Below are 57,671 nucleotides of genomic sequence, written 5' to 3'. Positions count from 1 at the left end.
CACCAGTCAGGGTTCCTAGAGCATCAATACCCAACAGCGGCAACGCGTGGATTTTCACCGTGGCGTTGGCGTTGGCCGAGCTGGTGTTACCGTAGCGATCGGTGACGGTAACGCCAACCGACAATGGTCCATCTGCCAGATTGACCAGGTTCAGGGTAGGAACGCTGACGCTCCATTTCCCGTCGTTGCCTACGGCAGCGCTCAATACCAGTCCCCCCACATTAACGCTGACGCTACCACCGATGGCGTTGGTGGTGGTGCCGCCGATCAGTTGGTTCAGGTTGGCTTCGCTCAGGTTGAGGAAACCATCGCCAAACAGACTGCCCAGGCTGACGGTCGGCAGGTTATGGATGCCCACGCCCAGATCGGCGCTGATGCTGCCGGTTTTCCCTGCGGAGTTGGTGACCGAAACCCCCAGTGACAGATTGCCATCCAGCAGGCTGGACAGGTTGAGCGGTGTCAGGCTGAGTGACCAACTGCCATCGGCTTTCACCTGGGTGGTGAAGGTATTGCTACCAAGGTGAATCTGAATGGTCGAACCCGGTGCGTTGGTAGCGTGACCGCTGATGATCTGGTTGCTGGTCGCTTCCAGTGCATTCAGCAGGCCGTCACCGCCGAACAGCGGATCGAGCGTCAGGGTTGGTAGGGCGTTGATCAGCACGTTGAGCGGGCTGACCTTGCTCACGGTGTTACCTGCCGCATCGGTGAGGCTGGCGGTGACGTTGGTCAGGCCATCCAATAACCCTTGCAGATCCAGAGTTGGGATCGGCAACTGCCATTTGCCAGTGGCATCGACGCTGGTGGTGTAGGTGTGGCTGCCCAGCGTCAAGGTGATGGTGGTCCCGGCCGACACGTTACCTGCGTTGCCGCTCAGGATCTGCGGTGACAGCAGATCGCTCAGATCCAGCGTACCGTCGCCAAACAGCGGGTTCAGCGTCAGCGTTGGCAGGATGGTCGCCACGTTGAGGCCTACGCTGGCACCGCTGGTGTTACCTGCCGGATCGGTGACCGTGGCGCTGACGATCAGGTTACCCGCCGCCAGATCCGCCAACTGCAGCGGATTGATGGTGGTACTCCAGCTACCGTCGGCACCGACCGTGGCGTTCAGTTGCAGCGTACCGACCTTGATCACCACCTGGGAACCCGCCGCCGCATTGGTGGTGGTACCGCTGATGGTCTGGGTCAGCAGCGCTTCGGCCGCATTGAGGAAGCCGTCGCCGCCAAACAGCGGGTTCAGCGCCAGCGTTGGCAGCTTGTTGACGATCACATTAATCGCCGTATTCAGCACGCCGGTGTTGCCGGAGCCATCCAGCACCGAAACGCCAACGTTGATATTGCCGTCCAGCAGGGTGTGCAGATCGGCAGGTTGCAGCACCAGGCTGAACTTGCCGTCGGCACCGACGGTGGTCAGGAAGTTTTTACCGCCAAGAGAAACCTGCACCTGCGCACCTGCGCTGGCGAAGGCCACGGTACCGCTGACGGTTTGCGCCACCAACGCTTCCGCCGCGTTGAGGAAGCCATCACCGCCAAACAGCGGATCGAGCGTGATCACCGGCAGTTTCACATCCAGCTGTAGCCCGGCAGTGGCGCTGGTGGTGTTACCCACCGCATCGGTCGCCGAGGCGGTGACGGTAAAGTTACCGTTGCCCAGCCCTTGCAGGATGCCGAGGATATCCGGGGTAACGGTAGCACTCCATTTGCCACCATCGCCTACGGTGGCCGTCAGCGTTTGCGAACCGGCAATATCCAGATTGATAGTGGCACCCTTCGCCAGATTGGTGACGGTGCCGCTGATGGTCTGGTTGAGCAGCAGATCCGCTACGTTGAGGATGCCGTCGCCAAAGATCGGATCCAGCACGATGTGCGGCAGATTGTGGATGATGGCGGTGATATCGATATTTTTACTCACCACGTTACCGGCAGAATCGGTCACCGAGACGCCTAGCGCCAGATTGCCGTCGCTCAGGGCAGCCAGATCCAGCGGCGGGATCGACAGGCTCCAGGCACCGCCCGCTCCGACGCTAGCGGTATAGGTTTTGGTGCCCAGGCTGACGCTAACGCTGCCGCCACCGATACCAAGACCGTTAATCACCCCGCTGATGGTCTGAGACACCCCGGCTTCAACCGCATTCAGCAGACCATCGCCAAAGGCAACGACCGGGCCGATCACCGGCAGGTTGTGGGTCAGCACGTTGATATCGATCAGATCGTTAACCACGTTGCCGTGGGAATCGACGATCTGCACGTTGACCTGTGCCAGACCATCACCCAACAGGTTGAGCTGGCTAGGCAGCAGTGACACGCTCCATTGGCCGTTACCGCCAACGACCGCATCCAGCGTAATGCCTGCGATGGTGACGTGAACAACCGCCCCGTTGTAATCGCCGGTGGCGTTACCGCTGATCACCTGAGTCAGCAGCGATTCGGCCAGGTTCAGCACGCCATCGCCGCCAAACAGGGCGTTAACCCCCGCGCCGAGCGTTTTGTTCAACGCCACGTTTAGCGTTACGTCGGTATGGCTGCTGTTGCCAGCGGTGTCGGTCAGCGTGACGCCGATGATCTGCGGCCCATCGGTCAGGCTTTGCAGATTAAGCGACGGCAGCGGAATGCTCCATTTGCCATCCGGGCCAACCACCACGCTGGCGGTCAACGGCCCCAACGTAACGGTGACGGTTTCGCCAACGCCGCCGGTCCCGGTTAATGTCTGGCCGAGCAGGGCTTCTGCCAGCGTCAGGATATTGTCCCCGGTCAGCAGATCGACCGAGAGCAGCGGTGCTGTGGTATCGGTAGTAATGACGTGCGTTGCCGGCGTGGTGTTGCCTGCTGCATCGGACAGGGTGGCATTAATGGTGCTACTGCCCTGCGGCAGGTTAACCAGATCTGCCGGTGGCACGTTGACCGACCAGGTGCCGGCGCCGCTGACCTGCGCACTGTAGGTTTTGCCGTTCAGCGTGACGGTGACAATGCGGCCTGCTTCCGAGACCGAAGCGGTACCGGAGATCGCCTGGGCGACGGTGCTTTCACTGGCGTTCAACACGTCGTTACCCGCGAAGGTATTGATGGTGAGCGTCGGTGGAATGCGGTCGACCAACACGGTTTCGCTGGCGGTAAACACCGTCGGCAGTGGTGTCAGCAAGGTGGTGCTGGCCGAAACCACGATGTTGCCGTCAACCGGGAAGGTCACCACAGTGCTGAAGGTGCCATCCGCCAGGGTGGTAACCGGGATCCCCAGTGGCAAACCACCAACGATAATGGTCACTACCTGACCAAGCCCGATCCCACCAACCACTTTACCGGTCAGGTTGATGATCAACCCGACTTCGCTGGCGTTAACGATGTTATCGCCGGTGATCGGATCAACGGTAATAATCTGGCCCGGAGGCGTCAGATTAACGGTGAAGCTGTGGTTGTCGACGGCGACGTTCCTGGCCTGATCGCTGACCTGAGCCGTGATGCTTGGCGTACCGCTCAGGGCTTTCAAGTCGGCAGGCAGGACAGATACGCTCCAACTGCCATCGGCCAACACCACCCCGGTATAGGTTTTGCTATTGAGCGTAACGGTCACTTGTTGCCCAACCGCGACATTGGTGGTGGTGCCGGTTATCAGCTGTACCGATTGGCTCTCGGCATAGTTGATGGTGTTATCCGCCGTGAAGTTACTGATGGTGACGGACGGCAGCGTGTTGACCGAAATATGTACCGAAGAACCGGCCGTACCCTGGTTGCCTGCGGCATCCGTGGCGGTCACGGTGATGGTGTTATCGCCCTCTGCCAATGCTTTTAACTGCGGTGTCGTCAGCGCCAGGCTCCAGTTGCCGCCGCTGACCAGTGCGGTAAAGGTTTGGCTACCGATCTTCACGCTAACGGTTGTCGCATCACCGGCGCTGCCAGTGAGGATTTGCCCCAGGTTGGCCTCGGCCAGGTTGAGGAAACCGTCACCGAACGGTGTGTTAATGGTTGGCACCGGCGCGGTGAGATCGCTGGTGAAGTTCAGAGCACTGCTATTGGTGTTGCCTGCGGCGTCGGTCGCCGTGACGGTCAGCACGTGTGGCCCATCCAGCAAGGTGCTCAGGGTGGCAGCAGGCAGTGGTAACGCCCAGTTGCCGTTGATATCAACCTGCGCGTTGTAACTGACGCCATTGACATCGATCACCACTTTCACCGCCTGGCCTGCACCGTTTACCCCGGTGGTGCCGGTGATGGTCAACGCACCGGCGGCTTCGCTGATGCTCAGAATACCGTCAACGCCAAACGGCGGAACGATAGTGGGCTGTGGCAAGGTGAGAGAAGCGGTCACATCCAGCGGCGTGGTGGTGGCCGTATTGCCGCCACGATCCTCGACGGTGACTTCAACGGTGTGTTGCCCGTTGGTGAACACGCCAAGCTGGGTCGGGGTGAGTTGCAGAGACCAGCCACCCAGACCATCGGCCTGAGCGGTAAAGGTCTGCTGATCTGGCTGCCCGGCATCCACTGTTACCGTAACGATCTGGCCGTTGCCGACCAGGCCGGTTTTGCCGGTCAGGGTTTGCGCCAGCGCGGCTTCGGCAATATTCAGCAGGCCATCGCCAAACGGCAGATCCAGAGTTGGCAACGGCAGCTTGTTGATCAGGATTTCCAGCGAGCCATTGGTGCTGCTGATGTTACCCACTGCGTCGGTAACCGTGACCGTGATTGGCCAGTTGCCATCCGGCAGGCCGAGCAGGGTGGCGCTGTCGAGTGGCAGCGTCCAACTGCCGTCGGCATTTACCGTGGCGTTCAGGATCAGGCCATTAACGTTCACCTTCACGGTCTGGCCGAGATTGCTATTGATGCCGGTGGTACCGGTGAGGGCTCCGCCCAGCAAGGCTTCGGCGTGGTTGATGATGCCATCGACAAATGGCGTGTTCAGCTCGGCCACTGGCAGCCCGGTGAGGATGCTGTCAAAGTCCAGCGTTGCGCCGTGGCTGTTGCCGCCTTTATCGGTAGCGACCACGCTGATGGTATGCGGGCCATCCAGCAGCCCCAGCAGATCGTTAGTCGGTAAGGTGACGCTCCACTGGCCGTTGTTGGCGACCGTGGCGTTGTAGTCTTTACCGTTGAGGCTGACCACCACCGTTTGACCGTTGCCGATAATGCCGGTGGTGCCGGTCAGCAACTGATTGACCCCGGCCTCCACCAGGTTCAGTGCCCCGTCGCCAAATGGCGGGTTAATGGTTGGATTCGGCAGGATATGCGACAGGATCTCCAGCGAACCACCGGCGCTGGCAGGGTTACCTGCCGCATCCACGGCGGAGACCACCACCTGCACGGTGCCGTCTGCCAGCAAGGCCAGGGCATTGGCTGGGATTAGCGCGCTCCAGGTGCCATCGTTATTCACGATACCGTTCACTACGTAGGTGCCAATCTTGACCACTACCGGGGTGTTAACCAGCAAGTTGACCGCTGCACCGCCGATTGGCGTCGCGACGCCCAGTTCGGCAATATTAAGAATGTTGTCACCGAACAACGGGTTCAACGTCAATGATGGCAGCGTATGGGTATTGACCGCCACCGTGATGGAGTCTGATACGCCGTTACCTGCGGCGTCGGTGACGCTCACACCGATGGTCACGTTGCCATCCAACAGCCCTTGCAGGATATTGCTTGGGATATTCACGCTCCACGCACCGGTCGTTGGATCCGCCAGGGCGGTGTAAACGTTGGCGCCCAGCGTGACGGTAACGGTCAGGCCCGGATCGGTATGGCCGCTTAACACTTGCCCCAGCAGCGCTTCCGCCAGGTTCAGGATGTTATCGCCGGCAAACAGATCGATCTCCAGCAATGGCGGCACGGTGTCGACCGTGACGTTATGGGTAGCACTGGCCGGGTTATCGGCAATGTCGGTAACCGTTGCGGTGACTGTCTGTGAGCCTTGCGGCAATGCCTGCACGTCGGCTGATGGCACCGTCGCGCTCCAGCTACCGTCTGCTCCCACCACGGCGGTGTAGGTTTTGCCGTTGAGCAGCACGCTGACCACCTGGGCAGGCTGTACGTGGCTGGATCCCCCGCTGATGATGATGGCAGCTTTCGCCTCGTTGGCGTTGATGATGTCATCACCGGCAATCACGTTGACCGACAGCTGCGGCAGATTGCCCGCATCGGTGATCACGGTGAGGTTGTGGTTGGCGGTGGCCTGGTTGCCAGAGGTATCGCTAACCGTGGCGGTGATGGTGTCTTTACCGTCTGGCAAGGCCCCCACATCCACTGCCGGAACCTGCAGACTCCAACTGCCGTCCGCGCCGACGACGGCGGTATAGGTTTTGCCATTGAGCGTTACGGTGACCTGTTGCCCTTGTTCGACGCGCTGGCTCCCCCCGCTGATGGTCAACGGCAGGTTGGATTCCGCCAGGCTGAGGTAGTCATCGCCGGACAGGGTGTTGATGGTCAACAGCGGTGCCTGGGCCGGGTCGGTATCCAGGGTGATGCCGTGGCTGACGCTGCCGGTGTTGCCAGCGGCGTCGGTCAAGGTGGCGGTGATGGAAGAGGCACCGTTCGGCAGGTTAGCCAGATCGCCAGCCGGAATGGTGACGCTCCAACTGCCATCCGCCAGCACCAGCCCGTTATAGGTCAAGCCGTTGATGGTGACTTTCACTACCACTGGCTGGCCGCTGTCGTTGATCGGTGCGGTACCGGTGATTTGCAGCGCTTGCTGACTTTCGGCGATGTTGATGATGTCATCACCGCTGACGGTGTTGATGGTCAGCACCGGCACGGTCAGGTCGACCGTGGCGCTGGCGTTAACGCTGGAGGTGTTGCCAGCCACGTCGCTGACGGTGACCCCAATGTTGGTTGGGCCATCTGGCAGTGCGGACAGATCGGCGCTCGGTACCGTCACGCTCCAATGGCCGCTGTTATCCACGATGCCGGTATAGGTTTTCCCTCCCAGCACCACACTGACAGTTTGCCCACTGCCGCTCACGCCGGTGGTGCCGCTCAGCGTTTGATCGCTGGTGGACTCCGCCTTATTGAGGTAGCCATCGCCGAACGGTGTGTTCAGGGTGGCGATCGGCAGACTGTTGATCAGCACGCCCAACTGCTGCGAACCAGTGACCAGATTGCCCGCTTCGTCGGTAGCGCTGACGGTAACGGTCAGTTTGCCATCGCCCAGGATCGTCAGGTCGGTGGATGGGACCGTCGTCGTCCAACTGCCATCGGCCTGTACGATCGCCTCGTAGAACTTGCCGTTAAGCGCGATGGTGACGGTGGCTCCGGCGGCAACGTTGACTGAACTACCGCTAATGCTGATCCCGGCGGCAGCCTCTACGGCGTTCAGCTCATTGTCACCGGTGATTGGGGCAATCGCCAGGGCGCTTTGAGTGAGATCGACCGTAACGTCATGGGTGGCGCTGGCCGGGTTACCGGCTTTATCGGTTACGTCGGCGGTGATCGTTAAACTGCCGTTGGTCAGTAGAGCCAGATCGGCGGCGGGGACGCTGGTGCTCCATGAACCGTCTGCCTGCACGGTGGCGGTATAGGTTTTGCCATTGAGGGTGATGGAAACGATCTGCCCGGCTTCAACATGCAGACTGCTGCCGCTCAGGGTTTGCGTTGCCTGCACCTCGGCACCGTCAATGATATTGTTGCCCGCAAAGGTGCCGATGGTCAGTACCGGTGCGTTCAACGCGCTGGCATCAACCCCGATGGCGTGGGTGACGCTGGTGCTGTTACCGGCGCTATCGGTCAGGGTGGCAACCAGGTTATAGCTGCCATCGGACAGTGCGGTGAGATCGGCGGTTGGCAGTGAAGTGCTCCACGAACCGTCTGGCTGAACCACCGCGGTGTAGGTTTTACCGTTCAATGTCAGCGTCACGGTACGACCTGCATCCCCGATGGAGGCGGTGCCCGAAACGGTCTGGTTGAGCAGCACCTCTGCGCTATTAAGCACGTCATCACCGGCAATCACGCCAACGGTGAGGGTCGGAGCGACCTTATCGACCAAGACTGTGCCATTCAGGGTATTGCTGTTGCCCGCAGAATCGGTGACCACTACGTTGAGCACTGGTGTCCCATCCGGCAACGCCTGTAGATCGCCAACCGGAACGGTGACGCTCCAGTTGCCGCTACCGTCCACCGTACCGGTGTAGGTTTTATCCCCAAGGGTTACGGTCACTGTTTGCCCCGGCGTGGTGATGCCGGTGGAGCCGGTGATGGTCTGCGGTTGGCCCGCTTCCGTACCGTTCAAGATGCCATCGCCAAACGGCGTATTGAGAGTGGCGTCTGGCAGATTATGGATAAACACGCCCAGCGTATGGCTGCTGCTGACCGGGTTACCGGCCTGATCGACCGCAGAAACGCTCAGGTTGATATTGCCGTCTGCCAACAGCGCCAGATCGGCCGGTGGTACCAGCACGCTCCAGGAACCGTCCGCCAGCGTAATGCCGGTGTAGGTTTTACCGTTCAGCGTTACGGTCACGCTTGCGCCGGTGGCCAGGTTGAGGCTGCTACCGTTGATGGTTAATGGCAGCAGGCTTTCGGCCAGATTCAGCTTATCGTCACCAGCAATCACATCGATGGCGATGCCGCTCAGGGCCGTGTTGACCACCACGTTATGCGTTGCTGTTGCCGGGTTGCCAGAGGTATCGCTGACGGTGACGCTAATGGTGCTGCTGCCCTGAGCCAGTTGGCCCAGATCGGCGGCGGGCACGCTGGTGCTCCAGGTACCGTCTGCCAGCACGGTGGCGGTGTAGGTTTTGCCATTCAGCGTGATGGTTACCAACTGGCCCGCTTCCACGTGGGTGGTAGTGCCGCTCAGAGTCTGGCTGGTTTTCACCTCTGCGCCGTCGATAATATCGTTACCGGCAAACACGTTGATGCTCAGGGTTGGCAGATCCAGCGGATTGGCGTCGATCGTCACGTTATGGGTGACGGTGGTGGTGTTGCCCGCCGCATCGCTCAAGGTGGTGGTTAATGGATAACTGCCATCGCCTATCGCTTGCAGATCGGCGCTTGGGATGGTGGCACTCCAGGTGCCGTCGTTGGCGACTACCCCGGTATAGGACTTACCGTTGAAGGTCACTGTGACGGTACGGCCGGCGTCGGCGATGGAAGCCGTGCCGGAAACCACCTGGTCGCTGAGGCTTTCCAGTGCGTTAACCTTATCATCCCCGGCAAACGGCTTGACGGCCAGAGTTGGTGGCACCAGATCGACCTGTGCCGTAGTGCTGCCAGGCACGCTATTACCCGCGGAGTCCGTAGCGGATACGCGGATGGTATTGCTGCCCGCTGGCAGGTTTTGCAGATCGGCCGATGGGATGGAAACGCTCCAGTTACCGCTGCCATCCACGGTTGCGGTATAGGTTTTTCCACCCAGAGTGACGATCACGCTTTGTCCCGCACCAGGGATGCCGGTGCTGCCGCTCAGCAGTTGTGCTGTGGCGGCCTCAGCCTGATTGAGGAAACCATCACCAAACGGCAGATTGATGGTTGGCTCCGGCAGGGTATGGATATGCACATCCAGTGAATGGCTGTTGCTGACCGGATCGACCCCCGGGTTGGAGACGCTGGCGGTGACCGTTGTCAGGCCGTCTTGCAGCGCCAGCAGATCGGCGCTGTTCACCGATACGCTCCAACTGCCGTTAGCCAGAACAACGCCGGTGTAGGTCTTGCCGTTCAAGGTTACGGTAACGGTTTGGCCAGCGTTCACATTGACCGTGGTCCCGCTGATGGTCAGCGGCTGTGAGGCTTCGGTCAGGTTCAGCTTATCGTCACCGGCAATCAGGTTAATGGCGATGCTTTCCACCGCCGTATCGACGCTGATGGTATGGCTGCTGGTGGCCGGGTTACCTGCCAGATCGCTGACGCTGGCGGTGATGGTAGCCTGGCCGTTGGCCAGCAACGCCATATCGGCCGCCGGAACGTTAACGCTCCAGCTGCCGCCTAACTGCACGGTGGCGAAGTAGGTTTTGCCGTTCAGGGTAAGGGTAACGGTCTGGCCCACTTCTACATGAGTGGTGGTACCTGACAGGGCCTGGGTGACCAGCGCTTCGGCCCCGTTAACGATATCGTCCCCGGCGAATGCGCCGATGCTCAGCGTTGGCAGGTTGGCCGGATTGGCATCGACATTGAGGCTGTGGGTGACGCTGGTGCTGTTGCCAGCCGCATCGGTGAGGGTGGCGACCAGATTATGGCTACCGTCGGCGAGCGCTTGCAGATCGGCGGCAGGCAGGCTGGTGCTCCATGAACCATTTGGCTGTACCACGGCGGTGTAAGTCTTGCCGTTCAAGGTCAGAGTTACGCTGCGGCCAGCATCCGCGACTGAGGCGGTACCGGAGACAGTTTGTGCCACCTGTACTTCGGCGGCGTTCAGCACATCATCTCCTGCAACCAGACCCACGGTGAGGGTTGGTGCGGTCTCGTCAACGGTAACGGTGGTGTTCAGCGTATTGCTGTTTCCAGCGGCATCGGAGACCACCACGGACAAGGTTGGTGTACCGTCTGGCAACGCTTGCAGATCGGCGCTTGGTAGCGTGACGCTCCAGTTGCCGCTGCCGTCTACGGTGCCGGTGTAGGTTTTGCCACCCAGGGTGACCGTGACGGTCTGGCCTGGCGTAGTGATGCCGGTAGAACCCGTGATGGTCTGCGGTTGACCCGCTTCCGTGCCGTTCAGGATGCCATCGCCAAACGGTGTGTTCAGGGTGGCTTCTGGCAGGCTATGGGTAAACACGCCCAGGTTGTGGCTGTCGCTGACCGGGTTACCGGCCAGATCGGTGGCGGTGACGGTCACGGTGGTGGTGCCATCGGCCAGCAAGGCCAGATCGGCCGCTGGCACGGAGACGCTCCAGGAGCCATCTGCCAGCGTGGTACCGGTGTAGGTTTTACCGTTCAAGGTCACTGTAACCGTGGCACCTACAGCCAGATTGGTGCTGCTACCGCTGATTGCCAACGGCAGCAGGCTTTCCGCCAGGTTGAGTTTGTCATCGCCTGCGATCACGGCAATCGACAGCCCACTGAGGTTGGTGTCAACGGTCACCTCATGACTGCCGCTGGCTGGGTTACCTGCAGTGTCGTTGACGGTGGCGGTAATGGTGGTCTGGCCGTTAGCCAGCAGCGCCAGATCGGCAGCCGGTACGCTGGTGCTCCAGGAGCCGTCTGCCAGCACGGTGGCGGTGTAAGTTTTGCCGTTCAGGGTGAGGGTGACGGTCTGGCCCGCCTCCACATGGGTGGTGGCACCAGACAGGGTCTGGGCCGTTTTCACTTCGGCGCCGTCGATAATGTCGTTACCGGCGAACACGCCGATGCTGACGGTCGGCAGGTTGGCCGGGTTGGCATCGACGCTGAGGCTGTGGGTGACGCTGGTGCTGTTGCCTGCGGCATCGGTGAGGATTGCCACCAGGTTGTGGCTACCGTCGCTGAGCGCTTGCAGATCGGCAGCGGGCACGCTGGTGCTCCACGAGCCATCTGGCTGCACCACCGCGGTGTAGGTTTTGCCGTTGAGCGTCAGGGTGACGGTGCGACCCGCATCCGCGATCGAGGCGCTGCCGGAGACGGTCTGCGCCACCTGTACTTCGGCAGCGTTCAGCACGTCATCGCCAGCAATCAGACCCACGGTGAGGGTTGGTGCGGTTTCATCGACGGTGACGGTGGTGTTCAACGTGTTGCTGTTACCCGCGGTATCGGTGACCGTGACGGTCAAGGCCGGCGTGCCGTCCGGCAATGCTTGCAGGTCGACGGCAGGGACGGTGACGCTCCAGTGGCCAGAGCCGTCGACGGTGCCGGTGTAGGTTTTGCCACCCAGGGTGACCGTGACGGTCTGCCCCGGCGTGGTGATGCCGGTAGAACCCGTGAGGGTTTGCGGCTGACCCGCTTCTGCACCATTCAAAATGCCGTCGCCAAACGGTGTGTTCAGGGTGGCGTCCGGCAGACTGTGGATAAACACGCCAAGATCGTGGCTACCGCTGACCGGGTTACCGGCCAGATCGACGGCGGTCACACTGAGGGTGGTGGTACCATCAGCCAGCAAGGCCAGATCGGCCGCAGGCACGGTGACGCTCCAGGTCCCGTCTGCCAGCGTGGTACCGGTGTAGGTTTTACCGTTCAAGGTGACAGTAACCGTAGCCCCAACGGCCAGGTTGGCACTGCCGCCGTTGATGGTGAGTGGCAGCAGGCTTTCCGCCAGATTGAGCTTGTCGTCACCGGCGATCACGGCGATCGACAGGCCGCTCAGGCTGGTATCAACGGTCACCTCATGGCTGGCGTTGGCCGGGTTACCGGCGCTGTCGCTCACGGTGGCGGTAATGGTGGTCTGGCCGTTAGCCAGTAGCGCCAGATCGGCAGCCGGTACGCTGGTGCTCCAGGAACCATCGGCCAGCACGGTAGCGGTGTAGGTTTTACCGTTCAGGGTGACGGTGACGGTCTGGCCCGCCTCCACGTGGGTGGTGGTGCCAGAGATCGTCTGGGCCGTTTTGACTTCCGCGCCATCGATAATGTCGTTACCGGCGAAGATGCCGATGCTAACGGTTGGCAGGTTGGCCGGGTTGGCATCGACGCTGATGCCGTGGGTGACGCTGGTGCTGTTGCCTGCGGCATCGGTGAGGGTAGCGACCAGGTTATGGCTACCATCGCTGAGCGCTTGCAGATCGGCGGCAGGCAGGCTGGTGCTCCACGAACCGTCCGGTTGCACCACGGCGGTGTAGGTTTTGCCATTCAAAGTCAGGGTGACGGTGCGGCCTGCATCACCAATCGAGGCGGTACCGGACACGGTCTGCGCCACCAAGACTTCGGCGGCGTTCAGCACATCATCGCCAGCAATCAAGCCCACGGTGAGGGTTGGTGCGGTTTCATCGACGGTGACGGTGGTATTGAGCGTATTGCTGTTACCGGCGGCATCGGTGACCGTGACGGTCAAGGCCGGTGTGCCGTCTGGCAGCGCTTGCAGGTCGGCGGCAGGGACGGTGACGCTCCAGTGGCCAGAGCCATCCACGGTGCCGGTGTAGGTTTTACCGCCCAAAGTGACCGTAACAGTCTGGCCCGGGGTAGTAATGCCGGTGGTACCCGTGAGGGTCTGCGGCTGGCCCGCCTCTGCGCCATTCAGGATACCATCGCCAAACGGTGTGTTCAGGGTGGCGTCTGGCAGATTGTGGATAAACACGCCCAGATTATGGCTGTTGCTGACCAGGTTGCCGCCCTGATCGACGGCGCTGACGCTGACGGTGGTGGTGCCATCGGCCAGTAGTGCCAAATCGGCAGCCGGGACCTGAACGCTCCAGGAACCGTCTGGGAGGGTCAGGCCGATGTAAATCTTGCCATTCAGCGTCACGGTAACGATGGCACCGAGCGGCAGATTGGCGCTGTCGCCGGAGATCGTCAGTGGCAGTTGGCTTTCTGCCAGGTTCAATTTGTCATCCCCTGCGATCACGGAGATGGACAGTCCACTGAGGTTGGTGTCGACGGTCACGTCATGGCTGGCACTGGCCGGGTTACCGGCACTGTCGCTGACGGTGGCGGTGATGGTGGTCTGGCCGTTGGCCAACAGTGCCAGATCGGCGGCCGGAACGCTGGTGCTCCAGGTACCATTTGCCAAGACGGTGGCGGTGTAGGTTTTTCCGTTCAGGGTGAGGGTGACGGTCTGACCCGCTTCCACATGGGTGGTGGTACCGGTCAGGGTCTGGGCGGTTTTCACTTCCGCGCCGTCGACAATGTCGTTACCGGCGAACACGTTGATGCTGAGCGTTGGCAGGTTGGCCGGGTTGGCATCCACACCGAGGACATGGGTAGTGCTGGTGCTGTTGCCCGCGGCATCGGTCAGAGTGGCGACCAGGTTGTGGCTGCCATCGCTGAGCGCTTGCAGATCGGCGGCGGGTAGGCTGGTGCTCCACGAGCCATCTGGCTGCACCACCGCGGTATAGGTTTTGCCATTCAAAGTCAGGGTGACGGTGCGGCCTGCATCGGCGATTGAGGCGGTGCCGGACACGGTCTGCGCCACCTGTACCTCGGCGGCATTCAATACATCATCCCCGGCTACCACGTTAACGGTCAGGGTTGGTGCGGTCTCATCGACGGTGACGGTGGTGTTCAGGGTATTGCTGTTACCGGCGGCATCGGTGGCGGTGACGGTCAAGGCTGGCGTGCCGTCCGGCAACGTTTGCAGATCGGCCGCAGGGACGGTGACGCTCCAGTGGCCAGAGCCATCCACGGTGCCGGTGTAGGTTTTACCACCCAGAGTAACGGTGACGGTCTGGCCCGGCGTGGTGATGCCGGTAGAACCTGTGAGGGTCTGTGGCTGACCCGCTTCCGTGCTGTTCAGAATGCCGTCGCCAAACGGTGTGTTCAGGGTGGCGGTTGGCAGGCTATGGATAAATACGCCCAGATCGTGGCTGCCGCTGACCGGGTTACCGGCCAGATCGATGGCGGTGACGGTTACGGTGGTGGTGCCATCGGCGAGCAACGCCAAGTCGGCCGCAGGCACGGAGATGCTCCAGGAACCGTCTGCCAGCGTGGTGCCGGTGTAGGTTTTACCGTTCAAGGTGACAGTAACCGTAGCCCCAACGGCCAGGTTCTGGCTGTTGCCGTGGATCGCCAGCGGCAATTGGCTTTCGGCCAGGCTGAGTTTGTCATCGCCTGCGATCACGGCGATTGACAGGCCGCTCAGGCTGGTGTCGACGGTCACGTCATGGCTGGCGCTGGCCGGGTTACCGGCACTGTCGCTGACGGTGGCGGTGATGGTGGTCTGGCCGTTGGCCAGCAGTGCCAGATCGGCGGCCGGTACGCTGGTGCTCCAGGAGCCGTCTGCCAGCACGGTAGCGGTGTAGGTTTTGCCGTTCAGGGTGAGGGTGACGGTCTGGCCCGCCTCCACGTGGGTGGTGGTGCCAGACAGGGTCTGGGCGGTTTTCACTTCGGCTCCGTCGATAATGTCATTACCGGCGAAGATGCCAATGCTAACGGTTGGCAGATTGGCCGGGTTGGCATCGACGCTGATGCCGTGGGTGACGCTGGTGCTGTTGCCAGCCGCATCGGTCAGGGTGGCCACCAGGTTGTGGCTGCCATCGCTGAGCGCTTGCAGATCGGCGGCAGGCAGGCTGGTGCTCCACGAACCGTCCGGTTGCACCACCGCGGTGTAGGTTTTGCCGTTCAAGGTCAGGGTCACGGTGCGGCCCGCATCGGCAACGGACGCGGTGCCAGACACGGTCTGCGCCACCTGTACTTCGGCGGCGTTCAGCACATCATCCCCGGCAATCAGACCCACGGTGAGGGTCGGCGCGGTCTCATCGACGGTGACGGTGGTATTGAGCGTATTGCTGTTACCGGCGGCATCGGTGACCGTGACGGTCAAGGCCGGCGTGCCGTCCGGCAACGCTTGCAGGTCTGCACTTGGCAGCGTGACGCTCCAGTGGCCAGAGCCATCCACGGTGCCGGTGTAGGTTTTACCCCCCAGGGTTACCGTGACGGTCTGCCCCGGGGTAGTAATGCCGGTGGTACCCGTGAGGGTCTGCGGCTGGCCCGCCTCTGCACCGTTCAGGATGCCATCGCCAAACGGTGTGTTCAGCGTCGCATCCGGCAGGCTATGGATAAATACGCCCAGGTTGTGGCTGTCGCTGACCGGATTACCGGCCTGATCGACGGCGGTGACGGTCACGGTGGCGGAGCCATCGGCCAGCAACGCCAGATCGGCGGCAGGTACGGTGACGCTCCAGGAACCGTCCGCCAGCGTGGTGCCGGTGTAGGTTTTACCGTTGAGCGTGACTGTCACTGTCGCGCCGGTGGCCAGATTGGCACTGCTGCCGCTGATGACCAATGGCAGTTGGCTTTCTGCCAGACTGAGTTTGTCGTCGCCTGCGATCACGGCGATAGACAGGCCGCTGAGAGCGGTATCGACGGTGACTTCATGATTGGCTGTTGCTGGATTACCGGCGCTGTCGCTGACGGTAGCGGTAATGGTGGTCTGGCCGTTGGCCAGCAGGGCCAGATCGGCGGCCGGTACGCTGGTGCTCCAGGAGCCGTCTGCCAAGACGGTGGCGGTGTAGGTTTTACCGTTCAGGGTGACGGTGACGGTCTGCCCGGCCTGCACATGGGTGGTGTTCCCCGAGATCGTCTGGGCGGTTTTCACTTCGGCTCCGTCGACAATGTCGTTACCGGCGAACACGTTGATGCTGAGGGTTGGCAGGTTGGCCGGATTGGCATCGACGCTGATGCTGTGGGTGACGCTGGTGCTGTTGCCAGCCGCATCGGTGAGGGTGGCCACCAGGTTGTGGCTGCCGTCGGTGAGCGCTTGCAGATCGGCGGCGGGCAGGCTGGTGCTCCACGAACCATCTGGCTGCACCACCGCGGTGTAGGTTTTGCCATTCAAAGTCAGGGTGACGGTGCGGCCTGCATCACCAATCGAGGCGGTGCCGGACACGGTCTGCGCCACCTGTACCTCGGCGGCATTCAATACATCATCCCCGGCTACCACGTTAACGGTCAGGGTTGGTGCGGTCTCGTCAACGGTAACGGTGGTGTTCAGCGTATTGCTGTTTCCGGCGGCATCGGTGACCGTGACGGTCAAGGCCGGCGTGCCGTCCGGCAGTGCTTGCAGATCGGCCGCCGGAATGGTGACGCTCCAGTGGCCAGAGCCGTCCACGGTGGCGGTGTAGGTTTTACCGCCCAGAGTGACCGTAACAGTCTGGCCCGGGGTAGTAATGCCGGTGGTACCCGTAAGGGTCTGCGGCTGGCCCGCTTCTGCACCGTTCAGGATACCATCGCCAAACGGTGTGTTCAGGGTGACGTCCGGCAGACCATGGATAAACACGCCCAGATTGTGACTGCTACTGACCGGGTTGCCGGCCAGATCGGTGGCGGTGACGGTCACGGTGGTGGTGCCATCGGCCAGCAACGCCAGATCGGCCGCAGGTACGGAGACGCTCCAGGAACCGTCCGCCAGCGTGGTGCCGGTGTAGGTTTTACCGTTGAGTGTGACAGTCACGGTCGTGCCCGTGGCCAGGTTCTCGCTGCTGCCGTGGATGGCCAGCGGCAGCTGGCTCTCGGCCAGGCTGAGTTTGTCGTCGCCCGCGATCACGGCGATCGACAGGCCGCTCAGGCTGGTGTCGACGGTCACGTCATGGCTGGCGCTGGCTGGGTTACCGGCACTGTCGCTGACGGTGGCGGTGATGGTGGTCTGGCCGTTGGCCAGCAGGGCCAGGTCGGCGGCCGGTACGCTGGTGCTCCAGGAGCCGTCTGCCAGCACGGTGGCGGTGTAGGTTTTGCCGTTCAGGGTGACGGTGACGGTCTGTCCGGCCTGCACATGGGTGGTGTTCCCCGAGAGGGTCTGGGCGGTTTTCACTTCCGCGCCGTCGACAATGTCGTTACCGGCGAACACGTTGATGCTGAGGGTTGGCAGGTTGGCCGGGTCGGCGTCGACGTTGATGCTGTGGGTGACGCTGGTGCTGTTGCCCGCGGCATCGGTGAGGGTAGCCACCAGGTTATGGCTGCCGTCGCTGAGTGCCTGCAAGTCAGCGGCAGGCAGTGAAGCGCTCCAGGTGCCGTCCGGTTGCACCACGGCGGTGTAGGTTTTGCCGTTCAAGGTCAGGGTGACGGTACGGCCTGCATCGGCAACGGACGCGGTGCCAGATACGGTCTGCGCCACCTGTACTTCGGCGGCGTTCAGCGCGTCATCCCCGGCCACCACGTTAACGGTGAGGGTTGGCGCGGTCTCATCGACGGTGACGGTGGTATTGAGCGTATTACTGTTACCGGCGGCATCGGTGACCGTGACGGTCAAAGCCGGCGTGCCGTCCGGCAGTGCTTGCAGATCGGCCGCCGGAATGGTGACGCTCCAGTGGCCAGAGCCATCCACGGTGCCGGTGTAGGTTTTGCCGCCCAGAGTAACGCTGATGGTCTGCCCTGGCGTGGTGATGCCGGTGGTGCCGGTAAGCGTCTGTGGTTGACCCGCTTCTGCGCCATTCAGGATGCCATCGCCAAACGGTGTGTTTAGCGTCGCATCCGGCAGGCTATGGATAAACACGCCCAGGTTGTGGCTGTCGCTGACCGGGTTACCGGCCTGATCGACGGCGGTGACGGTCACGGTGGTGGTGCCATCGGCCAGCAACGCCAGATCGGCCGCAGGTACGGAGACGCTCCAGGAACCATCCGCCAGCGTGGTGCCGGTGTAGGTTTTACCGTTGAGTGTGACAGTCACGGTCGTGCCCGTGGCCAGGTTTTCGCTGCTGCCGTGGATGGCCAGCGGCAGCTGGCTCTCGGCCAGGTTGAGTTTGTCGTCGCCCGCGATCACGTCGATGGACAGGCCGCTGAGGCTGGTGTCGACGGTCACGTCATGGCTGGCGCTGGCCGGGTTACCCGCTTTGTCGCTGACGGTGGCGGTGATGGTGGTCTGGCCGTTGGCCAGCAGGGCCAGATCGGCGGCCGGTACGCTGGTGCTCCAGGAGCCGTCTGCCAGCACGGTGGCGGTGTAGGTTTTACCGTTCAGGGTGACGGTGACGGTCTGTCCGGCCTGCACATGGGTGGTGTTCCCCGAGAGGGTCTGGGCGGTTTTCACTTCCGCGCCGTCGACAATGTCGTTACCGGCGAACACGTTGATGCTGAGGGTTGGCAGGTTGGCCGGGTCGGCGTCGACGTTGATGCTGTGGGTGACGCTGGTGCTGTTGCCAGCCGCATCGGTGAGGGTGGCCACCAGGTTGTGGCTGCCGTCGCTGAGTGCCTGCAAGTCAGCCGCAGGCAGTGAAGCGCTCCAGGTGCCGTCCGGTTGCACCACGGCGGTGTAGGTTTTGCCGTTCAAGGTCAGGGTGACGGTACGGCCTGCATCCGCGATTGAGGCGGTGCCGGACACGGTTTGCGCCACCTGTACTTCGGCGGCGTTCAGCACGTCATCCCCGGCCACCACGTTAACGGTGAGGGTTGGCGCGGTCTCATCGACGGTGACGGTGGTATTGAGCGTATTGCTGTTACCGGCGGCATCGGTGGCGGTGACGGTCAAGGCCGGCGTGCCGTCCGGCAGTGCTTGCAGATCGGCCGCCGGAATGGTGACGCTCCAGTGGCCAGAGCCATCCACGGTGCCGGTGTAGGTTTTGCCGCCCAGAGTGACCGTAACAGTCTGGCCTGGGGTAGTAATGCCGGTGGTACCCGTAAGGGTCTGCGGCTGGCCCGCCTCCGTGCCATTCAGGATGCCATCACCAAACGGTGTGTTCAGAGTCACCGCAGGCAAATCATGAGTATAAACGTCAAGATTATGCGTGGTGGTCACGGTAGAACCATCGTTGCCTGTCACGCTGGCAGAAATAGTGTTGTTGCCTTCGGCCAGCAGTTGCAGATCGGCGCTAGGCACCTGCAATGTCCAACTGCCGTCCGCCAATACCTGCGCAGTATAGGTTTTACCATTGAGGGTGACGGTCACGGTTGCACCAACGGCAACGTTGGCCGTGGTACCGTTAATGGCCAGGGGAAGCCCGGCTTCGACGGCGTTGAGCTTATCGTCTGAAGAGACAATGCCGATATTGATGGCCGAAATATGGTTGTCTACGGTGATAACCTGCGGTGCAGTCGTGGTCGTATTGCCCGCCTGATCGCTAATCGTGGCGATCATCTCGTAGGTACCGTTGGTCAGGGCCGCCATGTCTGCGGCGGGCACGCTGATGCTCCATTTACCATCTGCGCCTACGGTGCCGGTATAGGTTTTGCCGTTGAATGAAACGCTGACCACCAGCCCGGCTTCGCTGACGGAGGCGGTGCCGGTGATATTTTGTGCCGATTTTTGCTCGTCGGCGGAGACAAAGTCATCCCCGGTAAACTTATCCAGCGTCAGCACCGGTGGAACAGTGTCTACCTGCACATGCTCTGTTACGGTAGTGCTGTTGCCTGCGGCGTCGGTAGCCGTCACGGTGAGGGTGTTATCCCCTTGGGCCAACGCTTGCAAGTCTGCGGCAGGCAGTACCAGGCTCCACTTGCCATCTGCGCCCGTCACCGCCGTGTAGGTTTTACCATTCAGGCTAACGACAATTGTCTGGCCTGGATTACTGGTGCCACTCAGCGTCTGTGGCGTATGTGCCTCGGCGGCGTTGAGCACATCGTCCCCGGCCAGTTTGTTTACGGTCAGTTCAGGGGCGGTTAAATCGACGGTGATCGTTTCATGAGCGCTGGCGCTTTGGCCTGCTTTGTCGGTGACGGTGGCATTGATCGTGATCGAGCCATTGGCCAGCGCAGCCAGATCGGCGGCAGGCAGTGAAAGCGACCAACTGCCATCACTCTGAACCACTGCGCTATAGGTTTTGCCGTTCAGGGTAATGGTAACGGTTTGTCCCGCTTCGACATTCTGCGTATGGCCGCTCAGCGTTTGGGCGCTTTTCGCTTCGTTGGCATTGAGAACGTTATCGTTGGCTAGGGCGCTAATAGAGATCTGTGGAGAGGTATTATTGATCGTGGTGTCAACGGAGAACGGGTGATCCAGCGTGGTTTGGTTGCCCGCTTTATCGACAGAGGTCGCGATCAGGTCATAGTTACCGTTTTTCAGCAAAGCCAGATCCGCCGCAGGCAGTTGCAGACTCCACTTGCCATCGCTGCCGACCGTCGTGGTGTAGGTCTTGCCGTTCAGGGTCACGGTCACCGTCAACCCTGCTTCGCCGGTACCGGTCAGCGCCTGTGACGTCTTCAACTCTGTGCCGGTCAGATGGTCGTCGCCGGTCAATGGATTGACGGTCAAGACCGGCGGGGTGATATCGACCAGTACGCTGATCGTTTTTTCGACGCTAATCCCATCCTGGTTAGTCAGTTTAACCGTCAGTTGATAATTGCCGTCTTTCAGGCCAGCAAGCGCAGCGGAGCTGAAGTCAAAGCTCCACTTGCCATCGGCCCCGACGGTAGTGGTGTAACTTTTGCCGTTGAGCGTCAGCGTGATGGTCACGCCTGCGGCAACGCCGGTGGTCAGGCCGCTCAGCAACTGGGCAATTTTAACCTCACTGGCGTTCAGAACGTTGTCCTGGCCCAGTGTTCCGACGGTCAGGGTCGGTTGTTCTGGTGGTACGGAAGGATTTTCATTGTTGTGGTTGTTCTTCCCCGTCCCCGTAGCGATGGCGACGCCAGCCCCAAGCGCCAGGCCAGCCAGAATGGCTGCAATGGCACCGTTGGATAAATCATGGTTGCCAATCAGCAGAGGCGAAACGTCAGACAGTGATTCAAACTGCGGTGTGATCAGCACTGGCTCGGCGGAAGCTGCGGTTGCCGGGAATATCGCGTGCTGGATGGCACCATTGCCATCATCAAACACCAATTCACTGTGTTTGCCGTCGGCGTCTACGTCAAAGAAGCTCTGATAACGCACCGTTGTGCCATCTTTCATGTGCACGATCAAATCGTTATCTTGGCGCTCATAGCTGCTCACCAAAGCCTGGGTGCCATGGATCCGCACAATGCTGCTTTGCGTCAGGCTTACGGAACGGGTACCGGTTGCGACGTCAGCGATTCTTGCGCCGCCGTGACGAGCAATAATATCAACAGCCCCAAGGGTAAAATTGGATTGTGCCATGTGGTTAGCCTCTGAACGCCAAAGTTAATTTGCATAGCGCGCCAAAGCCGCTGGTGTGGCTTTTGTAGGCGCGCTGGAATGCCCGAGGGGGTGCCCTAGAGCTAAATTTAACCTGGTGTTTAGATGACTAATTAATACAAAGTTAACTATAAACTCATCCCTGATAGGGTTTATGATTAAGTTTCCTAACTTATCTGTGAGGTAAGGTATAAGCAAGCTTTGATAAAAATGCCATAGGCGGCAATGATTATTGTGCCTGCTTGTTATTGATAAAAATTCTTATCTGCCAGAGTGGATTAGTATCCACATTGAATTAATGGTTTCGAAAATTACCCGGTCACTTTATTTTTTTCAAGATAAACTGCATTTTACTTACCTGTTATAATATCGATTAATAAAAATAAATTAATTTTAAATCAACTAGTTAACTTTTTTGTTTCGAGGGTTGTACTTATTTTAAAGTTGGTGCTACCGAGAGGGATAAATAATACCATTACATGACAAAACTAACGGTTATTGAGGGTTTTAATGGCGCTTATCTGCGGGGCAATAAAGGAGTATTTTTTGAAACTGTGAAGTAAAGATTGTTTATTTATAAGTTATGCTACTGATTTTATGGGGTGACATAAGAAAACCTTTATATTTGTGGGGGTGAGGCGTGGAGGACCACGCCTGGCTGACCTATAGCATGGTGTAGGCTTTTTTCAGCCCGGTGTCTTCTTCAGGATCCGCACCTTGAGGATGGGCAGGCTCTTCTTCCGTGAGCGATTCAGTCAATGGAGCTTCTGCTAGTGGATCGGGAGCGGCCTCCGGCGCGGGCATCGTATCTTGAATGGTCTGCTCATCGAACGTCGGGTTTAATGCCGGGGAAAGGGGGGAACTGGAGAGGCTGTCTGGCATGGCGATATGGGGCACTGGCGCATCCTGTACAAACTGAGACTCATCCTGTTTGACCGTTCTGCTGCATGCCATAATCAACAGACCACACAGCGCGAAAAACACGTACAGGATGTTCCCACCCAAAGGCTGGATCAACGCACCGACGGCCAGCGGCCCGATGCTGGCCCCCACGCCAAACGCCATGAGCAAGCAGGCAGCCAGGGAAACGCGGCGTTCTGGCTCAATCATGTCGTTGGCCAGCGCTACCGCCAGCGGATACAGGGTGAACTGCAACATGCTGACCATGAAGCCGACGATCAGTAACACCGGGAAATCGATATGGGGCAATAGGGCGAGTGGCAAGGCGGCAATCACCAGCAGTAGTGCGTTAACCCGCATCAGCAGCGTACGGTTGTAACGGTCTGACAGCCAGCTCAGCGGAAACTGCGCCACCAGCCCGGCAAAGATAGCAATCGCCATAAACAGACCGGTTTGCTGAGTGGTTAATGCCTGCTGGCTGGCATATACCGGCGCCAGCCCGTAGAAGGAACCTACCACCATGCCGATCACCAGCGTGGTGGCCAACACTTTAGGGATGGCGTGCACAAAATAGCGCAGCTCCATGGGGGCGGGCGACATATGTCGGGCATTGGTGCGGGTTGTCAGAGCAATCGGCACCAGGCAAAGGGAAAAACACAGCGCGATGAGCAGCAGTGTGCTGATGCCAAGGTTGGCTTGCAGCATCAATACGATCTGCCCCAGCGACATGCCAAGATAAGAGGCCGCCATATAAAAGCCGAATACCATGCCGCGCTGATTGGATTCGGACTGATCGTTCAGCCAGCTCTCCAGCACCATGTACTGGCACATCATACATAGGCCGATAATCAGCCTCAGTACCACCCAAACCGGGATGTATTCCGTCAGGCCGTGGCCCAGCACCGCTGCGGTAATGATCCCGGCGCAGGAGACATAGGCGCGGATATGCCCTACGCGGGCAATCAGAAAGTGGCCGACCTTGCCACCGATCACCAGGCCGATGTAGTTGGCGGCGATAATGGCCCCGATCAGGGCGCCACTGACGTTGATGGAGGTTAACCGCAGGGAAATGTAGGTGGTCAGTAACCCTGAACCCAGCAGCATCAGCAGGGTGGTGGTATACAGCGGAAAGAATACACCTAACGTTTTTTTCACTCGGCCTTCCTGTTTTAGTCGAAGATTGAGGCAAATGGGTTTGCCGCAACAAGCTGGACGTATCCCCGATACTAGCAGTTAGTACAACGGCTTAAAACCGCAGCACTGCGAAGCGCTTGGCATTTCGGCCGGTAAAATGCCGCAGAGGCTTGATAAATGCTACCATCAGGCGCATATACCTTGATTGATTAAAAGGAGAGGCCATGAGTGAGAAACGGTTGCGTGAGCTCAGTATTGCCGTCGGACAAAGGCTAAAGGACAGTGGGCGTTGGATCAGCTGCGCAGAGTCCTGTACGGGCGGTGGTATTGCCAAGACAATTACCGATATTGCTGGCAGCTCGGCCTATTTCGATCGCGGCTTTGTCACTTACAGCAACGCGGCAAAGCACGAACTGCTAGGGGTGGCGGAAGCGACCCTGCAGGCTCATGGCGCGGTCAGTGAGGAAGTGGTGCGTGAGATGGCGCAGGGCGCGATGCATGCGGCCAAGGCCGATCTGGCGCTTTCGGTCAGCGGCATTGCCGGCCCAGACGGTGGCAGTGTGGAAAAACCGGTGGGCACCGTCTGGTTTGGTTTTGCCGAACGTTCCGGCCGGGTGCTGGCACGCAAAATGCAATTTACCGGCGATCGTGACGCGGTGCGTCTGCAGGCAACCCTTTTTGCGCTGCAAACGGCGCTTGATGAATTTTTGTAAAATTAGGCTTGATACTGTATGACTATACAGTATAATTAGCGACAATTTCCTGCACAACATACATTCAGCGGCAATGTGAGTCACTCTGACATTGCGCAACGAAGGAGCAAAAATGGCTATTGATGAGAACAAGCAAAAGGCGTTAGCTGCGGCACTGGGCCAGATTGAGAAACAGTTCGGCAAAGGCTCCATCATGCGTCTGGGTGAAGACCGCTCCATGGACGTAGAAACGATCTCCACCGGCTCGCTGTCACTCGATATTGCACTGGGTGCAGGTGGCTTGCCAATGGGCCGTATCGTCGAGATTTATGGCCCGGAATCCTCCGGTAAAACCACCCTGACTCTGCAAGTTATTGCCGCTGCGCAGCGCGAAGGTAAAACCTGTGCGTTTATCGATGCCGAGCATGCGCTGGATCCTATCTACGCCAAGAAACTGGGCGTGGATATCGATAACCTGCTGTGTTCTCAGCCGGATACCGGTGAGCAGGCGCTGGAAATCTGTGATGCGCTGACCCGTTCCGGCGCGGTTGACGTCATCATCGTCGACTCCGTAGCGGCGCTGACGCCGAAAGCGGAAATTGAAGGCGAAATCGGTGACTCACATATGGGGCTGGCGGCACGTATGATGAGCCAGGCCATGCGTAAATTGGCCGGTAACCTGAAGAACGCCAACACCTTGCTGATCTTCATCAACCAGATCCGTATGAAAATTGGCGTGATGTTCGGTAACCCGGAAACCACCACCGGGGGTAACGCCCTGAAGTTCTACGCTTCTGTCCGTCTGGATATCCGCCGTATCGGTGCGATCAAAGAAGGTGATGAAGTGATCGGCAGCGAAACCCGCGTGAAAGTGGTGAAGAACAAAATCGCTGCGCCGTTCAAACAGGCAGAGTTCCAGATCCTGTATGGCGAAGGGATCAACAGCCGTGGCGAACTGGTCGATCTGGGCGTGAAGCACAAGATGATCGAGAAGGCCGGTGCCTGGTATAGCTACAATGGTGAGAAGATCGGTCAGGGTAAGTCCAATGCCTGTAACTTCCTGAAAGAAAACCCGGCCATTGCTGCGGAACTGGACAAAAAACTGCGCGACCTGTTGCTGCACAGCAATGGTGAAGCAGTTGCTGCCAGCGCCGAGCAGGCCGATGATAACGAAGCAGAAACCAGCGAAGAGTTTTAATCTTTGCCGGTGGGTATACGCCCGTTAGGGCGTAGACCGATCACCAAGGCTTGCAGATATGAATGACGTAGGTTCCCAATCTGCTGGTAATCAGCAAAATACGTTGATTAGCCGTGCGATGCGGTTATTGTCCCAACGCGATCATAGTGAAGCCGAACTGCGCCGCAAACTTGCGGCGCAGCCATTTATGGCGAACGCCAGATTCGGTAGCAAATCCCCTACAGCCCCCCCCGAAGAGCCCGTCGATCCCGCAATCATTGAACAGGTAATTAGCTATTGCTACCAGCATAACTGGCTGGACGATCGGCGTTTTGCCAATAGCTTTATCGCCAGCCGCAGCCGCAAGGGATATGGCGCGCAACGCATTCGCTCAGAACTGATGCAAAAGGGTGTGGATAAAGAGATAGTGCAGGACGCATTGGCGGAATGCGAAATTGACTGGTGTGAGCAAGCCAGGGAGATCGCGCTGCGCAAATTTGGCGATCCGTTACCGGTAGAATGGAAAGAGAAGGCCAAGGTGCTGCGCTATCTGCTCTATCGTGGCTTCTTCCAGGAGGAAATTCAGTCGATTTACCGTGATTTTGAGCAATGAATGCACACGGCGTTTTACTTCCCCCCGAAGAAAATTTATCTTATCCCCACATTTAGTTCGTGAGCCAGAGGATATCGTCAGGATGTCGAGCCTCTTTCACGCATCGTTATTCTAGTCTTTCCGGGAAAATTATGAGCAAGAGCACCGCTGAGATCCGTCAAGCGTTTCTCGATTTCTTTCATAGTAAAGGCCACCAGGTTGTAGCAAGCAGCTCCCTGGTACCTAACAATGATCCGACATTGCTGTTTACCAATGCCGGCATGAACCAATTTAAAGACGTTTTCCTGGGGCTGGACAAGCGCGCCTACTCGCGTGCCACCACTTCACAGCGTTGCGTGCGTGCCGGTGGCAAGCACAACGATCTGGAAAACGTCGGCTATACCGCCCGTCACCATACTTTCTTTGAAATGTTGGGCAACTTCAGCTTCGGTGACTATTTCAAGCACGATGCCATCAGCTACGCGTGGGAACTGCTGACCGGTGAAAACTGGTTCAACCTGCCGAAAGAAAAGCTGTGGGTCACCGTCTATGAGACCGATGATGAAGCCTTCGACATCTGGCAGAAGCAGATTGGCGTGCCTGCGGAACGTATCATCCGCATCGGCGATAACAAAGGTGCGGCCTTTGCTTCCGATAACTTCTGGCAGATGGGCGACACCGGCCCATGCGGCCCGTGCACCGAGATCTTCTTCGACCACGGCGATCATATCTGGGGTGGCCCTCCGGGTAGCCCGGAAGAAGATGGCGATCGCTATATCGAGATCTGGAACATCGTGTTCATGCAGTTCAACCGTCAGTCTGATGGCACCATGCTGCCGTTACCGAAGCCTTCGGTGGATACCGGTATGGGCCTCGAGCGTATCGCTGCGGTGCTGCAACATGTCAATTCCAACTACGAAATCGATCTGTTCACCACCCTGATTGCCGCCGTCGCTAAACTGACCGGCGCAACCGATATGGGTAACAAGTCGCTGCGCGTGATTGCGGACCATATCCGTTCTTGTGCCTTCCTGATCGCCGATGGCGTGATCCCGTCGAATGAAAACCGTGGCTACGTGCTGCGCCGTATCATTCGCCGCGCGATCCGTCATGGCAACATGTTGGGCGCGAAGGATACCTTCTTCTATAAGCTGGTTGCTCCGTTGATCGAAGTGATGGGCCCGGCTGCTGACGAGCTGAAACGCCAGCAGGCTCAGGTTGAGCAGGTACTGAAATCCGAAGAAGAACAGTTTGCCCGTACGCTGGAGCGCGGTTTGGCGCTGCTGGACGACGAACTGGCCAAGCTGCAGGGCGATACCCTGGATGGCGAAACGGCATTCCGTTTGTATGATACCTACGGTTTCCCAGTGGATCTGACCGCCGACGTCTGCCGTGAGCGTGGCCTTAAGGTTGATGAGCAAGGCTTTGAGCTGGCGATGGAGGCTCAACGCCGCCGTGCGCGTGAGTCCAGCGGTTTTGGCGCGGACTACAACAGTCTGATCCGTGTTGACGGCGCAAGCCAGTTCAATGGTTACGATCGCGAAGAGCAACAGGCGAAAGTTACCGCACTGTTCCGTGATGGTCAGCCAGTGGCTGAGATCCATGCGGGTGAAGAAGCCGTGGTGGTGCTGGACGAAACGCCATTCTATGGCGAATCGGGTGGTCAGGTCGGCGATAAAGGCGTGCTGAAAACGGCTGGCAGCGAATTCGTCGTGAGCGATGCGCAGAAATATGGCCAGGCTATCGGTCATCTGGGTAAGCTGGCTAGCGGCTCGCTGAAGCTGAATGACCGCGTTGATGCAGTGATCGACAGCGAACGCCGTAACCGTATCCGCCTGAACCACTCCGCTACTCACCTGTTGCATGCGGCTTTGCGCCAGATCCTGGGTGAGCACGTAGCGCAAAAAGGCTCGTTGGTTAACGACAAGTACCTGCGTTTTGACTTCTCACACTCCGAAGCGATGAAGCCAGAACAAATCCGCGCGGTAGAAGATTTGGTTAACCAGCAGATCCGTCGTAACCTGTCGGTGCAGACCGAAGTGATGGCGTTGGACGATGCCAAAGAGAAAGGCGCGATGGCGCTGTTTGGCGAGAAGTACGATGATCACGTGCGTGTGCTGACCATGGGCGATTTCTCTACCGAACTGTGTGGCGGTACGCATGCCAACCGTACCGGTGACATCGGCCTGTTCCGCATCCAGAGTGAATCTGGTACAGCAGCCGGTATCCGCCGTATTGAAGCTGTAACGGGTGAAGGGGCGATAGCGACCTTGCATCAGCAAAGTGACCTGTTACAAGATGTTGCTCACTTGGTGAAGGGTGACAGCAATAACCTCAGTGATAAGGTGCGTGCGGTGCTCGATCGCACTCGTGCGCTGGAAAAAGAACTGCAACAGCTGAAAGATCAGCAAGCTGCACAGGAAAGCGCTTCGTTGTCGAGTAAGGCTACGCTGGTCAATGGCGTGAAGCTGCTGGTCAGCCAGTTGGATAACGTTGAGCCGAAGATCCTGCGTACCATGGTTGACGATCTTAAAAATCAGCTGGGTTCTGCGATCATCGTGTTAGCCACGGTGGAAGAAGGCAAAGTCAGCCTGATTGCGGGTGTTACCAAAGATCTGACCGACCGGGTTAAGGCCGGCGAGCTGATCGGCAACATCGCACAGCAGGTTGGCGGTAAGGGCGGTGGACGCCCTGATATGGCAATGGCTGGGGGCAGTGATGCCAACGCCTTGCCAGCGGCATTAAACAGCGTAGAGGCCTGGGTGGCCGCGAAACTGTGAATATAAATAAATAGGCGCGTTACTGACGCCGTAAGCCACTGTGGCTTATGGCGTTTTTAGACTGTGCTAACACAATGTAGTGACAATTGCGGGAACAAAGTTTTCCAGGTCGGCTAAACTTATTCTTAATCTGGAGTGACACCAAGTCTGCTTACATTTATTGTGGGTTCTTGACTTACGTTTTCACTGCATATAATGGATAATGGCGGGGAAACTGAGAGACCCGACTCTTTTAATCTTTCAAGGAGCAAAGAATGTTAATTCTGACTCGTCGAGTTGGTGAAACCCTCATGATTGGCGATGAGGTTACGGTCACAGTGCTAGGGGTTAAAGGCAACCAAGTTCGTATTGGTGTGAATGCCCCCAAAGAGGTGTCTGTTCACCGCGAAGAAATCTACCAGCGCATCCAGGCCGAGAAGTCTCAACAGACGACTTACTGATTTCTAAGTAGCGTCTCGTTCTATAACGAGACGCTTCTTGCTTTTACTGACCCGCTTTCCCCCTCCTTTTCACACTTATCGTTATCTGCCCCCACTTTTTTGACAATAATCTTTCTCCTGCGATCAAACTCTTATCCGCGGTAACACGGCATTTTCTTGTTGATAAAGCACTCTTTTTGCCGTGAAATCACTCATGTTGCCTGTGATTTGTGCAAACGCGCAAGAGTTGGGAAAAATTGTTTGACTTATAAACCCACGAAAGTAATATGTGCGCCACGCAGTGCCGATGAGCTTCTTTAAAGCAAGTTAGGCACGATTCGCAAGAAGCGTACTGGTGAGGTGGCCGAGAGGCTGAAGGCGCTCCCCTGCTAAGGGAGTATGCGGTCAAAAGCTGCATCCGGGGTTCGAATCCCCGCCTCACCGCCATTTGCATCCATAGCTCAGCTGGATAGAGTACTCGGCTACGAACCGAGCGGTCGGAGGTTCGAATCCTCCTGGATGCACCATATTACTAAGTGTTTGTCTGAGAGTGTTTAGCTCACAGATGAATGCGAGCTGAAAGGTAGCACAAAGGGGGATAACGTTGCTTTAGCAACGGCCCTGCGGGCGAAGCGGTTACGCTGAGTAATCCTCCTGGATGCACCATATTTTGCAGTATGGTGGGGTAGTAACGACATACCATACGGTATCAAAAAAGAATTCCTGTGCATCCATAGCTCAGCTGGATAGAGTACTCGGCTACGAACCGAGCGGTCGGAGGTTCGAATCCTCCTGGATGCACCATTCTTCAAGTGAAGTTTCACGGAACGAAACCCATCGCTAAAAAAATAAAACTGCATCCATAGCTCAGCTGGATAGAGTACTCGGCTACGAACCGAGCGGTCGGAGGTTCGAATCCTCCTGGATGCACCATATTATAATGTACCTATCGCGAGCGCTAACTTGTAGATAGATACAATATGGAAGGTAGCAATAGGGAGGATAATGTTGCACTGCAACAGCCCAACGGGTGAAGCGCTTGCGCTGAATAATCCTCCTGGATGCACCATATTATAGAGAAACCCGCTTCGGCGGGTTTTTCGTTTTCTGCTTTCCAGCTTCCGTCTTTGCTTCTTATAAGCTCTCTTCTACACCGCATTTTCCGTCATGCTCTGGCAGCGACAACCTTTCGGCTTTACGCTAAAGTAGCTTTCTTTGCTCAATGGTCATGGAGTCACGATGTACGATCGCTATCAGGGTCTGATCTTCGACATGGACGGTACCATTCTGGACACCGAGCCAACGCACCTTAAGGCGTGGCACGAGGTGTTGGCACGTTACGGAATGAAGTTTGATGCGGCCGCCATGACAGGGCTGAACGGCTCACCTACCTGGCGTATTGCTCAGGCGGTGATTGCCGCACATCAGGCCGATCTCGATCCTCATCAGTTGGCCGCCGAGAAAACCCGTGCGGTAGAAAGCATGCTATTAGACACGGTGCGCCCGTTACCGCTGATTGAGGTGGTGAAGTCTTACCATGGCCGTCGTCCCATGGCGGTAGGGACGGGCAGTGAGCACCGGATGGCGGAGATGTTACTGCGTCATTTAGGGCTGTTCGACTGCTTTGATGCCATCGTCGGGGCGGATGATGTTCAACGTCACAAGCCGGAGCCGGATACTTTCCTGCGCTGTGCTGAGTTGATCGGCGTGCCTCCTGAGCACTGTGTGGTGTTTGAAGATGCCGATTTCGGCATTCAGGCCGCCAGAAGCGCCAATATGGCCGTGGTGGACGTTCGCACGTTGTGAGTAGTACGCTGGCGGTCATGTCGCTGTTTGGCAGCAGCTTCCTTAGTGCGACGCTGTTGCCTGGCAATTCAGAGATCGTGTTGGTTGCGTTGTTGACCAACAGCAGCGCTTCACCAGGTTTACTGGTGCTGGCTGCAACGTTGGGAAATACCCTGGGTGGGTTGACCAACGTCATTATCGGGCGCCTGTTACCGGCGTTGAAACCACAACGCGGGCTGGAAACGGCTCTTGGTTGGTTACAACGCTTTGGCCCGGCTGCGCTGTTGCTCAGTTGGGTGCCGGTTGTGGGCGATTTATTGTGCGTGTTGGCAGGCTGGCTGCGCATGCCATGGGGCGCCGTTACGCTGTTTCTGTGTATCGGAAAAGCGTTGCGTTACATCATCTTGACGATGATTACGCTGCAGGGTATCGCCTGGTGGCATTAACCAAGTGAATATAACTCAATATTCTCTAGGGAGCGGATTCAGTATGCTTACAGCTATCGTTTTTAGAAGCGGGAGGTCAATTTGATCCCGGACGTATCACAGGCGCTTTCTTGGTTGGAAGCCCACCCTCATGCATTAAAAGGGATCCGGCGCGGTATTGAGCGTGAAACACTGCGGGTAACCGCGGATGGCACGCTTGCCAGCACGGGTCATCCAGAACAACTGGGGGCGGCATTAACGCACCATTGGATCACCACGGACTTTGCCGAGGCGCTGTTAGAATTTATTACACCGGTTGATGATGACCTCGATCACTTGTTGACGTTCCTGCGCGATATCCATCGTCACGTGGCGCGCAATCTGGGTGATGAGCGCATGTGGCCGTTGAGCATGCCGTGCTTTATCAACGCCGAGCAGGATATCGAACTGGCGCAATTTGGCACCTCCAACATTGGCCGGATGAAAACGCTGTACCGGGAAGGGTTGAAGAACCGCTACGGCGCGTTGATGCAAACCATTTCCGGGGTGCACTACAACTTCTCCCTGCCGCTGGAATTTTGGCAGGCGTGGGCTGGCGTTGAGGATGAAGAGAGTGGCAAAGAGCAGATCTCTGCGGGATATTTCCGCCTGATCCGCAACTACTACCGCTTTGGTTGGGTGATCCCATATCTGTTCGGGGCATCGCCAGCCATCTGTTCCTCGTTCCTCAAAGGCCGGGAGACCGATTTGCCGTTTGAGCGCAATGAACGGGGCATGTGCTATTTGCCTTATGCCACCTCGCTGCGCCTGAGCGATCTGGGTTATACCAATAAGTCGCAGAGCAATCTGGGCATTACCTTTAACGATCTGCAAACCTATGTGCAAGGTCTGAAACGCGCTATTGCGACGCCTTCAGAAGACTATGCCAAGCTGGGAGTGAAAGAGGGCGATCGTTATCTGCAACTTAACAGCAACGTGTTGCAGATAGAAAACGAACTCTATGCCCCGATCCGGCCAAAACGCGTCACCCATAGCGGTGAGACACCGTCAGATGCGCTGTTACGCGGCGGTATCGAATATATCGAGGTGCGCTCGCTGGACATCAACCCATTCTCGCCAATCGGTGTGGATGCGGTACAGGCGCGTTTCCTGGATCTGTTCCTGGTGTGGTGCGTATTGGCGGATGCGCCAGAAATGAGCAGCGATGAGTTGCTGTGCACTCGTAAAAACTGGAATCGGGTGATCCTGGAAGGGCGTAAGCCAGGCCAGACCATTGGCATCGGCTGTAACGATACTCGTGAACCGTTGGATAAGGTCGGCAAAGCGTTGTTTGGCGATCTGAAGCGCGTGGCCGAAGTGTTGGACAGTGAAGCGGGCGATCGACAATATCAGCAGGTGTGTGAGCAACTGGTGGCGGCGTTTGACGATCCGGAGCTGACGTTCTCGGCCCGTATCCTCAAGCAAATGAAAGCCCAAGGCACCGGTAACGTTGGCCTGGAACTGGCGGAAAAATATCGCAAAATGCTGATTGCGGAGCCGTTGGAACTGCTGACCGAAGAGCAACTCGCTCAGGAGCAGCAAGCCTCGTGGCAGCGCCAGCGCGACATAGAAGCCAGTGATACGCTAAGCTTTGAACAGTTCCTGAAGGAAAACGGCGGGGGCTGAAAAAGAAAAAGGCCACATCACTGTGGCCAAATACACATCTCTGAAAACAGTGATGATGATAACAAATGCGCGTCTTTCATAGATTAAGACCCGCAGGGTTGGAAAAGGTTTCATCGGTACGAAAAAAGTTTCGAAATAAATTCATTTTACCAAGAGGTGATGACATGCCACTGCTGGATAGCTTTACCGTAGATCATACTCGCATGGCGGCGCCGGCTGTCCGCGTTGCTAAAACCATGCAAACCCCCCATGGGGATACCATCACCGTATTCGATCTGCGTTTCTGTCGCCCGAATCTGGAAGTGATGCCAGAGCGTGGGATCCATACCTTGGAACACCTGTTCGCTGGCTTCATGCGCGACCACCTGAACGGTAACGGCGTGGAGATCATCGATATCTCGCCAATGGGCTGCCGTACCGGCTTTTATATGAGCCTGATTGGCGTACCGGAAGAGCAGCGCGTGGCCGATGCCTGGCAAGCCGCGATGGCGGACGTCCTGAAGGTGACTGACCAGCGCAAGATCCCTGAACTCAATGAGTTCCAATGCGGTACTTACCATATGCACTCGCTGGAAGAGGCGCAGGAAATTGCCAAGCATATTCTTGAGCACGGCGTGGTAGTGAACCATAACGAAGAGCTGGCATTGCCGAAAGATAAGCTGCAAGAGCTGCACATCTAGATTTGGTGCAAAAATACAGTGAAAAAAGACGCGAAAGCGTCTTTTTCTTTGGCTTGTATCTAGTGGTTCTGCACGCTGGCCTGTAAGGATTTAATCGGCGTGACGCGCACCTGCTTGATCATATTGTCCTGCACGTCGAGGATATCAATATCATAGTGGCTGATGCGCACCCTGGTCCCGATGCTGGGGATCTCCTCCAGCTCTTCAAGCAGCATGCCGTTGATGGTTCTGGCCTCGGTGGCTGGCAGCGTCCAGTTGAAGGCCTTATTAAGCTCACGCACGTTGGCACTGCCGTCGATCAATACCGAGCCATCGCTCTGTGGATTGACTTCCTCCGCCAGCGTAGGTGACATTGAGGTGGTGAAGTCGCCTACGATTTCTTCGAGGATATCCTCAACCGTCACCAGCCCCTGGATATCACCATACTCATCGACCACGATGCCGACCTTCTCTTTGTTACGCTGGAATTTTACCAGTTGAACGTTGAGTGGCGTGCCCTCTGGCACGTAGTAGATCTCATCGGCTGCCCGCAGCAGGTTCTCTTTATTGAACTCCTTTTTCTCGGTCATCAGCCGGTAGGCTTCGCGTACGCGCAGCATGCTGATGGAGTCGTCCAGTGAATCGCGGTACAACACGATGCGGCCATGTGGGGAGTGTGTCAGTTGGCGCATGATCGACTTCCAGTCGTCGTTGATATCAATCCCGACGATCTCATTGCGCGGCACCATGATGTCTTCCACCGTCACCTTCTCCAGATCCAGCACAGAAATCAGCATGTCCTGATTACGGCGTGAAATCTTTGACTGGGACTCGTTCACAATGGTTCGTAGCTCCTCTTTACTCAACGCGCCGCTGATACGTACGTTGGTGCGGATGCCGAAAATCCGCAGCACCAGGGTAGTAATGCCATTGAGCAGCCACACCAGTGGGAACATGACTTTTTGCAGCGGTGCCAGCAGGAAGCTGCTAGGGAAGGCAATTCGCTCAGGATAGAGAGCGGCAAAGGTTTTGGGTAACACTTCGGCGAACAGCAGTACGACAAAGGTCAGCACCCCGGTGGCGATTGCCACGCCAATATCGCCATACAGGCGCATCCCGACAATGGTCCCCAGCGCAGAGGCCAGGATATTGACCAGGTTGTTGCCAATCAGCACCAGGCCAATCAGGCGGTCAGGTTTTTGCAGCAGCTTCTCTACCCTGCGTGCGGCACGGTTGCCCTGTTTGGACAGGTGGCGCAGACGATAGCGGTTGAGCGTCATCATGCCGGTTTCGGATGCTGAAAAATAAGCGGAGACCGCGACCATAATCACCAAAATGAAAATGAGGGTCTCTGTCGAAACGTGCTCCAACGCGGTATTCCTTATGTTGGGGGAGAAGAGTGCCTTGGCGGACGATGGAGCGCCGGGCCAGACTTAGCGCACCATCATCAGTTCCTGGAGCAGGCGGCTCCCGAAGTAGGCCATGGTAAGCAGAAAAGAGCCGGCAAAGCTGAACCAGACCACGCGGCGGCCACGCCAGCCCTCGTGATAATGGCCCCACAGCAGCACGATATAAACAAACCACGCCATGATGGACAGCACGGCCTTATGCACGTTCTCTTTGCTAAACAGGTTGTCCATATACAGCAGGCCGGTACACAGCGTCAGCGTCAGCAACACCACACCGATCTGGGTGATATGAAACATCTTACGCTCAATACTCATCAGCGGCGGCATATCGGCACTGAAACTGAGTTTCTTATGTTTCAGCAGGTAATCAAGCCAGGCGAGTTGCAGGGCGTACAGCGTGGCAATAATCAGAGTGGAGTAAGAGAACAGCGCCAGGCCGATATGCACCATCAGTTCCGGGCTGGCTTCCAGATGGGTAATAAATTCCCCAGGCAGAAAGCTGGCAAACGCCAGGTTGATCATCGCAAAGCTGTAGACGATCGGCAGCAGGAACCAGCCGCGATCTCGGGAGGCGACGTAAGTCATCACCGAACAGATAATCAGGCCAACGATGGAGCCAATGTTCAGCAGGCTGAGATTTTGCCCGGCGCTGACGTCAAAAATGCGCTGCTGGAGGGCAATGGCATGGCAGACCAGCGCCACTACGGCCGAGACCAGCGCCAGCCGACGGTATGCGCTATTCTTCCGCAACAAACTGGGAATGATCAGTCCAAGGCTGAGCAGGTAGGCCATCAAAGCCACAAGAGAGAATACTGGCATAGCGTTATTTAGCATCGGCATGGTTAATTGGAATGCCAGTATAACGTTGAGCGGCCCCTACTCCAACCAATCTCCAACGCTGAGGCAGAGATCGTTGTAGCAACGTGTTATAATCGCCGCAATTGTGTCGCCACTGCGGCCTGACTCTTACGTTGAGCATGAGACGATGTTTGAAAATTTAACCGATCGATTGTCGCGCACCCTGCGCAATATCAGCGGCCGCGGGCGGCTGACCGAAGAGAACATTAAAGAAACCCTGCGTGAAGTGCGTATGGCATTGCTGGAAGCGGACGTTGCGCTGCCGGTCGTGCGTGACTTCATCAACCGTGTGAAAGAGAGCGCGGTTGGGCATGAAGTTAACAAAAGCCTGACGCCGGGCCAGGAATTCGTCAAAATCGTCAAGAGCGAGCTGATTGCCGCGATGGGCGAAGTGAACACCGAGCTGAACCTGGCGGCGCAGCCACCGGCGGTGGTGCTGATGGCGGGCCTGCAAGGTGCGGGTAAAACCACCAGCGTGGCCAAGCTCGGCAAATTCCTGAAAGAAAAGCAGAAGAAAAAAGTCTTGGTGGTTTCTGCCGACGTGTATCGCCCTGCGGCGATCCGGCAGTTGGAAACCCTGGCGGAAGGTGTCGGCATCGACTTCTTCCCGTCAGACGTGAAAGAAAAACCGATCGACATCGTTAACCGTGCGCTGCAACAGGCCAAGCTGAAGTTCTACGACGTACTGATCGTCGATACCGCGGGCCGCCTGCACGTAGATGAAGCGATGATGGACGAAATCAAACAGGTACATGCGGCGATCAAGCCGGTGGAAACCCTGTTTGTGGTCGACGCCATGACCGGCCAGGATGCGGCCAACACCGCCAAGGCCTTTAACGAAGCGCTGCCGTTGACCGGCGTCGTGCTGACCAAGGTCGATGGTGATGCGCGCGGCGGTGCGGCGTTGTCTATTCGCCACATTACCGGCAAGCCGATCAAATTCCTCGGTGTGGGTGAGAAAACCGACGCGCTGGAGCCATTCCATCCGGATCGCGTAGCCTCACGTATTCTCGGCATGGGCGACGTGCTGTCGCTGATCGAAGATATTGAGAGCAAGGTTGACCGCGCACAAGCGGAAAAACTGGCTAGCAAGCTGAAGAAGGGCGATGGTTTCGATCTGACCGACTTCCTCGACCAGCTTAAGCAGATGCGTAATATGGGCGGTATGGCCAGCATGTTGAGCAAACTGCCGGGCGCTGGCCAACTGCCAGACAACGTCAAATCGCAGATGGATGACAAAGTGCTGGTACGCATGGAGGCGATCATTAACTCAATGACGCTGAAAGAGCGTGCCAAGCCGGAAATTATCAAGGGTTCTCGCAAACGTCGTATTGCGATGGGCTCCGGCATGCAGGTGCAGGATGTTAATCGGTTGTTAAAACAATTCGACGATATGCAGCGCATGATGAAAAAGATGAAAAAAGGCGGAATGGCGAAGATGATGCGTGGCATGAAAGGTATGATGCCGCCGGGCTTCCCAGGCCGTTAAAACCACGCCGCAGCAAGGCTGTGGCGGGTTTGCCGATTTACCGATCACGGTAAAACCTGTCCGAGAGCGTGATGGTGCAAAAACGAATTACCGGCAATCTACGCTTTAGATTGCTTTTTGCGCCAAAATGAGTAAAATTTTCGGGCTTTTTATATTGCAACCGGGCCCCGTCCCTCAATGGGGCCCGGCTGTTTTATTAACTAAAGAGGATGTTATGGTAACAATTCGTTTGGCACGTGGCGGCGCTAAAAAGCGTCCGTTCTATCAAGTAGTAGTGACCGACAGCCGCAATGCTCGTGATGGTCGTTTCATCGAGCGTGTAGGTTTCTTCAACCCAATCGCATCTGGTCAGGCTGAAGCACTGCGTCTGGACCTGGATCGCATTGAGCACTGGGTTGGTCTGGGTGCTACCGTTTCTGATCGCGTTCACGCGCTGATCAAAGACGCTAAGAAAGCAGCTTAATCTGTCGCGGTGGTGGCAATGAGCAAGCAACTCAAACCGGTAGCACCTAAGCAGCCGATTGTACTCGGTAAGATGGGGTCTACTTACGGCATCCGTGGTTGGCTCAGAGTGTTTTCATCCACCGAGAACGCCGAAAGCATATTTGACTATCAGCCCTGGTTAATCCAGCGCTCTGGTCAGTGGCAGTTTGTCGAGTTGGAAGACTGGAAACGCCACAGTCAGGATCTGATCATCAAGGTCAAAGGCATTGACGATCGGGATGCTGCGAATTTACTGACCAATTGCGAAATTGTCGTAGATTCCGAGCAGTTGCCTCCGCTGGAAGGCGATGATTACTACTGGAAAGACCTTATGGGCTGCCAGGTAGTCACCACTTCCGGATACGAGCTGGGTAAAGTCATCGATATGATGGAAACCGGTTCTAACGACGTAATGGTCGTGCGGGCAAACCTGAAAGATGCATTCGGTATGAAGGAGCGGTTGGTCCCGTTTCTTCATGGGCAGGTTATCAAGAAAGTCGATCTCGCCGCCAAGATTATCGAGGCTGAGTGGGATCCTGGTTTTTGACCTCCGGATTTAATGGTCGAAGCAAGTGGAATAACAAAATGGGGATTGGCTGGTGTTCATTGGTATCGTAAGCCTGTTTCCTGAGATGTTTCGCGCAATCACCGATTACGGGGTAACTAGCCGGGCAGTAAAAAATGGCCTGCTGAGCGTGCAGTGTTGGAGTCCGCGTGACTTCACCTACGACCGGCATCGTACCGTGGACGATCGCCCTTATGGCGGCGGCCCGGGAATGCTGATGATGGTGCAACCCTTGCGGGAAGCTATTCATGCAGCAAAAGCAGCGGCAGGCGAGGGAGCAAAGGTGATTTATCTGTCACCTCAGGGGCGCAAGCTGGATCAAACCGGTGTGCGCGAACTGGCGGCTAACCAGAAGATGATCCTGGTATGTGGCCGTTACGAAGGGATAGACGAGCGCGTGATCCAAACCGAAATTGACGAAGAATGGTCAATCGGCGATTACGTTCTCAGCGGCGGTGAACTACCGGCAATGACCCTGATAGACTCGGTCGCCCGCTTTATACCGGGTGTTCTGGGCCATCAGGCTTCGGCAGAAGAAGATTCTTTCGCTGAGGGATTGCTGGACTGCCCGCACTATACCCGCCCGGAGGTGTTAGAAGGGATGGAGGTTCCGCCAGTTCTGCTGTCGGGCAACCATGCCGAGATACGTCGCTGGCGCTTAAAGCAGTCGCTGGGCCGTACCTGGCTTAGAAGACCTGAACTTCTAGAAAGCCTAGCTCTGACTGACGAGCAAGAGGTGTTGCTGGCCGAGTTCCAACGGGAACATCGGGCTAAGTAACAGGACTATGAAGGGAACGTCTGAGCGTTGTCTCGACGAGACCGATATATCAGTTTACCTAGGGTAAGAGACATATTATGAGCAACATTATTAAGCAAATTGAACAAGAGCAGATGAAGCAAGACGTACCTGCATTCCGTCCGGGTGATTCCGTGGAAGTGAAGGTATGGGTCGTTGAAGGTACCAAAAAACGTCTGCAGGCATTCGAGGGCGTGGTTATCGCTATTCGTAACCGCGGTCTGCACTCTGCATTCACTGTTCGTAAGATTTCCAACGGCGAAGGTGTTGAGCGTGTATTCCAGACTCACTCCCCAGTAATCGACAGCATTACTGTTAAACGTCGTGGTGCCGTTCGTCAAGCCAAACTGTACTACCTGCGTGAACGTACTGGTAAGTCTGCTCGTATCAAAGAGCGTCTGAACCGCGTTAACTAACGCTGCATCCAAAAGTTAATAGTTATAAGGGGATTACCGTCATGGTAATCCCCTTTTTTTTGTTGGGTGACACGCAGAACGGATGTCGTGATCCCCAAGAAGGATAACAGTCGGTGTTAACTCCATTATCTGGCGAACTTGATGAGTGCTGGAGATCTGGTGGCAACAAGGCCGTCAGGGCTGGCTCTACTATGCGTACAACAGTAAAACAGTTGACGGCTGGCCTAAATGATCGGTTCACAGAGAACTGAAACTCCTGGCAGATTACTGATCCCGTTAACGTCACTTAATCATCGAGATGATAAGCGACGGCGACAGGGGCAGTTATCGCCGAAAGTACCTCCTCTACTGATTGGAACTATTACAATAGGGATCTACATGAGTCATAACATTTAATACTCTGTGATTCTCTAATACTCTCTTCCTTGCGTTGACAGCAATATCATGCCCCTCTTTAACTGATAAATGACTATCAATATCCAAGTGTACATCAACAATAATCAGGTCACCTACCTTCCTTGTTTTAAAATCATGAACACCCAACACTCCCTCCGTGGCTAATAATGTTGATTTTATTTCTTTCTCAGTATCACTATCGACCGCTTTGTCCATTAAGTCGTGCAGTGAATCTGACATAAATGAATATCCCATTTTGGCAACTATAAGGCCAACTATGAGTGCTGCAACAGGATCGAGGAATTTAAAACCCAATAAATTACCAATAATCCCCAGAGCAACGACCAACGATGAGGCTGCATCAGAGCGTGCGTGCCAAGCATTAGCAACCAACATGCTTGACTTAACTCGCGTCGCTACGGCTAACATATACCTAAAAAGTAACTCTTTGAAAACTAATGCTATCAAGGCCACCCATAGCGCAATAATATGGACTTGAGGAATAGTATCAGGATTGTGGATTTTGTTGATCGCAGACCATAACATACCAAGGCCTACAATGAACAATAGAGAGCCTAGAATTAATGAAGCTCCATTCTCATACCGAAAGTGGCCATAATTATGATCCTCATCAGGTTCTTTTTTGCTTTTATTATTTGCAACGATAACAACAAAATCTGCGATGAGATCTGAGAGTGAATGTATTCCATCCGCAATCAATCCCTGAGAACCGGAGAAGATCCCGGTAATAATCTGCCCCAATGTTAAGAAGCAATTAACAACTACACTTACCCATGTACTTTTTCGTGCGGCATGGAAACGCACATGAGATTCATTATTACTTTCATTAATCATTTTATCGTGTCTCATATCATCTTTCAGTGAATAACTAACAATGTACGGTTATTGAATGACAATTTTTATCTCCTTAAGGTCTTCTTAAGTTATGGCGGCTAGACTAACACCAATCACAAGGGAGAAATGATGATTTTAAGATATTTAAATATGCCATCCGTCTACACTTGGCAAGAAAATTTTTACTGCTAGCCTTACATCATGAAGTTGATAACTGATTGACTACTAGCATGTCTGTATCAAGCATAGCATCTTGATAAATAATTTTATTAGCTAACGTTGAGTCAGAGAGTTACCGGTTAGCAGAAGGCGTACGAGTATTAATGAATTGACACCATCAATATTCTAGGGTGTTATTTTTGTGTTTAATTTCAATGGGATGCGGTTGGTTTTGTCGTCTAGCTCTCAATGTCGATTGGGTTAATGAAAATTCAAACTTTACTTGAATAGGATTAATAATGAAAAAAAAGTTTTCACCTAGCCAGATTTTATTTCATTGGGTTGTTTTTATTCTCATCGTACTCGCTTATGCTACCATGGAGCTAAAAGGAATTGCCCCTAAAGGGAGTAGTGCTCGAGAGTGGATTAAAACCCTTCACTATACATTCGGTTTGAGCGTTATGCTATTGATGTTATTACGTATAATTTTGAAGGTTATGCACAAGGATCCTGAGATTACGCCAACACCGCCACATTGGCAAATAGCGCTATCCAAGGCAGTACATGGCATTCTCTATCTTATGTTTATCAGCTTACCGCTACTTGGCGTCCTGTCTCTTTATTACGGCAAGGTTGAGTGGTCATTTTTCTCTTACGCTATGCCTGTAAGCAATGACCAGAGTAGTGATATGCAGCATACTTTGAAAGACATCCATGAGTTTATCGCGAATACAGGTTATTTCATCATAGGCCTTCATGCATTTGCTGCAATATTTCATCATTACATTATGCGGGATAATACGTTGATTAGAATGATCCCGTGGAAAAAGTGATGTTATAAACCCGTATTATCTTGCCAGTAAATGTGCGAGTAATGTGTTTTCCAGCAATACTGCTTCGGCTTGACTGATACCCAGTCATGACCTTTCCTTGTCCTTCACCACGGCGGCATCATTGCTGCCGTGGTTTTTCATATAGCGCGTGGTACGCAGTTTGGTGAACATGGCCGTTAGCTCCGCCGTTGGATTTTACGTGGGGCATAACATAAGGCGTGCTGTCTGATGCCTACTTTGACACTAAAGAGTAGCCTTTGAACACTAACTGTCGTATTTATCCAATACGAAGAGGCACTGGTTTTTTAAACTGCGGCCACTGACCATTGAATGGAGCGCTTGTAATGCAATTTGCCTATACGATTTTATATGTTGATAACGTGCAGCAAACGATGGATTTCTATCATCGAGCCTTTGGCTTTGAGATCCATTGTTTGCATGAAAGCGGGGACTGGGGAGAATTGGCTACCGGCGCCACGCGGCTGTCATTTTGCTCAAGAGAGTTGCTGGCAGGGCAGGGCAAAAAGAGCGCTAAAAGTGATTATCATCATCCGGTGTTTGAAATTGCCTTCACTACCGACGATGTGCCGAAAGCGCTGAAAACGGCGCTGGATGCCGGTGCGGTGCTGGTCGAAGATATTCAGCACATGCCCTGGGGGCAAACGATATGCTATGTGGCAGATCCAGAGCATAACCTTGTCGAGATCTGTTCTGTAATGGCTTAATCGTAGCCTTCACCAAACGCCTGTTGCCAATGGGGATTGATACGGAATGCGGCAGGTGTGATCCCTAACCAATGCTGGAACTCCCTGTTCATGTGCGATTGGTCACAATAGCCACTGTTCAGCGCGATTTCTGTCAGGGGGACACATTCGCAGGCAGTTAGCACTGATGCAGTTCTTCTCATCCGTAATAGACGAAGCCAGAATAACGGGCTCTTGCCGGTTTTGTTCTTCACCAGCCGTTCCAGAGTACGAACGCTGATCCCCAACTCTTGGCTTGCCTGAGTCAGAGAGTTGGCAAGCCGTAACGACAGCAATGTTTCGGCAAGCTGCGTATCTACACGAACGGTATCGTGAATGATGGACTGTAATGTTGGATGGTCCGGTGTTAATCGGGAAGCGTTGAGGTAATGGAATAACTTGCCCTCATCGATAACACAATCTGGCTGAAACCGGAAACCCTCATAATGGTCCCCTGCAGCGCTTTCCACGCCATAGGCGCAGGTGTCGATCTCAGTGATCTTTATCTCCTGCCGCCCATTCCTGTCAGTCAGGAAAATTAAATCCCGACAGCCATCAGGAACAACAATTTGCCGTGTCGTTTTTGGCGAATGAAAACTCCAGTGTTCCAAGACCAACTGTTGCATTTGATCTCCCTATCATCTCAAAGACCCGGTTCTCGAAAGCTTACCATCTATTCGCCCTGGTTGGATTATCGTTATTCTGGAGGCATTGGTTTGAAACCAAGGGATTACCAGATGGTAACCCCCTTTTTTCATTACATCGCGGCGGCGCGTTGTTTGCCTTCTTGCGGGTGCGGCTGCGCCGGAATGATGTCGCCGGGTGAAACGATGACCCGGGCCACGGATTCATGGGTGGCAAAGGTACAACTGCAGTTAATGTTACGGCATTGGTGATAGCGTTCTTTGGTCGATTCACTCAGATAGCGGCTGGAGCGAGTGTGTGCCACGCTACCGCACAGTGGACAATGCATCATAGAGACCCCCTCTTGATAAAACGGTGAAAAACTATTCGTCAGCAATGCTCGAAAAAGTTACTGAGCGAGCTGTTCTTTCCCTGGGAAACTGGTGGTGTTCGGCGTGCTGAGACCTTTGAGGCACAGCTCACGTTCGGCGGCGCGGCGGCGTTCCAGCCCGCGATTTTTGACGCCATTGACATAAATCCAGCGTGGTAACTGATCGCAAGCCTGTTGCCATTGGCCATGGTTAAGGAAATAAACCAGGGTAGAGCGACAGGCGGCCCCCGTACCGACGTTAAAGGCAAACGCCATGACGGCATCATAAGTGGCCTGGGGCATCTGCTGTGGCAGGCATGCCGCCATGCGGCTCTCTACCCGGCGGATATCTTCCAGCAGGTTTTCCGCCGCTTGCACTGGCGTGATGGACTTACCTGGAATAACGCCGGCCGTATGGCCGACACCTTGCGTCCAAACCCCTGCTGAGCATTGATACGGGGTTAACTGGCACCCCTCAAAATCGGCAATCAGGTACAGCCCTTGTTCGGAAGTTTTAATTTGATTAGCCTGCGGCAGCAGCATGGCGATCGCCAGAATGGCCAGGGCGCTGCAACGCTTAACGATTGAATTCATCAAAAAGTCTCCGTGCTGCTGCATCGCGCTCGATGCTTTTGAGGATCTCCAGACTCTTGCGTCTGTAGTACCAATTAACCAGGAAGGTGCCGATCCCTACGGCCGCGCCGATCAGAAAGGCCACATCCTGCGGTGAGAGCTTGCCAAGCCAGGCGAGAAACAGCGCTGCGGAGTAGGTAATGAATGAGGTTAATCTCTCCATCCTATTAACCCCACATCTGCAGTCGCAGCGGATTGTTTTGTAGGATAACGCGACGGTCGGCCACGATAAGCGAGTCGATACTGGCCTCATTTGCCGTGTTTATCATGGTTTTTACCTTAGCAATAATTACTGTATATGCATACAGTATTAATCAAAATGCTAAAGTCGTCAAGCAAGGATAGGACTATTTTTAGCAAAATGGTCAATGCGGGGATGGGCATAAAAAAAGCCCATTAATTATGGGCTTAGAGAAGGACTGCGCGGAGTTGTAAGACGAGATTACAAACCGTACACCAGCGTTACTGAAGTCGTGGTATCGGTATTTTTCGGTGCCGAGGCCGGTGGTTTGGTGTTATAGACCACCGTGTAGGCCAGCCGTAGGGCGAAGTCGTTATTGATGGAGACGTTTAACGCGGTTTCGGAGTTAACGGTGGTTTCGTCGTTCGCCAAAGCGGACAGGCCTTCGGATAGGCGGGCCGTGTCTGTCAGCCTGTAGGAATAGTTGGCTGCGCCATAGGCCAGGGCGCGAGTGGTGCGGCCACCGCCGTGGTATTCATCATGGCGAACGCCTGGGCCGAATTCGACACGCAGGTCCTGGCGTGGGTCGCTAAAGATCTGGCGCCCGTAACCTCCGGTCAGCGTAGAACGTGAATCGTAACCGTTGTAACGATCGTTCAACCAGCCAACCTGGCCAAACATATAATTACGAGCCGTCAGATTATAACGGGTACGGCCACCGGCCTGGTATTTCTCCGAGGAGCGTACGTTGGAAGAGGTGGTATTGTTCGCCGAGCCCCACAGGCTGTAAGCCGTATCGCTGTTAAACCAGGTCATGGTGGTGTTGGCCAGCAGGTTTGAGTTCTGTGTGTTGCCGGACTGGGCGTTATAGCCAGCTTGAACATTACCATCAAATGGCTTCTTGGCGGTGGCCGGATCGTCCATCGCGGTGAAGAGGGTATTGTCGGCGAACACGGAAACACTGGTGAAGGCGGTCAAGCAGCTAAAAAACAGCGGAATGGCGCGACAAGCGCGTAAAGAGTGCATTTTGGATCCAGTAGTTAAGTGTGATTATAAGTGATAGCGGTCACATTATATCGATTCGCCGAGGGGACAAAAATAGGCCTGGTTAGCTTATGTTTTTAGTTTAAACAGGGGACTTATGCACTTTTCGTCTAGTGATACCGTTGGCTTTTTGCGGCGGTGTTAACAGCGGCAACGGGGATCGCCCGTTGCCGGCAGAAACGCGATTAAAGGAAGGTCATCACCAGCAGATAACCGGTGATGCAGGAGCACAGCACGCCGATCAGGCCAGGGATGATGAAGCTGTGGTTAATGATGAATTTACCGATGCGAGTGGTGCCAGAACGGTCAAAACCGATGCAGGCCAGATCGCTTGGGTAGGTGGGCAACACGAAGTAACCATAGGCCGCCGGGAAGAAGGCCAGCAACATTTTAGGTTCGACACCTAACTGCAAGGCCATTGGTGCAACGGCGGCCAGGGCAGCGGCCTGGCTGTTAACCAGTTTGGAAACCAGGAACAAGACGATGGCGTATGTCCAGGGCTGGCTTTTCACCACGTCTTCCAGCACCACCTTCAACTCTCCCATATGTGCCTGGAAGAAGGTATCACTCATCCATGCCACACCGAATACCGAGAAGATGGCGACCATTCCCGCTTTGAACACGGCACCGTTGGCGATATCGCTAGGTTTGACTTTACAGCCCATCAGGATCACGGCGCCGGCAATCAGCATCATCATCTGGATCACCAGATTCATCGACAGCGGTTTCAATACGCCCTTGGCATCGGCAAAGGAAGGACGCAGATCGGCAAAGGCACCGAGCATAACCACGATAGCGATAGCGCCGAAGAAGATCAGCGTTGACCAGTATGCCTGTTTGGGAAATGTTTGATTGAGCAGAGTTTCGGTGCCGCCATAGATATAGGTGCGCTGCTCCGGATCTTGGATCCTGGCCTGGAAATCCGCATCCTTATCCAGATCTTTGCCGCGACGCAGGCTCCACAATGCCGCCATCAATACGCCGACCAACGAAGCCGGGATCGAAACGGCCAGGATCTCCAGCAGCGAGTAGGCTTTGCCGATCCCATGACCGGCGGCAATGATCGAAACCAATGATACCACGGCTACAGAAACCGGGGATGCGGTGATGGCCATCTGTGAGGCGACAGAGGCGACGGCCATAGGGCGTTCAGGGCGGATCCCTTTTTTGATGGCGATATCAGAAATGATCGGGAACATGGTGTAGACCACGTGGCCGGTACCGCACAGGAAGGTCAGCGTCCAGGTGGTAAAAGGGGCGAGTAAGGTGATGTGTTGTGGGTGGCGGCGCAGTAGCCGCTCGGCATATTGCATCATGACATTCAGACCGCCAGCGGTTTGTAACACCGAGGCGCAGCCGATCACCGCCAAAATGGTGAGCATGACATCTACTGGAGGTTTACCTGGTTCTAAACCGAATATAAAACACAGCAGAAATAAGCCAATGCCACTTATTAAGCCTAACCCCATACCGCCAAATCGGGTGCCGACTAATAGGCAGATAATAATAATTGCGAATTGCAATGTGATCATGAGAGTCCCTTGTCAGAAAGAAAAAACTGCTAGCGCTCATCGCTCCTCAATGCAGGCGGTACGGGCTCTGTCTTCGCAGGGTAACCCTAAAGAGGTGTGGGCGATTTATGCCATAGTTATTTATTTGGCGAGGGATAACTGTGAGGTTCCGCAATATTTATTCAATAGAGTGACTATTATTTCTGATATAGATTCAAATGAATAAAGAATGAAAATCAATTGCCAGTTAAATGTATGACAATTGTTTTATAGTTGTTTAATTTGGCAAGGGATAGGGCGGGTTTGCCAAGGAACTTGTTACCTGCGCGGCGTGGCATGCAGCGCTCCTACACGCAGCGTAGGCTGTTTTTTGAGCGCGTGAGGACCAATGAATAACTCATTTTGGTGTTCAATTTTGTTTACATTGCGTAGATTTTAGGGGGGCTTCTGTTGGTGGTTTGTCGTTATGCTCTATTGTGACATTAATTTAAAATCAAAATAAAACAATGAGTTAATTTGGTTTTTGTTTGTTGTGGCGGGTGATTCCCTTTCCTGTTTTGGATGGTAATTTTTTATTTACAGTAAATGGATTGAAAACTTTACAAGGAGTGGTTAAGGTAGCACCTGTAACGCTCAATGTTTTCACTACGCTCACGCATAACGGCAAACGACAGGAATAGCATCATGCAAAAAGACGCGCTCAACAACGTACATATCAGTGCAGAACAGGTTCTGATCACCCCGGAAGAGCTGAAGAACCAGTTCCCACTCAGTGCCAACGATGAAACGGAAATCGCTACGGCCCGCCAGACCATTGCCAATATCCTTAAAGGGCAAGATCACCGTCTGCTGGTGGTGTGTGGGCCATGTTCGATCCACGATCCTGATGCCGCGCTAGATTACGCGCGTCGTCTGAAAACCCTGTCGGCTGAATTGAGCGATCAGCTGTATATCGTTATGCGCGTCTATTTTGAAAAGCCAAGAACCACCGTCGGCTGGAAAGGCCTGATCAACGATCCGTATATGGATGGATCCTTCGATGTAGAAGCGGGTTTGCACATTGCGCGTCGCCTGCTGCTGGATCTGGTTGGTATGGGCCTGCCGTTGGCGACCGAAGCGTTGGATCCGAACAGTCCACAATACCTGGGCGATCTGTTCAGCTGGTCGGCGATCGGTGCGCGTACTACAGAATCTCAGACGCACCGCGAAATGGCTTCCGGCCTTTCAATGCCGGTGGGCTTCAAAAATGGTACGGATGGTAGCCTGGGCACGGCCATCAACGCGATGCGCGCAGCTTCCATGGCACACCGTTTTGTCGGTATCAATCAGGCGGGTCAGGTTTGCCTGCTGCAAACTCAGGGTAACCCAGACGGCCATGTGATCCTGCGCGGTGGTAAAACGCCTAACTACAGTGCTGAGCACGTTGCCGCCTGCGAAAAACAGATGCAGGATGCGGGACTCCATCCGTCCTTGATGATAGATTGCAGCCATGGCAACTCAAATAAAGACTATCGCCGTCAGCCAGCGGTTGCCGAATCCGTAGTTGAGCAGATCAGAGCGGGTAACCGTTCGATCACTGGCATCATGCTGGAAAGCAATCTGCACGAGGGCAGCCAGTCTTCTGAACAGCCGCGTGTGGATATGCGCTACGGCGTATCGGTGACCGATGCCTGCATTAACTGGGAAAGCACGGAGACGCTGCTGCGCCAAATGCATCAGGATCTCGGCGCTGCGCTGATGGCACGCACTGGAGAGTAGTGAGTTATGGTGGCTGAACTGACCGCATTGCGCGATCAAATTGACGAAGTGGATAAAGCGCTGCTGGCTCTGTTGGCGAAACGCTTGGAGCTGGTAGCGGAAGTAGGGGAAGTCAAAAGCCACTACGGTTTACCGGTTTACGTACCTGAGCGTGAGGCGGCAATGCTGGCCTCTCGCCGCCAGGAAGCGGAAAGCCTCGGCGTGCCGCCAGATTTGATCGAAGACGTGCTGCGCCGGGTGATGCGCGAATCCTACACCAGTGAGAACGATAAAGGCTTCAAAACGCTGTGCCCACAGCTGCGTCCTATCGTCATTATTGGCGGTAATGGCCAGATGGGGCGCCTGTTTAACCGGCTGCTGACGCTGTCGGGTTATCAGGTCAAGGTGTTGGATCAAGAGGATTGGCCGCAGGCGGATAGCCTGCTGGCGGATGCCGGTATGGTGATTGTCAGCGTACCGATCCATATCACCGAGCAGGTGATCGCCCAACTGCCGCCGCTGCCGCAGGACTGTATTCTGGTCGATCTGGCTTCGGTGAAGAACCGGCCATTACAGGCGATGCTGGCCGTACATGGCGGCCCGGTACTGGGGTTGCACCCAATGTTTGGCCCGGATGTTGGCAGCGTGGCCAAACAGGTGGTGGTGTACTGCGATGGCCGTCAGCCGGAGGCCTACCAGTGGCTGCTGGAGCAGTTGCAGGTTTGGGGCGCGCGTTTGCATCGTATCAGCGCCGTCGAACACGATCAGAACATGGCCTTTATCCAGGCGCTGCGCCACTTTGCTACTTTTGCTTACGGCCTGCATCTGGCCGAAGAGAACGTACAGCTGGAACAGTTGCTGGCGCTCTCTTCGCCGATCTATCGGCTGGAGCTGGCGATGGTGGGGCGGCTATTTGCTCAGGATCCGCAGCTGTACGCCGATATCATCATGTCTTCGGAAGACAATATTCATCTGATCAAACGCTACTATCAGCGCTTTGGTGAGGCGATCAAGCTGCTTGAGCAGGGCGACAAACAAGCCTTTATTCAAAGCTTCCAGAAGGTGGAGCACTGGTTTGGTGATTATGCCCAGCGCTTCCTGGTTGAGAGCCGTTCCTTGCTGCGCCAGGCGAACGATAGCCGTCAATAGATGAAAAAGGGTTCGGCATAGCCGAACCCTTTTTGCGACTTAAGACGGATTGACCGGCACCACGTTTTCGCTTGGATAGCAGCCCAGCACTTTCAGCGAGCGGGTAATCGGTGTCAGCCCTTTCAACGCCTTCTCCATCGCGACAGAACGCAGGTTAGCCTGCACATCAATGTAAAACATCTCTTCCCATGGGTTACCGTTGATCGGGCGTGATTCCAGCTTGGTCATGATGATGCCATTGTCACGTAGCACCAACAGGGCTTCCACCAGAGCACCGGATTGTTGACCGGTGGCCATGATCAGCGTGGTTTTGGCAGGAACCTGCTCGGAAACCTCAATTGCCTTACGCGCCAGAATAATGAAGCGAGTGATGTTCTGCTGCTGATTAGCCAGGTTATGTTCCAGCACTTGCAGATTATACAGCGCCCCCCCGGCCTCGCTGCCTAACGCCGCAGCTTTTGGCGAGTTCAGCTTGGCGACCTTCTCCATCGCGGCGGCGGTGCTTTCGCAATACTCAATCTTCCAGTGGGGATAGCGGTTCAAATACTGGCTGCACTGCTGGAAAGGTTGCGGGTGGCTATAAACGGTTTCGATCTGCTGCAGATCGGTGTCGCTGGCTACCAGCACGCAGTGATCGATCGGCAAGGTTAGTTCACCCACGATCGACAGGCTGGTATGTTGCAGCAGGTCGTACACATCGTTGATAGAACCGGAGCTAGTGTTCTCGATCGGCAAAATGGCGTAATCCGCCTGGCCGGTTTCCACCTGGGTAAAGATGTCCTGGAATTTCTGACAGCCGCATTCGATGAGCTGATCGAAATGGCGAGCGGCGTACTGGCGTGCGGCCAGATGTGAGTAAGAGCCTTTTGGCCCCAGGAAGGCAATGCGCGCGGAATGTTGGCTAGTCTGGTTAAGCTGGTGCTGCAACAGAGCCTGCTGAGTCAGCACAGAGTCTTCGATAATCAGCTGGAACAGGCGGGTGACGTAAAAACCATCGAGGTCATAAGGTTTGGCCGCGCTGATCAAGGCGTCCAACAGATCGCGCTCACGCTCTTTATCGCGGATCGGGCGGTGCGAATGCAGTTTGGTTTTGCCCACTTCCACCGCCAGTTCACGGCGCTCTGCCAGCAGGGCCAGCAATTTCATATCCAGTGCGCTGATGCGTTCGCGCAGCACGAGTAATGGGTTATCAGTCATAATCAGCTTTGCCTTGTATTCTTATGTTCCCGTCGTCTTGCAAGCCGCAGCTTGAAGCCCAGCGGGGCGGGTTATCAAATAGCCATAAAAAAAGCCCCCTGTTTGAGGAGGCTTGGTTGTTCGTCTTCGCATTCTTTCTCACACGACGAAACGCCTCCCAATCAGGGGAAGGTAAAAAAGAATGCGAAGAAAAACGGTTTACGGCTCATGGCGTTCCAAAATGTGTGTAAATCAGGGTGTAAAGTAACCGCTGGCTTTTCATTGTGTCAATAGAAACCGGCAGACAAAAAACGCGCCCTCGGGCGCGTTTGATGTGAAACAATCACTTGCAGAGTTATTCCTCTTCTTCCTGCGTGATTACCGGAGCCAGGTCTTTCACGCTGGCATAAGCGCGGCGTGCCTCGCTCTTGTGTTGTACCTTGTTCAACTGACGCTCAAGTTTGGCAATCAGGTCATTAACGGCGGTATACATGTCTTCATGTTTGGCGCTGGCAACCAGCGGACCGTTAGGCGTGGTAATGGTGGCGTCGACGGCAAACCCTTTAGGTTCTTTAGATAAGACAATGTGTGGGTTGATCAGCTGCGCCTGCCACTTTTCCAGTTTACTGAGACGGTCTTCGACATGATTACGGATTGCGGGGGTGATATCCATTTGTTTGCTGGTAATGTTGAGTGTCATATAACTTACCTCTCTGTCTTTCCGTCTTGGATAGATTCAGCATACCGCTCTTTTTGCCGAAATGCGTGATGTAAAACACAAATTTTTGTCACTTTTTGCAAAGTTAGTTCAATCTGTGATTTAGCGTCTGAAACCGCCATCTAACGCTTGAGTCTTGGCAGCAGAACGCGCATTATCGATAGGTTAACCGGTGGTAAAGCCTTGCTAACACCGTGTTTTTGCTTGTGTATTTATCCTGAAAATGGCTGAATTTACAGCAAATGAAAACGGCAGCCGAAGCTGCCGTTTTGTTTTTGTGCAAATCTCAAATACTTAAGACGCGTTGGCGGCGATGATTTTTGCTACCTTGTCGGCTTGAGCATTCAATTGCAACTGGCGATAGGCGTTTTCCATCAGCGGCAGCGCATCGCGGGTCGCTTTGGTGTCCGGGAATTCACGCATCATCTGCTCAACACGATTAACTACCGCGACGTAAGCGCCACGTTTAGTGTAGTATTCCGCCACTGAGAGCTCGTACTTGGATAGACGGTCCTTCAGGAATACCAGACGCTTGTAGGCATCGGTCGCGTATTGGCTGTTCGGATACTGCTGGATCAGCTGGCTGAAGTCGCGGAATGCGGCGCGGGCATGCTGTGGATCGCGGTCAGAACGGTCAACCCCGAAGAAGCCTTGCAGCGCACTGTCATCCAACGCCATATCCGTCAGACCGCGCATGTACATGACGTAGTCAATGTTCGGATGCGTTGGGTTCAGACGCATAAAGCGATCGATAGAGGCCTGTGCCAAAGGTAAATCGGCAGATTTATAGTAGGCATAGATCAGATCCAATTGGACCTGCTGAGAGTACGGCCCGAATGGATAGCGGTTATCTAACGCTTCGAGTTGCGTAATCGCGCCCTTAAAGTTACCGTCCTGCAGTTTTTGCTGGGCAGTAGCATAGATTTCCGAAGGCGGGTTGTCGGGAACCGCATCCTTGGATGTGGAGCAACCTGCCAGCGCCAGGCTCAACGTGGCTGCCGCCACCAGATATTTCATACGCGTCATGACGTTTAGATTATCCTCAGGGTGTTATTCCGGGAGACTGTCCGTTAAGCTCCCGACAAAAGACCAGTTACAATAGCACATTATATTAAACGGCATCGCCGTGAAAACCCAACGTTAACGAAGAAGCTGCATATGGCACAACAAGTACAACTCACCGCAACGGTGGCCGAAACTCAACTCGGACAACGTTTAGATCAGGCTTTGGCCGAATTGTTCCCTGATTATTCAAGATCTCGCATAAAAGAATGGATCCTGGAAGACAGGGTACAGGTCAATGGCAAAACGATAAACAAGCCGAAAGAGAAGGTACTGGGGGGAGAGACGGTCGCCATTGATGCACAGATTGAAGAAGAGGCCCGTTGGGAACCGCAAGACATCCCGCTGGATATCGTCTATGAAGACGCCGATATTCTGGTGATCAACAAGCCTCGCGGTCTGGTGGTGCACCCTGGTGCGGGTAACCCGGATGGGACGGTGCTTAATGCATTGTTACATTATTTCCCGGAGATTGCCGACGTACCGCGTGCCGGTATCGTTCACCGCCTGGACAAAGATACCACCGGCCTGATGGTGGTTGCCAAGACCGTTCCGGCGCAAACCCGTCTGGTAGAGGCATTGCAGGAGCGTGAGATCACCCGTGAATATGAAGCGGTGGCGATCGGCACCATGACCGCGGGTGGCACGGTGGAGCAACCTATTGCCCGCCACTCCACCAAACGTACTCACATGGCCGTTCACCCAATGGGCAAACCTGCGGTGACTCATTACCGCATTATGGAACATTTCCGCGCCCATACCCGTTTGCGTTTGCGCCTTGAAACCGGCCGTACGCACCAGATCCGTGTGCATATGGCGTATATCGACCATCCGCTGGTGGGCGATCAACTCTACGGTGGTCGTCCACGTCCGCCAAAAGGGGCATCAGAGGCCTTCATCAACACGTTGCGCGGCTTTGACCGTCAGGCGCTGCACGCAACTATGTTGCGCCTGTATCATCCGATCAGCGGTATCCAGATGGAATGGCATGCGCCAATCCCACAGGATATGGTCGATCTGATCAATGCGCTGAAGCTCGATACCGAAGAATTCAAAGATCAGATGGATTGGTAATGAGTTCGCTGATTGTACCCGATTGGCCGCTGCCTGCAGGGGTAACAGCCTGCAGCTCCACTCGTCATGGCGGTGTCAGCCTTCCTCCCTATGACTCGTTGAACCTGGGTGAGCATGTCGGGGATGATGCGCAAGTCGTGGCGCGTAACCGCCAATGCCTGGTAACGGCGGCTGGCTTGCCGCAGATGCCGCTGTGGCTGGAGCAGGTACATGGTACTCGTGTGCTGACGCTGGATGGTCAAACGCCTGAAGATTTGCGCGCCGATGCGGTTTACAGCAATGTAGCCGGGTTGGTCTGCGCGGTGATGACGGCGGATTGCCTGCCGGTACTGTTTGCTTCACAAGCGGGTGATGAAGTTGCCGCCGCACATGCCGGTTGGCGTGGCTTATGTCATGGCGTGCTGGAAAATACCGTGGCGCGCTTTGCTGCCGCACCAGAAAACATCACTGCCTGGCTCGGGCCGGCTATCGGCCCAACCCGGTTCGAAGTTGGGGGCGAAGTGCGTGCAGCATTTATGGATATTGATAGCGCCGCCGCTGCCGCTTTTACTCCCCATGGTGAAAAATTCCTCGCAGACCTCTATCTTTTGGCTCGCCAGCGCCTTCAACGTGCTGGTATTTTCGCCATTTATGGCGGTAATCGTTGCACAATGAACGAAATGAGTCATTTTTTCTCCTATCGGCGCGACGGAACAACCGGACGTATGGCAAGTTTGATCTGGGTGAGATAACCTACTGCCCTAGGACGATCCACTGATGCATGACGTTGTACTCATAATATAGTGTCGAGATAACCTTGAAAATTTGAGGGATGACCTCATTTAATCTCCAGTAGCAATTTTGACCTACATTGGAGGTGTTATGCGTCTGGATCGTCTTACTAACAAATTCCAGCTTGCCCTCGCCGATGCCCAATCTTTGGCCCTTGGGCGCGACAATCAATTTATTGAACCGTTACATCTGATGAGCGCCCTGCTCAATCAGGATGGGGGCACGGTTCGCCCATTACTGACTTCTGCCGGGATTGATGCTGCGCGAGTGCGTACCGACATCGATCAGGCATTGTCTCGTCTGCCACAGGTTGAAGGTACCGGTGGGGATGTTCAACCCTCACATGAACTGGTACGCGTCCTCAACCTTTGCGACAAGCTGGCGCAAAAGCGGGCAGACAAGTTTATTTCATCCGAGCTGTTTGTGCTGGCGGTGCTTGAAGATCGCGGTAATTTGACCGATCTGCTGAAAGCGGCCGGTGCCACAGCGGACAAAATAGCCAAAGCCATTGAGCAAATGCGGGGAGGAGACAGCGTGGATGACCAAGGTGCTGAAGATCAGCGTCAGGCTCTGAAAAAATACACTATCGATCTCACTGAGCGTGCAGAACAAGGCAAGCTTGATCCGGTGATTGGCCGTGATGAAGAGATTCGCCGCACCATTCAGGTGCTGCAACGCCGTACCAAAAACAACCCGGTACTGATTGGTGAGCCTGGTGTCGGTAAAACCGCCATCGTTGAAGGCTTGGCTCAGCGTATTATCAACGGTGAAGTTCCCGAAGGGCTGAAGCATAAACGCGTGCTTTCCCTGGATATGGGCGCGTTGATTGCCGGGGCGAAATACCGGGGCGAATTTGAAGAACGTCTGAAGGCGGTGCTGAGCGATCTTTCCAAACAGGAAGGCAGCGTCATCCTGTTCATCGATGAGCTGCATACCATGGTGGGTGCCGGTAAAGCCGATGGCGCGATGGATGCTGGCAACATGCTCAAACCCGCGCTTGCCCGTGGGGAACTGCACTGCGTAGGGGCGACCACGCTAAACGAGTATCGCCAATATATAGAGAAGGATGCTGCGCTGGAGCGCCGCTTCCAGAAAGTCTATGTCGCGGAACCGAGCGTGGAAGACACCATCGCCATCCTGCGTGGCCTGAAAGAACGCTATGAGCTGCATCACCACGTGCAGATCACGGACCCGGCGATCGTAGCGGCGGCAACGCTGTCGCACCGCTATGTTTCCGACCGTCAGTTGCCGGATAAGGCCATCGACCTGATCGATGAGGCCGCCTCCAGCATTCGTATGCAGATGGACTCTAAACCGGAATCGCTCGATCGCCTGGAGCGCCGCATCATCCAGTTGAAACTGGAAGAGCAGGCACTGAACAAGGAATCGGATGACGCCAGCAAGAAACGCCTGGAAATGCTGAGTAGCGAGCTGGAGCAGAAAGAGCGCGAATACTCAGAACTGGAAGAAGAGTGGAAAGCGGAAAAGGCTTCGCTGTCTGGTACCCAGAATATCAAGGCGGAACTGGAACAGGCCAAGATCACGCTGGAGCAGGCGCGCCGCGTAGGTGACCTTGGGCGCATGTCTGAACTGCAGTATGGCAAAATCCCTGAGCTGGAAAAACAGCTTGAGGCGGCCACGCAGGCAGAAGGCAAGACCATGAAGCTGCTACGTAACCGCGTTACCGACGCCGAAATCGCTGAAGTATTGGCGAAAGCGACCGGTATCCCGGTGGCCAGAATGCTGGAAGGTGAGCGCGACAAACTGCTGCGTCTTGAGCAGGAGCTGCACTCACGGGTGATTGGCCAGGATGAAGCGGTGAACGCGGTGTCCAATGCTATTCGCCGTAGCCGTGCCGGTCTTTCCGATCCTAACCGGCCGATCGGTTCATTCCTGTTCCTGGGGCCTACCGGGGTGGGTAAAACCGAACTGTGTAAGGCGTTGGCTGGGTTCCTGTTCGACAGTGATGACGCGATGGTGCGTATCGACATGTCCGAGTTTATGGAGAAACACTCCGTATCGCGGCTGGTGGGTGCACCTCCGGGTTATGTCGGTTATGAAGAGGGCGGTTATCTGACAGAAGCGGTGCGCCGTCGTCCGTATTCCGTGATCCTGCTGGATGAAGTGGAAAAAGCGCACCCAGACGTGTTCAACATCCTGTTGCAGGTGTTGGATGACGGACGTCTGACAGACGGACAAGGTCGTACCGTTGATTTCCGTAATACGGTGGTGATCATGACTTCTAACCTGGGTTCCGATCTGATCCAGGAGCATTTCGGTCAGATGAGCTATCCACAGATGAAGGAATCGGTCATGGAGATGGTGAGTCAACATTTCCGTCCGGAATTCATCAACCGTATCGACGAAGTGGTGGTGTTCCATCCGCTCGGCCAGAAACATATCGCGCAGATTGCCAAGATCCAGTTGGCGCGTCTGTACCAGCGTCTGGAAGAGCGCGGCTACGAAGTCAGCATCACGGAACCGGCTTTGGAGCTGTTGGGCAAAACGGGTTACGACCCTGTGTATGGTGCGCGGCCGTTGAAACGCGCTATCCAGCAGGAAATCGAAAATCCGCTGGCACAGCAAATCTTGTCTGGCAAGTTGATCCCAGGCAAACCGGTGACGCTGGACGTGGAAAACGACCATATCGTTGCCAAGCAATAAAAGTAGCTGTTGGTAGCTATATAGAAGGGGGCGGTTTTTACCGCCCCCTTTTCTTTGGCTTTAGCCTGGTTGACGGGTTTTCTTCGAGCAAAACTCTTAAAACCTTCCTTTTTTGCCCAATAAATACCCATAAATGACGTTTTGGTTGGTTTTTTGAACGCTTGAAAAGTTTTTTGAATTTAGGGGTTGCGCCCTTCTGAGAACTCCCTATAATGCGCCTCCACTGACCGGGAACAACGACGAACA

At 55.6% G+C, this 57,671-nt stretch carries 37 protein-coding genes, 4 tRNA genes and 1 other annotated feature (1 of these 42 running past the window's edge); of the genes, 25 read left to right on the top strand and 16 right to left on the bottom strand.

The annotated features are described in order from the left end of the window. Positions 1-21,463: the 5' portion of an Ig-like domain-containing protein gene (locus ACKWMY_RS24480; RefSeq protein ID WP_409487214.1), read on the bottom strand. 1,049 nt of this gene lie to the left of the window's left edge; the window shows 21,463 of its 22,512 coding nt (coding positions 1-21,463); its start codon is at positions 21,461-21,463; its stop codon lies beyond the left edge, outside the window. A 681-nt stretch (positions 21,464-22,144) separates the two neighbouring features. Next, positions 22,145-23,536: an MFS transporter gene (locus ACKWMY_RS24475; protein WP_074032097.1), complete on the bottom strand. Its 1,392-nt coding sequence runs from the start codon at positions 23,534-23,536 to the stop codon at positions 22,145-22,147. 203 nt (positions 23,537-23,739) lie between these two features. Here ACKWMY_RS24475 and pncC point away from each other — a divergent pair, with 203 nt between their 5' ends. From pncC to luxS, 13 genes are all read left to right on the top strand, one after another. Next, entirely contained in the window at positions 23,740-24,228 is a 489-nt protein-coding gene (gene pncC, locus ACKWMY_RS24470) for a nicotinamide-nucleotide amidase (protein ID WP_199062785.1), read from the top strand. A 112-nt stretch (positions 24,229-24,340) separates the two neighbouring features. Further along, entirely contained in the window at positions 24,341-25,405 is a 1,065-nt protein-coding gene (gene recA, locus ACKWMY_RS24465) for a recombinase RecA (RefSeq protein WP_024530727.1), read from the top strand. 58 nt (positions 25,406-25,463) lie between these two features. After that, positions 25,464-25,997 carry a recombination regulator RecX gene (recX, locus tag ACKWMY_RS24460; protein WP_409487213.1) on the top strand — a complete coding sequence of 178 codons (534 nt, stop codon included), beginning with the start codon at positions 25,464-25,466 and terminating at the stop codon, positions 25,995-25,997. 131 nt (positions 25,998-26,128) lie between these two features. Then, complete coding sequence (gene alaS / locus ACKWMY_RS24455; RefSeq protein ID WP_074032101.1) at positions 26,129-28,756, top strand: alanine--tRNA ligase; 2,628 nt, start codon at positions 26,129-26,131, stop codon at positions 28,754-28,756. A 254-nt stretch (positions 28,757-29,010) separates the two neighbouring features. Then, positions 29,011-29,196 carry a carbon storage regulator CsrA gene (csrA, locus tag ACKWMY_RS24450; RefSeq protein ID WP_004091602.1) on the top strand — a complete coding sequence of 62 codons (186 nt, stop codon included), beginning with the start codon at positions 29,011-29,013 and terminating at the stop codon, positions 29,194-29,196. A 333-nt stretch (positions 29,197-29,529) separates the two neighbouring features. After that, positions 29,530-29,622: transfer RNA gene (locus tag ACKWMY_RS24445), tRNA-Ser, on the top strand. 3 nt (positions 29,623-29,625) lie between these two features. Continuing rightward, positions 29,626-29,702, top strand: a tRNA-Arg gene (locus ACKWMY_RS24440). A 200-nt stretch (positions 29,703-29,902) separates the two neighbouring features. Further along, positions 29,903-29,979, top strand: a tRNA-Arg gene (locus ACKWMY_RS24435). A gap of 52 nt (positions 29,980-30,031) precedes the next feature. Further along, positions 30,032-30,108 (top strand) — tRNA-Arg (locus ACKWMY_RS24430). 306 nt (positions 30,109-30,414) lie between these two features. Then, the gene (gene yqaB / locus ACKWMY_RS24425; RefSeq protein ID WP_024485178.1) at positions 30,415-30,981 is read left to right on the top strand and encodes a fructose-1-phosphate/6-phosphogluconate phosphatase; all 567 of its coding nucleotides are present in this window, start codon (positions 30,415-30,417) and stop codon (positions 30,979-30,981) included. Then, entirely contained in the window at positions 30,978-31,406 is a 429-nt protein-coding gene (locus ACKWMY_RS24420) for a YqaA family protein (RefSeq protein ID WP_024530730.1), read from the top strand. The genes yqaB and ACKWMY_RS24420 overlap by 4 nt, the downstream gene beginning before the upstream one ends. 81 nt (positions 31,407-31,487) lie before the next feature. Then, positions 31,488-33,050 (top strand): glutamate--cysteine ligase, encoded by a 1,563-nt coding sequence (gshA, locus tag ACKWMY_RS24415; RefSeq protein ID WP_024530731.1) that lies wholly within the window; start codon positions 31,488-31,490, stop codon positions 33,048-33,050. 164 nt (positions 33,051-33,214) lie between these two features. Beyond that, positions 33,215-33,730 (top strand): S-ribosylhomocysteine lyase, encoded by a 516-nt coding sequence (gene luxS, locus ACKWMY_RS24410; RefSeq protein WP_021182180.1) that lies wholly within the window; start codon positions 33,215-33,217, stop codon positions 33,728-33,730. Between the two features lie 59 nt (positions 33,731-33,789). On the opposite strand, the gene ACKWMY_RS24405 is transcribed toward luxS, so the two are convergent. Next, entirely contained in the window at positions 33,790-35,079 is a 1,290-nt protein-coding gene (locus ACKWMY_RS24405; RefSeq protein ID WP_024485181.1) for an HlyC/CorC family transporter, read from the bottom strand. Between the two features lie 63 nt (positions 35,080-35,142). Then, positions 35,143-35,937 (bottom strand): inner membrane protein YpjD, encoded by a 795-nt coding sequence (locus tag ACKWMY_RS24400; RefSeq protein WP_024530732.1) that lies wholly within the window; start codon positions 35,935-35,937, stop codon positions 35,143-35,145. Between the two features lie 166 nt (positions 35,938-36,103). Between ACKWMY_RS24400 and ffh the strand changes: the two genes are divergently transcribed. The 5 genes from ffh (at position 36,104) to rplS (ending at position 39,725) form a co-directional block, all read left to right on the top strand. Continuing rightward, entirely contained in the window at positions 36,104-37,465 is a 1,362-nt protein-coding gene (gene ffh, locus ACKWMY_RS24395; protein WP_021182183.1) for a signal recognition particle protein, read from the top strand. A gap of 214 nt (positions 37,466-37,679) precedes the next feature. Beyond that, positions 37,680-37,928 carry a 30S ribosomal protein S16 gene (rpsP, locus tag ACKWMY_RS24390; protein ID WP_004932501.1) on the top strand — a complete coding sequence of 83 codons (249 nt, stop codon included), beginning with the start codon at positions 37,680-37,682 and terminating at the stop codon, positions 37,926-37,928. 18 nt (positions 37,929-37,946) lie between these two features. Then, a complete protein-coding gene (rimM, locus tag ACKWMY_RS24385) occupies positions 37,947-38,495 on the top strand; it encodes a ribosome maturation factor RimM (RefSeq protein WP_021182184.1) in 549 nt (182 codons plus the stop codon). Between the two features lie 52 nt (positions 38,496-38,547). After that, positions 38,548-39,291: a tRNA (guanosine(37)-N1)-methyltransferase TrmD gene (gene trmD, locus ACKWMY_RS24380; protein ID WP_021182185.1), complete on the top strand. Its 744-nt coding sequence runs from the start codon at positions 38,548-38,550 to the stop codon at positions 39,289-39,291. A 77-nt stretch (positions 39,292-39,368) separates the two neighbouring features. Beyond that, complete coding sequence (gene rplS, locus ACKWMY_RS24375) at positions 39,369-39,725, top strand: 50S ribosomal protein L19 (RefSeq protein WP_024485183.1); 357 nt, start codon at positions 39,369-39,371, stop codon at positions 39,723-39,725. A gap of 345 nt (positions 39,726-40,070) precedes the next feature. Here rplS and ACKWMY_RS24370 read toward each other — a convergent pair whose 3' ends face one another. After that, positions 40,071-40,991, bottom strand: coding sequence for a cation diffusion facilitator family transporter (locus ACKWMY_RS24370; RefSeq protein ID WP_024530733.1), 921 nt, complete (start codon positions 40,989-40,991; stop codon positions 40,071-40,073). Between the two features lie 443 nt (positions 40,992-41,434). Between ACKWMY_RS24370 and cybB the strand changes: the two genes are divergently transcribed. Then, entirely contained in the window at positions 41,435-41,968 is a 534-nt protein-coding gene (gene cybB / locus ACKWMY_RS24365) for a cytochrome b561 (RefSeq protein ID WP_308872614.1), read from the top strand. A 344-nt stretch (positions 41,969-42,312) separates the two neighbouring features. Further along, positions 42,313-42,693, top strand: a complete 381-nt coding sequence (locus ACKWMY_RS24360; RefSeq protein WP_021182186.1) for a VOC family protein — start codon at positions 42,313-42,315, stop codon at positions 42,691-42,693. Here the strand turns inward: ACKWMY_RS24360 and ACKWMY_RS24355 are convergent. The 6 genes from ACKWMY_RS24355 to ACKWMY_RS24330 form a co-directional block, all read right to left on the bottom strand. Continuing rightward, a complete protein-coding gene (locus tag ACKWMY_RS24355) occupies positions 42,690-43,337 on the bottom strand; it encodes an AraC family transcriptional regulator (RefSeq protein WP_024530736.1) in 648 nt (215 codons plus the stop codon). The two genes, ACKWMY_RS24360 and ACKWMY_RS24355, sit on opposite strands and share 4 nt — an antisense overlap. A 131-nt stretch (positions 43,338-43,468) precedes the next feature. Continuing rightward, positions 43,469-43,687: an ogr/Delta-like zinc finger family protein gene (locus ACKWMY_RS24350; RefSeq protein ID WP_025120391.1), complete on the bottom strand. Its 219-nt coding sequence runs from the start codon at positions 43,685-43,687 to the stop codon at positions 43,469-43,471. A 57-nt stretch (positions 43,688-43,744) separates the two neighbouring features. Next, the gene (locus ACKWMY_RS24345; RefSeq protein ID WP_074032105.1) at positions 43,745-44,299 is read right to left on the bottom strand and encodes a lysozyme; all 555 of its coding nucleotides are present in this window, start codon (positions 44,297-44,299) and stop codon (positions 43,745-43,747) included. Further along, a complete protein-coding gene (locus ACKWMY_RS24340; protein WP_024530738.1) occupies positions 44,283-44,501 on the bottom strand; it encodes an HP1 family phage holin in 219 nt (72 codons plus the stop codon). Before ACKWMY_RS24340 ends, ACKWMY_RS24345 begins: the two co-directional genes overlap by 17 nt. Before the next feature lie 279 nt (positions 44,502-44,780). Beyond that, positions 44,781-45,545 carry a YdiY family protein gene (locus tag ACKWMY_RS24335; RefSeq protein ID WP_024530739.1) on the bottom strand — a complete coding sequence of 255 codons (765 nt, stop codon included), beginning with the start codon at positions 45,543-45,545 and terminating at the stop codon, positions 44,781-44,783. 203 nt (positions 45,546-45,748) lie between these two features. Continuing rightward, entirely contained in the window at positions 45,749-47,095 is a 1,347-nt protein-coding gene (locus tag ACKWMY_RS24330; protein ID WP_024530740.1) for an anaerobic C4-dicarboxylate transporter, read from the bottom strand. Between the two features lie 663 nt (positions 47,096-47,758). Here ACKWMY_RS24330 and ACKWMY_RS24325 point away from each other — a divergent pair. After that, a complete protein-coding gene (locus ACKWMY_RS24325) occupies positions 47,759-48,832 on the top strand; it encodes a 3-deoxy-7-phosphoheptulonate synthase (protein ID WP_065686941.1) in 1,074 nt (357 codons plus the stop codon). 6 nt (positions 48,833-48,838) lie between these two features. Next, on the top strand, positions 48,839-49,960 hold the full coding sequence (gene tyrA / locus ACKWMY_RS24320) for a bifunctional chorismate mutase/prephenate dehydrogenase (RefSeq protein ID WP_021182195.1): 1,122 nt from the start codon (positions 48,839-48,841) through the stop codon (positions 49,958-49,960). Between the two features lie 39 nt (positions 49,961-49,999). On the opposite strand, the gene pheA is transcribed toward tyrA, so the two are convergent. The 4 genes from pheA to bamD form a co-directional block, all read right to left on the bottom strand. Continuing rightward, positions 50,000-51,157: a bifunctional chorismate mutase/prephenate dehydratase gene (gene pheA / locus ACKWMY_RS24315; RefSeq protein WP_021182196.1), complete on the bottom strand. Its 1,158-nt coding sequence runs from the start codon at positions 51,155-51,157 to the stop codon at positions 50,000-50,002. Positions 51,158-51,241: 84 nt separating this feature from the next. After that, positions 51,242-51,367: a sequence feature (Phe leader region), on the bottom strand. Beyond that, complete coding sequence (gene pheL / locus ACKWMY_RS24310) at positions 51,319-51,366, bottom strand: pheA operon leader peptide PheL (RefSeq protein WP_192958309.1); 48 nt, start codon at positions 51,364-51,366, stop codon at positions 51,319-51,321. Its footprint overlaps the feature before it by 48 nt. Before the next feature lie 124 nt (positions 51,368-51,491). Continuing rightward, the gene (gene raiA / locus ACKWMY_RS24305) at positions 51,492-51,836 is read right to left on the bottom strand and encodes a ribosome-associated translation inhibitor RaiA (RefSeq protein ID WP_021182197.1); all 345 of its coding nucleotides are present in this window, start codon (positions 51,834-51,836) and stop codon (positions 51,492-51,494) included. 312 nt (positions 51,837-52,148) lie between these two features. After that, on the bottom strand, positions 52,149-52,880 hold the full coding sequence (gene bamD, locus ACKWMY_RS24300) for an outer membrane protein assembly factor BamD (RefSeq protein WP_024530744.1): 732 nt from the start codon (positions 52,878-52,880) through the stop codon (positions 52,149-52,151). Positions 52,881-53,012: 132 nt separating this feature from the next. Between bamD and rluD the strand changes: the two genes are divergently transcribed. From rluD to clpB, 3 genes are all read left to right on the top strand, one after another. After that, positions 53,013-53,990 (top strand): 23S rRNA pseudouridine(1911/1915/1917) synthase RluD, encoded by a 978-nt coding sequence (gene rluD, locus ACKWMY_RS24295; RefSeq protein ID WP_065686938.1) that lies wholly within the window; start codon positions 53,013-53,015, stop codon positions 53,988-53,990. Next, positions 53,990-54,721: a purine nucleoside phosphorylase YfiH gene (gene yfiH / locus ACKWMY_RS24290; protein WP_074032106.1), complete on the top strand. Its 732-nt coding sequence runs from the start codon at positions 53,990-53,992 to the stop codon at positions 54,719-54,721. The genes rluD and yfiH overlap by 1 nt, the downstream gene beginning before the upstream one ends. A gap of 130 nt (positions 54,722-54,851) precedes the next feature. Beyond that, a complete protein-coding gene (gene clpB, locus ACKWMY_RS24285) occupies positions 54,852-57,425 on the top strand; it encodes an ATP-dependent chaperone ClpB (protein ID WP_021808129.1) in 2,574 nt (857 codons plus the stop codon). Between the two features lie 37 nt (positions 57,426-57,462). On the opposite strand, the gene ACKWMY_RS24280 is transcribed toward clpB, so the two are convergent. Then, positions 57,463-57,671 (bottom strand): hypothetical protein (locus ACKWMY_RS24280; RefSeq protein ID WP_409487212.1); only part of this gene is annotated, 209 nt, incomplete at its 5' end.

The sequence above is a fragment of the Serratia sp. J2 genome (assembly GCF_046269175.1).
In the GTDB taxonomy this organism is placed as follows: Bacteria; Pseudomonadota; Gammaproteobacteria; order Enterobacterales; family Enterobacteriaceae; genus Chania; species Chania fonticola_C.
Note: the sequence above shows the minus strand (reverse complement) of the source record. Positions and strands in the feature narration are given on the sequence as shown.

Bases quoted from the DNA above. Each gene is read 5' to 3' on its own strand.
- pncC (WP_199062785.1), top strand. From the start codon at position 23,740: ATGAGTGAGAAACGGTTGCGTGAGCTCAGTATTGCCGTCGGACAAAGG.
- recA (WP_024530727.1), top strand. From the start codon at position 24,341: ATGGCTATTGATGAGAACAAGCAAAAGGCGTTAGCTGCGGCACTGGGC.
- recX (WP_409487213.1), top strand. From the start codon at position 25,464: ATGAATGACGTAGGTTCCCAATCTGCTGGTAATCAGCAAAATACGTTG.
- alaS (WP_074032101.1), top strand. From the start codon at position 26,129: ATGAGCAAGAGCACCGCTGAGATCCGTCAAGCGTTTCTCGATTTCTTT.
- csrA (WP_004091602.1), top strand. From the start codon at position 29,011: ATGTTAATTCTGACTCGTCGAGTTGGTGAAACCCTCATGATTGGCGAT.
- yqaB (WP_024485178.1), top strand. From the start codon at position 30,415: ATGTACGATCGCTATCAGGGTCTGATCTTCGACATGGACGGTACCATT.
- luxS (WP_021182180.1), top strand. From the start codon at position 33,215: ATGCCACTGCTGGATAGCTTTACCGTAGATCATACTCGCATGGCGGCG.
- ACKWMY_RS24400 (WP_024530732.1), bottom strand. From the start codon at position 35,937: ATGCCAGTATTCTCTCTTGTGGCTTTGATGGCCTACCTGCTCAGCCTT.
- ffh (WP_021182183.1), top strand. From the start codon at position 36,104: ATGTTTGAAAATTTAACCGATCGATTGTCGCGCACCCTGCGCAATATC.
- rpsP (WP_004932501.1), top strand. From the start codon at position 37,680: ATGGTAACAATTCGTTTGGCACGTGGCGGCGCTAAAAAGCGTCCGTTC.
- rimM (WP_021182184.1), top strand. From the start codon at position 37,947: ATGAGCAAGCAACTCAAACCGGTAGCACCTAAGCAGCCGATTGTACTC.
- rplS (WP_024485183.1), top strand. From the start codon at position 39,369: ATGAGCAACATTATTAAGCAAATTGAACAAGAGCAGATGAAGCAAGAC.
- ACKWMY_RS24370 (WP_024530733.1), bottom strand. From the start codon at position 40,991: ATGAGACACGATAAAATGATTAATGAAAGTAATAATGAATCTCATGTG.
- cybB (WP_308872614.1), top strand. From the start codon at position 41,435: ATGAAAAAAAAGTTTTCACCTAGCCAGATTTTATTTCATTGGGTTGTT.
- ACKWMY_RS24360 (WP_021182186.1), top strand. From the start codon at position 42,313: ATGCAATTTGCCTATACGATTTTATATGTTGATAACGTGCAGCAAACG.
- ACKWMY_RS24355 (WP_024530736.1), bottom strand. From the start codon at position 43,337: ATGCAACAGTTGGTCTTGGAACACTGGAGTTTTCATTCGCCAAAAACG.
- ACKWMY_RS24350 (WP_025120391.1), bottom strand. From the start codon at position 43,687: ATGATGCATTGTCCACTGTGCGGTAGCGTGGCACACACTCGCTCCAGC.
- ACKWMY_RS24345 (WP_074032105.1), bottom strand. From the start codon at position 44,299: ATGAATTCAATCGTTAAGCGTTGCAGCGCCCTGGCCATTCTGGCGATC.
- ACKWMY_RS24340 (WP_024530738.1), bottom strand. From the start codon at position 44,501: ATGGAGAGATTAACCTCATTCATTACCTACTCCGCAGCGCTGTTTCTC.
- ACKWMY_RS24335 (WP_024530739.1), bottom strand. From the start codon at position 45,545: ATGCACTCTTTACGCGCTTGTCGCGCCATTCCGCTGTTTTTTAGCTGC.
- ACKWMY_RS24330 (WP_024530740.1), bottom strand. From the start codon at position 47,095: ATGATCACATTGCAATTCGCAATTATTATTATCTGCCTATTAGTCGGC.
- ACKWMY_RS24325 (WP_065686941.1), top strand. From the start codon at position 47,759: ATGCAAAAAGACGCGCTCAACAACGTACATATCAGTGCAGAACAGGTT.
- tyrA (WP_021182195.1), top strand. From the start codon at position 48,839: ATGGTGGCTGAACTGACCGCATTGCGCGATCAAATTGACGAAGTGGAT.
- pheA (WP_021182196.1), bottom strand. From the start codon at position 51,157: ATGACTGATAACCCATTACTCGTGCTGCGCGAACGCATCAGCGCACTG.
- raiA (WP_021182197.1), bottom strand. From the start codon at position 51,836: ATGACACTCAACATTACCAGCAAACAAATGGATATCACCCCCGCAATC.
- bamD (WP_024530744.1), bottom strand. From the start codon at position 52,880: ATGACGCGTATGAAATATCTGGTGGCGGCAGCCACGTTGAGCCTGGCG.
- rluD (WP_065686938.1), top strand. From the start codon at position 53,013: ATGGCACAACAAGTACAACTCACCGCAACGGTGGCCGAAACTCAACTC.
- yfiH (WP_074032106.1), top strand. From the start codon at position 53,990: ATGAGTTCGCTGATTGTACCCGATTGGCCGCTGCCTGCAGGGGTAACA.
- clpB (WP_021808129.1), top strand. From the start codon at position 54,852: ATGCGTCTGGATCGTCTTACTAACAAATTCCAGCTTGCCCTCGCCGAT.